This is a genomic window from Providencia sp. PROV130 (genome assembly GCF_028482225.1).
GTDB classification, from domain to species: Bacteria; Pseudomonadota; Gammaproteobacteria; order Enterobacterales; family Enterobacteriaceae; genus Providencia; species Providencia rettgeri.
Genome location: NZ_JAMPQC010000013.1, coordinates 115,344 through 173,014 on the forward strand (window position 1 = coordinate 115,344; position 57,671 = coordinate 173,014).

The following is a 57,671-nucleotide window of genomic DNA, read 5'->3' on the forward strand; positions in this document are numbered from 1 at the left end:
AATAGATGCTGCAAGTACGCCGATTACGGTGTCCCCGGCTCCTGTTACGTCAAACACTTCTTGCGCCTGAGTCGGTAAATGCAATGGCGCTTCATCACGACGAATTAAGCTCATACCTTGTTCTGAGCGCGTAATTAACAGTGCCTTAAGCTCCAATGACTGAAGCAGCTTCATGCCTTTTTCTTCAACGTCTTGATTGTCTTTACATGCCCCAACAATCGCTTCAAACTCAGACATGTTTGGCGTTAGTAATGTCGCCCCGCGGTAACGTTCGAAATTGTTGCCTTTCGGGTCAATCAAGACTGGAACATTGGCCTTGTTGGCAAGCGCTATCATCTTCTCGACGTGAGTTAATGCCCCTTTTGCGTAATCAGATAACACCAGAGCACCAATATGAGGTAACGCCTGTTCAATGCGTTCTAACACAGGTGCGACATCAACATTGTCAAAACCTTCTTCAAAATCAAGACGGATAAGTTGCTGATTACGTGAAAGTACACGTAATTTAGTAATCGTTGGATGGGTTGGAATAGCGACAAAATCACAACGCACCTGCACCGCATTTAAATTTTCAGTCAGCGCTTTTGCTGCGTCATCAATCCCAGTTAACCCGACAAGGCGTGAATTTGCCCCTAACGAGGCAATGTTCATCGCGACGTTAGCCGCACCTCCGGGACGCTCTTCTACCATCGTGACTTTAACGACCGGAACAGGGGCCTCTGGCGAAATACGGTTTGCAGGACCATGCCAATAACGGTCTAACATAACATCACCAACCACCAGCACACCGGCTTGTTTATAATCCGGAAGAGTTACTTTCATCCTGCACTCCAGTTTTAAAAAGGAAATCTGATAATAATTAGCAACAATACTAGCATATTGCGCTATTTAGCTAAATAAAATGCGTTTATTCCTTATTCCTCAAGCCATTTTTGCCAACTCGCTAAAACTTGTTCACGTTGTTGAGTAAATTGGGTCATTTCAACACGGCTTGGCAATGATTGTAATGCTAAGTGATGAAGTTCATTACGCATCGTAACATACGCTTGAGTTAAGGCATTCGCTTCATCTTCTGGCATAAAGCCATATTGCGCCATCAACTCGAAAATACGCACATTATCGGACCAACGCGTTAACACATTATTTACTGTGGCAAAACGCAAAACTAAGTATTGTGCGATAAATTCAATATCAGTGATCCCACCGGGATCGGCTTTTAAATCGAACTCATTGGCTTGATGGCTTCCTAAGTGCTGATGCATTTTCAACCGCATATCACGCACTTGCTGCTGCAAAGTGTGAGGGTCTCTTGGCATACACAGAGTTTCGTGGCGAGTCTGTATAAATTGCCGTTGTAAATCCTCATCACCAAATACCATTCGGGCTCGTATGAGCGCTTGATGCTCCCATGTCCAAGCCTCATTTTTTTGGTAATCATCAAATGATTGTATCGTACTGACTAACATCCCTGACTCACCGGAAGGCCTGAGCCGCGCATCAACTTCATACAACACGCCTGAAGGTGTTCGAGTGCTAAACAAGTGGATAATGCGCTGAGCAACACGTAAGTAAAATTGGCGTGCATCAATGGAGCGTTCACCATTGGTAACCACATCTAAGGGGCAATCAAAAAGAAAAACGAGATCTAAGTCAGAGCCATAGCCCAATTCCCAGCCGCCTAGCTTTCCATAACCTAATACCGCAAACCCATATTGTTTTTTGTCACTTTGCGCTAGATGTGCTGGCTCACCATAACGTTTTACCATTTTTTGCCATGCTTGGTGTACTACCGCATCAATAATCGCCTCGGCGAGGTAAGTCAGATGATCACTGACTTTCATTACGGGTAAAACACCTGAAATATCTTCAGCAGCGATACGCAATAACTGGGCTTGTTTGAATTGACGTAATGCTTCCAATTGTTGTTCTTCGTCATCTTCAGGAACGCGCATTAAATATTGGCGCAACTCGTCACGGTAAGCGGTTAATGGTAGAGGTTGGTATAACGATTGAGGATCGAGCAATTCATCAAGTAACAATGGGTGACGGGCTAACTGCTCTGCTATCATTGGTGAAGCCGCACATAGGCGAATAACGTGCGTCAAAACTTCATCAAATTCAAGCATTAGCTCTAGGTAAGTTGTGCGGCTAACAATGCTCAATAACAGTGGTGTGATACGCTCAATAACTTGTCCTGCATCATCACGCTCACCGACTTTAGCCAATAATTTAGGCATCAGCTCATCAAGAACATCCCGTCCACGAGGGCCAATTGTGCGTTTATTGAGGTCATGACGGAACATCACTATGCCATGAATAATGCGTTGTGCAATCTCTTCATTTTTAGACGGTAAATAGGTGGCTAATTCTTCTTTTGATAATTCACTTTGCCATAATGTGATGTAGATTTCATCAAATACATCATTGTTCTCAGTGTCATCTTCCTGGCCTATTTGCTCAGTAAATATTTGATGCACTGCCGCCATTTTCTGACTCAAAACCTGATAAAATGCAGGCCAATCAGCAAACCCCATTCCCCACGCTAAACGCGCTTGGTTTAAAGCATCTTCAGGGAGAGTTTGTGTCTGTTGGTCATCGATACTTTGCAGTAAATTTTCGGCTCTACGCAAGAAAAGGTAGCTATCTTGCAGAATATTAACTTGATCTTCGGTTAATAATGCGAGTTCTCGGATACCTTGTAGCGTTGAAAATAAGGATTGTGACTGTAAAACAGGTTCCCGTCCCCCTCTAATTAACTGGAAAACCTGTGAAACAAATTCAACTTCACGAATGCCTCCAGCCCCTAATTTGATGTTATTGACCAAACCACGGCGCCGAACCTCCCGCTCAATCATATTTTTCATATTGCGTAAGGATTGGATCACGCTAAAGTCAATATAGCGACGATAGACGAAAGGACGCAAAAGTTTTCGTAAACACTCCTCATAATGGAGGCTATCAGCGCCCATAATACGAGCTTTAACCATCGCATAGCGTTCCCAATCACGCCCTTGTTCTTGGTAATAGTCCTCAAGCGCGGAAAAGCTAAAAACCAGCGGCCCGCTATCACCAAATGGCCGCAAACGCATATCGACCCGATAGACAAAACCATACTCAGTCACTTGGTCAAGTACGCGAATTAGTTTTTGCCCTAAACGAGTAAAAAATTGCGCGTTATCTAACTCTTTTCTGCCACCTTGGGTAACCCCATTTTCTGGGTATGCAAAAATCAGATCAATATCTGAAGAAAAATTGAGCTCTCTGCCCCCTAATTTTCCCATTCCTAAAATCAATAGCGGCTGAGGCTTTCCTTCTACATTACAAGGCGTTCCCCATGACTGACGATATTCTTGATACAACCAGTCGCGCGCCGCAACAACCAAGGTTTCCGCCAATACACTGAGCTGATAAATCGTTTCTTTTTGCGAGCTTATTTCCAGTACTTGCATCCATGCGCAGCGCACTAACATATGATGACGAAATGAGCGCAGCACTTGCATCAAGTGCTCTTCGTTGTTAACAGATGACAAGTCTTGAGCTAACCATGACGCATAACTTTTCCATTCATCGGCTTTGGGTGGTTGAGAGCGAATTTCAAGTAAAAACCGTGAATGTGCCAATACCTGCTTTAACACAAAATCACTAAAACTAAGCACTTGAATTTCTTGTTCATTTAACGGTAATAATTCATTCGCTTGTTCTGCTAATTGTCTTAAAACGCGTTCACCTTGGCTTTGTAATAATTTAGGAAAAGCATGCATATTATCAATACCTTAATGAGCTTCTTGATAGGTTAAAGCACTTAACCATTGGATAAAGGCTAATTTACATTTTAACCACTGGCTGCTATAGCAAAAATCCTCGGCACTAACCGCTTCATTGGCAATATCCGAACGTAATTGTTCTAGCGGAGTGTCATGAATAAAGTGAGGCGCAGAATTTTGGTAATGGACTAAAAATGCCTGAACAAAGCGTAAAAACTCACTAAAGCCTTGGCGCGCATTGCTGCCATTGGCTAGCCAATAGGCTTCATGCTGCTGACAAAGTAATTGCATATGAGTTAATGACTTTTCGAGAGGTTGCTCTTCATAGTCAAACAACGAGTCTGGGCGAGTTAATGGTTCTTTTGGCGGCGATAACAATGAATATCCGCGCGCAGCTTTGCTAAGTGATGACAAATGCAGACCATCGATATCTGCAAATTTCTTTGCTAAATTAAGTACATCAGCAATAAAGCCTTTTTTGAGCTCTAATTCAAACTCTTGAATAGGCAAATCCTTTGCGCCTGAGGAAATTTCGCCTTGATCAAAAACCACTTCTATTTCGCTATCTTCAAAAGTCACTAACCATTTTTCACGGGTAAAATTAGTGCTAAAGAGGATATTTAATTCAGGCTGAAGCTGAGAAATATCAGTTCCTTCGGGCCAAATTTCAGCAGGTAATGCAGCTAAATCAAGCTCTGGCGAATCAATGTCAACATTATATTCAGGCCGTTGGTGTAAACCGCCAATCGCCTGCCCTGCTGTTTTCATAGTCATTTCATAACGACCATCACAACCTCGGATGCGTAAGCCCATATCCCACTGACGTAGCTGCTTATTTGCCGTATCAAAGTAGATATTAGTTAACTTCATCGGCTCACTGTATTGGTGAGACAATGTCGATAGACACTGCCGTACAGCCTCTATTGCGGAACTCTTAGCGGCAAGTTTGAGTTCAACCTCTACGTGGCTCATACATATCCTTATTTAATTATTTTATTTCACTTCTCTCATATTACCCCAATCGAGCTAAGCTGAGAAAAGAATCTGTATGGTAATCAAAAATTCTACCTGTCATATTTCTTTCAGTGAGTTATATTGAAAATAGAGTAAAAATAAGGGTAATTTAGACAGTTAGGATAGTTCTCATTCTCCTTTAGAGTGTAGAGACATCTGCGTTTAGGGTTTGCACCCTTACACTTTACTCATTAATATTCAAATAATATAAAACTCACTCACCATCAAAAGACTGTAAATACCATGCGAAAAATTCCATTATTATTAATTTCAATCATGGGGCTAGGCCTTTCCTTAAATTCACACGCAGCAGAAAAACGTTATGTGTCAGATGATTTATCCACATACGTTCATAGTGGACCTGGCACAAAATATCGTATTGTAGGTACGCTCAATGCCGGGGAAGCGGTTGAATTGCTCTCCACAGATAACAAGTTCGCACAAGTCCGTGATGAAAAAGGCAGAACGGTCTGGTTACCCGTTGACCAACTCAGCAATACGCCAAGTATGAAAACCCGAATTCCAGAACTTGAAGCTGAGAACCAAAAATTACGCCAACAGCTCGACAATATTGACAGCACGTGGAATACACGAACGGCTGATATGCAGCAAAAAGTCGCTGATAATGACAATATCGTCAGCCAACTGAAAGCTGAAAATGAAAAATTAAAAAACGAGTTGATCAAGTCAGGTAAAAAACTCGAAATTGCAGAAGTTAACTTAGACGATCGCCGTCGTGAATTGATCTTACAATGGTTTATGTATGGTGGTGGTGTTGCTGGCGTTGGCTTAATTTTAGGCCTAATTTTACCGCATATTATTCCACGTCGTAAAAAACGTAATGACGGCTGGATGTAATTGAGGCCATTCGAATGAAAGTATATCTCGTGGGTGGAGCAGTACGTGACCAACTGCTTGGGCTGCCTATTTCAGACAGAGACTACGTGGTGGTTGGCGCAACCCCCGAGGCAATGCTATCGCAAGGTTTTCAACAAGTCGGAAAAGATTTTCCTGTTTTTTTGCATCCAAAAACCCATGAAGAATACGCTTTAGCCCGAACAGAACGTAAAATTGGCGCAGGCTATACCGGTTTTAGCTGCTATAGCGCACCGGATGTCACTATCGAAGATGATTTACTGCGTCGTGATTTAACGATTAATGCGATAGCACAAAGTGAGTCAGGTGAAATTATTGACCCATACCACGGTGTCATTGATCTCGATAAGCGCATTTTACGCCATGTTTCCGATGCGTTTTCTGAAGACCCTCTACGGGTCTTACGGGTTGCACGTTTTGCCGCTCGCTACTTTGAGCATGGTTTTACTATCGCACCAGAAACACTCGCCTTAATGCAAACGATGGCCGCTACAGGGGAATTATCTCATCTCACCGCCGAGCGAGTTTGGACCGAAACAGAAAAAGCGCTGAAATCAAATTCTCCCCAGGTGTATTTTGACGTCTTACGCCAATGCGGTGCTTTAACTGTACTTTTTCCTGAAATTGATGCGCTATTTGGCATTCCGGCCCCTGAAAAATGGCACCCTGAAATTGATACAGGTATCCACACTCTAATGGTACTGAAAGTGATTTCCCGCTTATCTAAGGATGTGGATATTCGCTTTGCCGCATTGTGCCATGATTTAGGCAAGGCTCTGACACCACCCGATATTTGGCCAAGCCATCCAAACCACGGTGAAGCAGGTATTCCATTAATAGAAACACTCTGTGTAAGATTAAAAGTACCAACCACGGCTCGTGACTTAGCTCGTCTAGCGGCACGATATCATGATAAAATCCATGTTATCAATAAATTACATGCTAATGATCTAATTGCGATTTTTGATGGACTTGATAGTTGGCGTAAACCAGAACGTGTTGAACAACTAAGTTTAATCAGTGAAGCGGATGCCAGAGGTCGGTTAGGTCTTGAACAACAGCCGTACCCACAAGGGGTATATTTCAGGCAAGCTTTTGCTATTGCGCAAGCTGTTGAAGTCAAACCTATTGTTGAGCAAGGGTTTAAAGGCCCTGAAATTCGTCAAGAACTCACTCGACAACGTATAGAAGCGGTCGGCAATTGGCAACAGCGACAAAAAATCATAGTTGTCGTTGCCTAATAGATACAAAACTGGCGGTTAAACACCGCCAGACAACATTTAAGCGGTTTTCGTGCCTCTTTCGATAACAACCCCAACTTGTTTAGCGCGTGCTACTGCCCCCGGTTTAGCCACTTTAATGCGAACCCATGGACTATCAAACTGTGTTAGCAATAATTGTGCAACTTCTTCGGCAACACGTTCAACTAAACCAAATTTATTATTCCCAACATGAGCAAGGATAGCTTGGCTAACTTTGGCATAATCTAAGCAATGTTCAACATTATCGCTCATAGACGCGCGTTTGTTATCCCATCCCATTTCGATATCGAGCACCAATTTCTGTTCAATATCTTGTTCCCAGTCATATACACCAATCGTGGTGATGACTGATAATTGCTCAATAAATACGATATCCATCACGTCATTTTCTCATTTATGTACTGAATTGATACCACTTCAGCAAAAATATGCGTATTATCCAAGACTGAAGTGAATTTATGGCCTTAACCGTTTTTGGAGTTAGCTATGAGTGCAACCGCGCTTGGCATGATAATCTTCGCCTATCTTTGCGGCTCAGTTTCGAGTGCGATACTGATCTGCCGTTTGGCGAGACTACCCGACCCCCGTCAACACGGCTCTGGTAACCCTGGTGCAACTAACGTATTACGTGTAGGCGGTAAAGCAGCCGCTGCCGGAGTACTCATTTGTGACGTATTAAAAGGGATGATCCCAGTTTGGCTTGCTTATTATTTAAATGTGCAACCATTCTATCTTGGCTTTGTTGCAATTGCAGCTTGTCTTGGGCACATATATCCCATTTTCTTTCGCTTCAAAGGCGGAAAAGGGGTAGCAACCGCATTTGGTTCAATTGCTGCTATTGGTTGGGATCTTTCTGGTTTAGTCGCAGGAACATGGTTACTGACGGTGTTGCTTAGTGGTTATTCGTCACTAGGAGCGATTGTCAGCGCCTTACTTGCCCCCTTTTATGTTTGGTGGTTTAAACCTGAATTCACCTTCCCGGTCGCTATGCTATCTTGTTTAGTGTTAGTTCGCCATCACGGTAATATACAGCGCCTTTGGCGTGGTCAAGAAAGTCGTATTTGGCAAAAACTGAAAAATAAAAAACGAAAAACCAATAAAGAAATAGCCCAAGAAGCTAAAGAACAAGAACTCGACGACTAATGGTGACATTTGATTTTCCCCAAGAAGAGCTGATTTCAGCTCTTTTTTTATGCTATTTACCTTGTTTAAAATTTCCTAAAAAACTCCATTGATAACAACAGCGTGATATCCCTCCTTAAAACTGTACTGGTAGCAATTTGTGCTACGTTACATTTTTGCCATAACTAGCGCACACTTTTAAAAAAAAGTTAAATTATTGCAAATTTATTACTAAGGAATATTTAAAAACTGTCGACTATATAAAAGGAAAATTAAACAATAATAATGGTATTTATAATGAGCAGAACTCCTTATATCACTCAAAATGAATATGTGTTAGATGAAAATATCACATTAATGACAACCAGCGATTTGCAAGGAAACATTGTTCACGCTAATGATTTCTTTGTGCAGGTTAGTGGCTATGAATTAGATGAATTATTAACACGTCCACACAATATTATCCGCCATCCGGATATGCCCAAAGAAGCTTTTGCCGACATGTGGGCAACACTTAAAAAAGGAGAACCCTGGACTGGCATTGTGAAAAATCGGCGGAAAAATGGTGACCACTACTGGGTTCGAGCCAATATTGTCCCAGTGGAGCGCAAAGGTGTTATTACAGGCTATATGTCCATTCGAACTCGAGCAACACGCCAAGAAATTGCAACGGTAGAACCGCTCTATGCAGCAATGAATGAAAATAAAAGCCAAAAAAAAATTTTTAAGGGGATTGTGCTTTCTAAAAAATTACCATTTCACTTTTCAACATATTCAACACGTTCACGTATCCGACTCATCATGAGTCTTTTATTTATTCTTTGGCTCATTACGGCTAGCTTTATTTTGCAGCCAAACGCACCTCTACTGCTGATGAGTGCCTGTACATTTATCATACTATTGGCAGGTAATGTGATACTTGAAAAAATGCTAGCAACTCCACTGGAAAACATGACCAAACAGGCACTTGGTATTGCACGAGGAAATCGACATAGCGTTAACCATATGCAGCGCACAGACGAAATTGGCTTAATATTACGTTCTATCGGGCAACTTGGGCTAATTTGCCGTTGGTTAATCAAAGATGTCTCCGAACAAGTTGATAACGTTCGCAAAGGCAGTGAATCTTTAGTCTCCGATTGTCGCGAATTAGAAACTCACACTCAGCAAACCGTCGGCTATATGCAACAAACCGTTGCAACAATGAACCAAATGGCCGTTTCCGTAAAAATGAATGCTGATAACACGATTCAAGTTGACCAACTTTCGAATACAACGAGCAAAACAGCAGTGAATGGGGGCGCCATGATGGAAGCCGTTGTGGATACCATGGATGAAATTGTCAGCAGCACCAGCAAAATTAACTCCATCACTGACGTGATTAAAGACATCGCATTTCAAACCAATATACTTGCGTTAAATGCCGCGGTAGAAGCCGCACGTGCAGGTGAACAAGGCAAAGGCTTTGCCGTTGTCGCAAATGAAGTTCGTAGCCTAGCAAGCCGCAGTGCAAGCGCGGTGAATGATATTCGCGAATTAATTAATGATTGTGAAAAGAAAGTCAATTCAGGGAAAAATCAAGTCCATACGGCAGGGGATACCATGAAGGAGATTGTTGACCAAATACAAAACGTCACGCAATTGATCACCCATATTAGCCAAGCGACCTCTGAACAAGCGGCAGGGATAGCCGATATTACCCAAGCAGTCAGTGAGCTCGAAACCATCACACAACAAAGCACATTACTGGTAGAACAAAGCACAGAGACATCGAAGATGGTAAAAGAACGGTCAAGCCGGCTGGAAGATGCGGTCGTTATTTTACATTAGTACTTAACTGAATAACAAAGGGCTGTTATCCCAGCCCTTTTACAAAAATAGGAGTACACCAACAACACTATTTTTCTAACGGTGGCAATTCTGCCAAAGGCCAACGTGGGCGAACCGTCACCCCAAGCCCTGTCGAGGTTCCACCTTTAAGGCGAATAAGCCCCGCCAACGCGATCATTGCGCCGTTATCCGTACAAAATTCAGGGCGTGCATAAAAAACCTCACCGCCACGCTGTTTGAGAACGTCTTCCATTTTAGCTCTAAGTGCGCGATTAGCACTAACGCCCCCCGCCATCACCAAACGTTTAAAACCAGTTTGTTCTAAAGCACGTTTGCATTTAATTGCCAAGGTATCTACCACAGCATCTTCAAAGGCTCTCGCAATATCCGCACGGGTTTGGTCGTCATCCGCATTTTCACGGATGGTATTGGCTGCAAAGGTTTTTAGTCCTGAGAAGCTGAAATCCAGCCCTGGTCTGTCGGTCATTGGGCGAGGAAACACAAAACGACCCGCTGTACCCTGCTCCGCCATGCGAGATAACACTGGGCCACCAGGGTAGTCTAAACCTAATAGTTTTGCTGTTTTATCAAACGCTTCGCCTGCTGCGTCATCGATGGATTCGCCTAGCAGCTCATACTCACCAATTCCCGTCACACTGATAAGCTGAGTATGCCCACCAGAAACCAGTAACGCGACAAAAGGAAATTCAGGGCTTTTCTCTTCTAACATCGGTGCCAATAAATGGCCTTCCATATGGTGAACGGCCACGGCGGGAACATTCCATGCAAAAGCTAATGAACGCCCTACTGTTGCGCCAACCATTAAAGCCCCAACCAAACCTGGACCCGCAGTATAGGCCACTGCGTCGATGTCTTGGCTTGTTAAATTGGCTTCTTTCAATGCTGCTTGAATTAACGGCACTGTTTTACGAATATGATCGCGTGAAGCCAATTCAGGCACGACACCACCGTAGTCTGCATGAACTTTAATTTGGCTGTATAATTGATTGGCTAATAAGCCATGCTCATCATCATAGATTGCGATACCAGTTTCATCGCAAGAGGTTTCGATACCTAAAACACGCATTGCACTACCCTTGTTTATTGCATAACCGCAAGTCTATCACTATTTTCGTTCAATCGCGTAATTAATGTTGTCAAAAGGCTGACTTTCCTGACTGTATAGTCTATAATCAGTCCCCTGTAATAAAAAATTTCGTGTGGCTAATTATCATTATTATCTGGTTTTGTTTGCTTTTTCATCAAATGAACTGCAAATCAGGTAATCTTGTGTGATTCAATTTTATACGGCACTTTACAAACCCGTACTCATTGAAGTAAAATTCCGCACCATTTTAAATGAAGGCTGGTGAATCAGTACCAGCAACAAACCGATTTCTATTGAGGTGAGAGGCACATGCCGGTAATTAAAGTACGTGAAAACGAGCCATTCGACGTTGCACTGCGTCGTTTCAAACGTTCCTGTGAAAAAGCAGGTGTTTTAGCTGAAGTTCGTCGTCGTGAATTCTATGAAAAACCAACGACTGAACGTAAACGCGCTAAAGCATCAGCTGTAAAGCGTCACGCTAAGAAACTGGCTCGCGAAAACGCACGCCGTACTCGTCTGTACTAATTGTTTGCGGTGAAAGCCGCATTCATTGTAGACGATAGCTAATACAAAACTTTAGTTTCTCTTGTAGTCACTCCAGTTTTTGTAGTAGTAAATAGCTAAGCAGTTAAAGGCCGTGCTTTCCTAAAGGAAGCGCGGCTTATTATCGTTCATCAACAGGCGAAAAAGAGGCTTATGGCTGGACGAATTCCGCGTTCATTTATCAATGACTTGTTAGCAAGAACCGACATCATTGATTTAGTCGATGCAAAAGTCCCGTTAAAAAAACAGGGTAAAAATCATCACGCTTGTTGCCCGTTCCATAATGAAAAAACACCTTCTTTTACCGTAAATGGTGAAAGACAATTTTATTACTGTTTTGGTTGTGGTGCTCATGGCAACGCTATCGATTTTTTGATGAACTATGACAAACTCGATTTTGTTGAAGCCATTGAAGAATTATCTGCACTACATGGCCTTGATGTCCCTTACGAAAAAGGAACAGGTTCAAGCCAAATAGAACTTCATCAACGGCAAAATTTATATCAGTTGATGGAAAGAATTAATCAATTTTACTGTGCTGCCTTAAGTCATTCTTCGGCTAATAAAGCGAAAGAGTATTTAAGCCAACGTGGTTTAAGTGCCGAAATTATTGAGCATTTTTCGATTGGTTTTGCCCCTGCGGGCTGGGACAATTTGCTCAAAAAATTCGCTGTAAACCCAGAAAGTCGCAAACAGCTTGATGATGCAGGCATGTTAGTGACAAATGATAATGGCCGAGTCTATGACCGCTTTAGAGAGCGTGTCATGTTCCCAATTCGGGATAGACGCGGTCGTGTGATTGCCTTCGGTGGGCGCGTATTAGGAGATGCTCTCCCTAAATACTTAAACTCCCCCGAAACAGATATTTTCCATAAAGGCCGTCAGTTATTTGGCCTCTATGAAGCAACACAAAACAGTAATGAATTATCAAAATTACTGGTAGTTGAAGGTTATATGGACGTTGTTGCACTTGCTCAATACGATATCCGCTATGCGGTTGCTTCACTTGGCACATCAACAACCTCAGAACATATTCAGTTACTTTATCGTTCAACAGATACGGTTATTTGCTGTTATGATGGCGACCGCGCTGGCCGAGAAGCGGCATGGCGAGCACTTGAAACAGCACTGCCTTATCTGACTGACGGTCGTCAATTGCGCTTTATGTTTTTACCAGACGGTGAAGACCCTGATTCATTAGTTCGAAAAGAAGGCAAAGACGCTTTTGAGCAACGCATGAAAGATGCTCAAACCCTTTCTGCTTTTTTATTTGATTCACTTGTGCCGCAGGTAGATTTAAAAACGCAAGAAGGGAAAGCAAAATTTAGTAAACTGGCTATCCCTTTGATTAAACAAATACCTGGTGAAACACTGCGCCTTTATATGGCACAAGAGCTAGGAAATTTTATTGGTATACCGGATATTTCTCAAGTTCTTGCTATGATTGATAGAGAGAGTACAGAACAAGTTAACTATCAGGTACCCAAATTAAAACCAACCACAATGCGAATACTTATCGCGCTGTTGGTACAGAATCCGAACTTTTCGGAACTTGTTCCCTCATTAGAGGGAATTGCCCATATTCAAATGCCGGGGCTTTCTCTATTTCAGGAATTGGTCGATATCTGCCGTTCCACCCCCGGAATGTCAACTGGGCAGTTGCTAGAGCGTTATCGTGATAATAAATTTGCGAAACAGCTTGAAAAACTAGCAACGTGGAACGATATAGAAATAGAGGAGATAGCGGAAAATACTTTTATAGATGCCTTAAACCATCTATTTAACAGCGCACTCGACGAACGTTTTGACTACTTGATAGCAAAAGAACGAACTGAAGGGCTGACCCCAGAAGAGCGCGAAGAAGTCCGCTTAATCACTCTCTCTAGAGTGAAAACATAGTATCAACCCAAAACAGAATTAGTATTTTAAACGGCTTAAGTGCCGATAAACACAAGGCAGATGCCTGTAAAATGCTACGAAAAATAAAGGGCGTAGCAAATAATAAATGTTCCCTTTGTATGTTCTTGTTGGCCGAATGTTTCGCCGACCGACACCAATCTAAATACTCAGAAGTGTGGATACCGTCTTATGGAGCAAAACCCGCAGTCGCAGCTTAAGCTACTCGTAACCAAGGGTAAAGAGCAAGGTTACTTAACCTATGCTGAGGTCAACGACCATCTGCCGGAAGATATCGTCGATTCAGATCAAATCGAAGATATCATTCAGATGATTAATGACATGGGCATCCAGGTCATGGAAGAAGCACCTGATGCCGATGATTTAATTTTGGCTGAAAATACTTCCGATACTGATGAAGATGCAGCAGAAGCCGCTGCACAAGTGCTGTCCAGTGTTGAAAGTGAAATCGGCCGTACAACCGACCCTGTCCGCATGTATATGCGTGAAATGGGAACCGTCGAACTTCTCACCCGTGAAGGTGAAATCGACATAGCTAAACGTATCGAAGATGGTATCAATCAGGTTCAGTGTTCTGTCGCTGAATACCCTGAAGCGATTACCTATCTTCTGGAACAATATGACCGTGTTGAAGCAGGTGAAAGCCGTTTATCTGATTTAATCACTGGTTTCGTTGATCCCAACGCAGAAGAAGATCTCGCACCAACTGCAACTCACGTCGGCTCTGAATTACCACAAGAAGAGCTTGATAAAGATGATGACGAAGAAGATGAGGAAGAGGAAGAAGAAGAGGACGATAACAGCATCGATCCTGAATTAGCGCGCCAGAAATTCTCTGATCTTCGTGAGCAGTACGAGAAAACACGTCAACATATTAAACAATATGGTCGCAGTGATGCAAAAACAGCTGCGGCAATTGAACAACTTTCAGAAGTGTTCAAAGAGTTCCGTTTAGTCCCTAAACAGTTTGACTATCTGGTCAACAACATGCGTGAAATGATGGATAGAGTTCGCTTGCAAGAGCGTACCATCATGAAATTGTGTGTTGAGCAGTGCAAAATGCCGAAGAAAAACTTCATCACGTTATTCAGCGGTAATGAAACCAGCGAGACTTGGTTAACTGCTGCAAAAGCAATGAACAAGCCTTGGTCAGAAAAATTACTTGAAGTTGAAGAAGAAATTCTGCGTTGCCTACAAAGACTGCGTCAAATTGAAGAAGAAACTGGCCTGACAATTGAGCAGGTTAAAGATATCAACCGTCGTATGTCTATTGGTGAAGCGAAAGCTCGTCGTGCGAAAAAAGAGATGGTTGAAGCAAACTTACGTCTGGTAATTTCTATCGCTAAGAAATATACCAACCGTGGCTTGCAGTTCCTTGACCTGATTCAAGAAGGTAACATCGGTCTGATGAAAGCCGTTGATAAGTTTGAATATCGCCGTGGCTATAAGTTCTCAACTTATGCAACTTGGTGGATCCGTCAGGCTATCACTCGCTCAATCGCCGACCAAGCACGTACTATTCGTATTCCGGTTCACATGATTGAAACTATCAACAAGCTGAACCGTATCTCTCGCCAAATGCTGCAAGAAATGGGCCGTGAGCCATCGCCAGAAGAACTAGCTGAACGCATGCTGATGCCGGAAGATAAAATCCGTAAAGTACTGAAAATTGCTAAAGAACCGATTTCAATGGAAACCCCTATTGGTGATGATGAAGATTCACATTTAGGCGATTTCATTGAAGATACGACTTTAGAGTTGCCTTTAGATTCTGCAACTTCAGAAAGCTTACGCTCTGCAACTCACGAAGTATTAGCGGGTTTAACCGCTCGTGAAGCGAAAGTGCTACGTATGCGTTTTGGTATCGACATGAATACTGACCACACCCTTGAGGAAGTTGGTAAACAGTTTGATGTTACCCGTGAACGTATCCGTCAGATTGAAGCGAAAGCACTGCGTAAATTACGTCACCCAAGCCGCTCAGAAGTGCTACGCAGCTTCCTTGACGAATAATTGATTCATTTATATCTAAAAACACCTGCTTTGGCAGGTGTTTTTTTATGCCCGCTAATTTAATATTCACTAATTTTCTGATTTATGCCTTGCCATTAGGCATAACGTCATCATTATTGCTATCGCACCACCTAACATCGCCAGATTAAAACCAGAAACAAAAGCGGACCGTGTGACTTGCTCAATAAAGTTAGATGGCATCACCGAGGAAGTTTGAATCAAACGTTCGATTTCCTGTGCCGACAACATCGTGGCCAGCTTGTCGTCCTGTAATAGCCGCTCTACAGCGCGATGTGTCATCAATGTCCCTAAAAGAGCAATGCCAAGAGTCATACCTGTTTGCCTCAATGCATTCATGACCGCAGAAGCAATGCCAGAGTAAGCCTTATCAACACTCGCCATAACGAGTGCCCCAATTGCTGGAGTAGACATCCCCATTCCGGCTCCCAAAATAAATAAGGTTATCGCAATAGGAATATAAGGTGTTTCAGCATTCACACGGGTTAATAATAATGAAGCCAGTGCAATTAAAATAAAGCCCAAAATCATGAGGTTTCGCACGCTTAAACGGCGAGACAGTTTACCAAAAGAAAATGAAAAAATAGCCATGGCAATAAACTCAGGAGCCATGCGGATCCCTGCTTCAAATGCCCCCCACCCTTGGCCTTTTTGCAAAAATAGTGCAATGAAGAATACATTACTGTAAGTTGCAAAACCTAAAGCAAAAGACGCCATATTATATTGAAAGAAAAAAGGATTTTTTCTGAATAAAAAAAGCGGTAATAGTGGTCGAGTTACGTGAAGTTCAACCCAAATAAACCCTATGCATGCAATAATCGCAATGACTAACCCACTCAATGTTAGGTAACTACCCCAGCCGTGTTCTCCAGCTTCGATTAAAGCAAAGGTTAACCCACCTAACGCAATGATACTTAAAACTTGTCCCATTGGATCTAATGCGGCTTTATCTGGATCCGCACTTTCTTGTATACCTAACCAGCCTAGCAGCAATGTTAGTAATCCAATCGGGATATTAATTAAGAATATCGTTGTCCAATTGAAGCTATCGACTAAAACCCCCCCTAAAATAGGGCCAATAATTAAGGAAAGTGCGCTCACCGCTGACCAAATACCAATAATTCTGATGCGCTCGATATCATTAGAGAAAGCTTGCGTAATAATAGAAAGAGCCCCAGGTATTAAGGCAGCAGCAGCGATCCCTTGGATAACCCGCCCCGCTATCAACATATGTGGCGAAGTAGAAAATGCACAAATTGCAGATCCTAGAGTAAAAATAACAATTCCTGTTAACCAAATTTTTTTACGCCCATAACGGTCGCTTATCGGACCAACAGATAGGATCAACGCTGACAGACATAACGCATAGGCGTCAATAATCCATTGTAGCATTGACATATTCGCCTTGAGGTCACGCCCAATAGCAGGTAGTGCAACATTTACAATACTGATATCTAACGTTGCCATAAAGGTACCCAAGCAAACCGCTAGAATCAAAAAAAGCCGTCTCATTTTTTATGCCTCATCATCGATCATAGCAATATGATAATACTCGACCGACCGACGGTCAATGAAAATGAGGATAAATATCATCTATTAAATTATGTATTTTTGTCGGTGATAAAACAGTCATCACGCTGTTTTATCACCACTACAATATCTAGTTTTGCATTACTGGAGTTTCATGTAAGTAAACCCACTCGCATTTTTCCGCTTCTACTCTAATACAGGCAACTGACGTTCTTAGCGTTTCCCCCCCTACAACCAACTGTTTTTCTTGGTATTGAACCCAGCAATAACCATTGTCTTCGCGTAATGGCATCAGATTAACACACTCTATTGTAAGGGCTTTTCGAGCTCCTACATTCTGGCTAAATAACTTGATGACGTCATTTAAACCAATGCAATGACCTTGTATTGTGACCATTTTGAAGTTGTCATCAAAACTGCTTAATAAAAGAGATAGGCTTTTATCGTCATTTCGTCCCGTAAAAACATCTTCAATTAAAACATGTAAATCCACTACGCTTTGCAGCGCTTTTTTCATTGTTTCACTCATTTATTTTTCCTTGATCACTGAAATTAATGCAAGCAACCCGAGTATTGATGCAATAAGGAAGGTGTATTGATAGCGTAATAAATCACTAGAGAAAGTCGTTAAGCTAAATATAGAAATAAATACGACTGCGCCAACACTAAATGCCACTTGTCGATTAATATTCCACAATACGCTACCTTGAAGTAAATCTTTGTCTTTGAAATCCATTAACGAGCTAATTTGTGCGGTATTGGCGCTCAATCCTCCCCCCATTCCCATCAATAAATAAGCGATTATCAATAAACTGAGCTGGTTTGAAGATGAAACCCAATAAAGCAGAAAAATACCAAAACTATGCAGTGTAATACCAATAATAAATAATCGTTTTTTTCCTATCTGCAAATAAAGGCGCCCACCGGTTAGCATTGATATTACTGCCCCCAATGCATATAGCACCATAAATAGCCCGGTTTGTGCCGCACTGAACCCCATATTTTCTTGTAGATTAAAAATATTGAGTAAATTAACCCCCGTAAAAATACCGGGAACAGCATAGTAAACAATAAAAGCGTTGCGTAGATTGGCGTTCTTTAATAACTGAAAATTTAAAATAGGTTCTCGACATTTTTTAGCGTATTTAAGATAAACAATAAATACGAGGGCTGAAGTAAAAAAGCTCACCAAAGCCAATAATAAATTGTGATAATCATTATAAAAAGAGAATGATAATAATAGGCTTAACAAACTTAAACTCACCATTATTAACCCCAAAATATCTGGTTTTTCTCTTATTTTTTTCTCATCATTTTTTATCCATAATAAGGCTAGTGCGGCCGTTAGTAATGAGAAAGGCAAATTAGAATAAAAAACCCAATGCCAAGATAAAGAATCAATAATTAGACCGCCAATTGCAGGCGAAAATGCGGGAGCAATTAATGCTACAGTCATAATTAATGTTGATATACGTTGGCGATCATTATTGGGAAATAATGCGAAAACTAATGCCTGACCTACCGGAATTAATAACCCTCCTGCAGCCCCTTGGATAAAGCGCCAAAAAATTAAGCTATAAATTGAATCACTACTCCCACTGAACCAAGCAGCAACAGAAAAAAGTAGCATGGAATAACACAGTAATTTTTGGTTACCTAACCTACCTGCTAGCCATAAGCTGATTGGCATCACCAAAACTAAACCTAAAATATAGGCATTGGCAACCCATGCAACTTGAGATTGACTTGCTGAGAATGACGATGCAATGTCAGGTAACGCTATCGCTGACATAAAAATGTTAATACAATCAATAAAGAAACCAAGTAAAAATACTGTGGCAATTTTGTATCGATAAGTCATGGACTTCCTCCGGTGGCAAAGAATAAGTTTTAGTCCTTTCTTTGTCGATACAAGGGAGGTAACATGATTGTTTAATAAAAAAGAACAATCATTGTTATTATGCAAAAAAATCTCAAAAAGATTATCAGTTTTCTACAAGTTGTTGATTCGGGCTCATTCACTAAAGCCGCAGATATTTTAGGGCTAAGCCGTTCTATGGTGAGTGTCGATATCAAACAATTAGAAGCTCAGCTTAATGTAAGCTTGCTAACACGAAATACGCGAAATATTGCATTAACAGAGGTGGGAAAACATTTTTATGACGACTTTAAACGTATTCAAAGTCAAATAGATGAAGCCTTCGAAAAAAGCCAAAATTTAGGAACTAATATTGTAGGTTTGCTGCGTTTTTCATCAACAAGTGAATTTGGCCAACGTTTTATTTTGCCACTACTTCCTGAATTTTGCCGCCTTTATCCTAAGCTAAGGTTACAGTACTCATTTAACTCATCCTTAGATGATCTCATCACAGAGAAACTCGATTTATCCGTTCGGTTAGGTAATTTAAAAAATTCATCCCATAAAATGAAAAAACTGGGTGAATATGAGATTTACTTAGTCGCTACCTCTGAATTTCTAAAAAAACACCCAATCAAACAACTCACTGATTTAGCAAATGTTCCATGGATTAACCATGCGCTATTAAACTGGCAAGATCCTCAATATTTTTTACAGAATTCAAAAAATGAAAAATATTACTTACCTTTAATTAAAAACCAATATGAGTCTAATTCTGCCGCCGTTATTCACCATATGGTGTTAGCCTCATTAGGTATTGCAATATGCCCAGCTTGGATGGTTGATGATGACTTGCGGTATGAACGCTTAGTTCATGTATTACCTGAATACCGTTTGCCGAAACAAAATATTCAATTACTTTACCCAAATACTTTTGTTTTACCGGCTAAGACACGTGCATTTATCGATTTCTTAACCGATAAATTAGCGGTAAAAAAATAAAGATAGGTCGGTTCAATGTTTCTAAAATAGAGTTTCTAACCTACCACAGTATAATAGCCATTTTCCTAGTCGGAAATGGCTATTATGCCCTCCATGGCATAATAGTTTGCTTTATTTCTTAGATGCTAAATAATCTTGTAGAGTGCCTTCCGGCTTTTTCTTACAAAACTCAACAATCTGAGGGGCTTCGGCAATACTTTGCTCTGTCAGCGCAACATAATCTCCACCTTTAAATTGTGTTTCTTGATTTGTTACCCATAACGCAATAGGTGCCCAGCTCTGAGGGTCTAAATTAATAAATTGCTGGCAAGTCATATTTTCAGGTGTAACCGTATTTTTGTCTGCTGCCATTGAGTTAAATGAAATTGTAGATACAGCAAGTAATACGCTAGATATAATAACCTTTCTCATTTTGAACTCCTTTGAAAAATTAAAAATACAGAATCATGTACCGGAATATTATTAGCATATTATTTATGGAACTTACATATTCTAATTTTGATGATTAAATTTATACTGAGACAAAAATTCGAATAATAAATAATAAAAACAACTAACTATGAATAATTACTTAATTAGACTATCAATATACGATTTGTTTTTTTATAAAAAAGCCACTGATACAAAGTGGCCATGAATATTTAATTTAGACTGTTTTTGCCTCCATCTCTGCAGGGTCTCTAATTGGTTCATTAACAAAGAAGAAATAAACCAATGATGCTAGGAATGCGACAGTTGCACAAACCACAAGCGCTAAGGTAAATGAATGTGTTTGGTCAATAATAATACCGGTAATAATCGGAGCAAACGACCCTCCAATAAAACCACCGAAATTTTGAATACCACTTACAGAAGTGATTAAGCGAGAAGGCACTGAAACTAAAATCAATCCCCAAGCAGAAGTCCCCGCAAAGTGAATAGAAAATAGTGCCATACTAATACACGCAACGGCTGAAAAGGTACTGTCAGTATAAGCGGCAGGCAATGTAAACATCGCAGCAAACAACAAGCCTAAGCAGATCATCCACTTACGGCTTTTCATTTTGTCTGCACCACGTTTCACCACATAGTCTGCAACAACACCATTTACCAGCATTCCCAGCGCACCAAATAAAAAGGGTATTGCTGCAACCCAGCCGGTTTTTTCTAGACTTAAGCCTCGGGAGTTTTCAAGATAAGCAGGCAACCATGTTAGGTATAGCCAAACCATATAACCCACACCATTAAACCCAATGATCATTCCCCACAAAGAACGTTGTTTAAATAATGATGCCCATTCTTTGAAAGAAACTTTATTCGTTGAAGATGGTGGAGCACCGTCATTTAAATAGTTTAATTCATCATCTGTTAATTCTAATTGTTCACGATTACGATAGAAAATAAACCAAAGTATAGACAGAATAATCCCACTAATACCGATAATAATAAACATTGTACGCCAGCCAAAAGCTAACATTAATGCAATGAGCAAAGGTGGAGCTAATGCTTGAGCTAGCGTAGAGGACATATTTACAATCCCCATTGGCAGACCACGCTCACGGATATTATACCAATCATTAACGACTTTAACGCCTGTCGGTAAATGCGGTGCTTCACCAATACCTAAAATAACCCGTGCAATAATTAAATGGGTAAATGAAGATAATAGCCCTGTCACGGTTTGAGCTAACGACCATAAGAACAAACCGAAGCCATAGATCTTTTTAACCCCAAAGCGTTCCATTACCATACCTATAGGTAGTTGGCATAACGCATAGCCAAATGAAAATACCGATAACAGTAATCCCATTTGAGTTGCACTAAATCCTAATTCTTTACTTATTGTAGAGTTAGCAATAGAGAGTGATGCTCTATCTAAAAAATTAATGATACCTGCTATCAACAAAAATGTAAGCGCAATAAGCTGCCAGCGCTTTAGCCTTTTACTCGCATGTAGTGACATAATTAAGTACCTTTAAGACGTAACAGGATCCCGCGGAATAAAATTACTCCGCAGATTTATTTTATTAATAATCTTTATTTTTTATCTATTATTTACGACTTTAGCTTTAATATTAATTCTATTTCCACTGGCGTATCAAAAGGTAATGTATTCGTACCTATTGCTGAACGTGCATGCTTACCTTTATCACCGAGTATTTCAATTAAAAAATCTGAAGCTCCATTCATGACTTGTGGCTGGTTTTTAAAATCATCAGTACTTTGCACAAAACCTAATAATTTTATACATTCATCAATTCTATCTAAATCTCCTAAATACGCTTTCAATGAAGAAAATATATTAACAATACATTGCTTTGCTGCTTCTTGACCTTGCTCGACTGTTAATTCTTTACCTAATGTACCACTATAAATTAAGATGCCATCTTTTTGGCAATCATGGCCTGATGTATATAATAAATCCCCATACTGCTTAATGGATACATATGAAAATTTTGGTGCCCCTGGTGTGGCAAGTTTAATCCCTTTATCTTCTAATTTTTTTTCAATATTCATTCAATTTTCCTATTTATTGAGCAAGATATTAGCCATGTCATAATAAATTTCCGCAGCAAGGTATAATTCTTTTATTTCAACAAACTCATCTTTAACATGAGCTTGAGCTAATCCCCCTGGCCCCATAATAAGTGTAGGAATCTCACTAGTAACCGAGAAAAAAGGCGCCTCACATGTCGCTTCAAATATTTCTGGTAGCGCTGGTTTTTCTGTAAAACGGCTCACTGTATCTAATGCAACTTTAGTTAGCTCATGATCCGCAGGGATATCTGAAGCAGGAATAAATAAGTAATTATCTAAGTGATAATCTATCTCTTCACCTTTATTATATTGCGCAATAGCTTGATGCAATCTCGCCTCTATTTCTTGCCTTTCTTCCCCTGGAACGAGTCTTCTATCTATTTCAATATCACAATGCTGTGGAACGATATTCGGAGCTGTACCACCATTTATGGTGGTAATAATCATTGAAGCATTTCCTAATAGTGGGTGACTAATTTCCTCAACAGAAGTGCGGTGTTGCTCTATCGCTGGTAGTATTTTGGCCATCTTAGAAATGGCACTATCAGGATAACGAGTTTTTGCTGCATGACCCGCGGTGCCTTTAGTACTTAAGTTATAACGGCTAACGCCTTTATGTGCGATGCAAACACCAAGAGACGTTGGCTCACCAATAATGGCATAATCTGCAGAAATTCCATCTTTAATGTAATGCAGCATGCCAAGATTAATTCTCTCTTCATCCACATTAAATACTAATGTTAAATTACCTGAAAATGCATCTTTATTACGCTTTAATAATGTTGCCGCATACATCATTGCAGCAACACCAGACTTCATATCTGCGGCTCCTCGCCCAAAAACTTTGCCATCTTTAATCACTGGGTCGAATGGCTCGGTACTCCAACCACAACCACAAGGCACAACATCTATATGACCGTTAAATAATAAATGTTTACCTTTTCCTGAACCTTTTAAATAGGCAATAATATTTGGGCGTCCAGGAGCAACCTCTTGCATTTCAACATCAATATTTTCTTGTTTAAAGTAGTGATATATAAATTCAGCAACTTGTTGTTCTTCCCCTGGTGGGTTTTCAGATTTATGCCAAATTAAGGCACAAAGAAGCTCTAGCAACTCATATTGTTGCTGTTCATTTAATTTATACATTTTATTCTCCGATATTTAATATCGTGCGTCTGGTATAATAATATGGTCTATTTCATTATTATTTAATGCATATATCTTGTTTGTTAAATTAGGAATAACACAACTGTGATTCGGTATAATATTTAATACATCACCAATATTTAATTTAATTTTTTTTGGGTCATAGCGAAGATAGCCATGCTCTTCATTTAATTTAACTAGTTTTATATTTGGGTCTTCCACTATATAACCAAACCCTGGTTCTGCGGATTGATCAGAAGTTAATGTTTTGGTCCCTGCATCTACTGTTGCATACCCCTCAATAGGAATACTTACAACAGTTGTTCTTATTGTTAAAGCGCAATCTTCAGGAGTATAAATACCACCATAGATAGCATTCATATCGCCAAAAATAAAGTTCCCAGCCCGTGACTCTGTAATCCCTTTTAATTCATCAGCATAGAATGAAGATAATGTTGAGCCGCCAGATGTCCGAGGCGCTTCGATACCCAATTTTTCTAACCGTTTTTGGCAAGATAATAAAAGCTCTGCTTCTGCTTTTGCCGCTTTACGTATTTCAGGCTCTGTACGGTATTGGTATATTGTTCCAGCATAAGTAAACACACCAATAATTTTCAGATTAGGTAATTTTTGTATTGCCAGTGCAAATGGCTCTAAATCATCTAATTGAATTCCTTCCCGGTGAGCACCATAATCAACAGCAATATAGACCTCAATAATTTGGCTCTCTTGCTTTGCCGCTGCTGATAATTGTTCAGCTCCTTGTAGGCTATCAATAATCGTTCTTAATTTAATTTTTTTAGCTAATTCAATAAATTGCTGACACTTTTGTTCACCAATCATTGGGTAAGCAAGCAGAATATGACCAATTCCGCCTTTTGCCATAACTGCCGCTTCTTGCAATGTGGCACACGTAATTCCTTTTGCGCCACAGGCAATCTCAAATTTTGCTAATTCTACTGATTTATGTGTTTTTATATGTGGCCAGTGTTCAATACCTTGCTGTGTTAGCTTGCCTGTCATGCCTCTGACATTTTTTTCAAGTTGCTGTAAATCTAAAGCAACGTAAGGCGTTATTGGCATAAAAACCTCTCTTATTCTTCATTATTTTCTTCCCCTTTTAATTCCGCTAAATAGGTATAAAGGGTATATTTGGAAATATTTAAAAATTCACAGATTTTCTCACCTGCTTTTTTGATTAAGAAAGCACCTCTATCATCAAAGAATTTAATTGCATCCATTTTATCTTTTTTGCCCATATTGATGACGGGGACTTTAATAACCTGCATACATTCTTGAATAAGGTGATCTAAAATTTCATTAACGTCCGTAACAAAAACTTCCTTAACCGTATCTTGCTCAATGCTATTGCGCTGTGTAATGCCTTGAATAGCTTTTTCTGCAGCAATAAATTCTGAAATATCTTGATTAATACAAAGTGCCCCAGAAACTTTGCCAGTTTCATCACGTAAATAAATTGAAGTTGAACGCAACATTTTCCCATCTTTGGTTTGGGTAAAATAATTGTATTTGTCGCCATCAACATCAGTGCCGCGCAATACCTCAAGCCCTAAATTACTACTTGGGTCTCCCACCTTTCGTTTCGTTACATGACCATTAATAATTGCAACAATACTGCTTTCTAGCCCTTTACTATGGTCATGTAATACCACTTCACAAGTGTCGCCAAATTGGCCCGCAATCCCTTTCATAACTGCCAATAACATTTCAAAGTTGTCTTGGATAATTTTCATTTTCTACCAAACTTATTTTAAGCCTAACTAAATATTAGTTAGATCATAATGGAGACTCAATCAAGATTTGAGCAATTTGTGATCTATATCTTGATTCTAGCTAACAATTTTTTAGCTGCTATAACTAACATAGCAATAATCCCAGTTTATAAAAAAACTGGGAGATAAGATAGAACAAGGGATTTCAGAGAGTTTATTAATGAATGGAAAGCTATATGGAGATAAACTGACAGCCTAACTTTTTGTTAGTTTCTATTACCAACAAAAAGTTAGCGACCCTATTTTTATAAATTCACCCAGAACACCCCTGTTTCTCGGATTTCTGTAAACTGCTTTTGAAAGTCAATTAAGTTTTGTTCTGGATTTAATGTACTAAATCGCTCTGGATGCATAAATTTAGCCATCGCTTCAATGGCAAATATGTTCATCGGATTGTTGTAGAAATTATGGTAAATCGCCATAACCCGTTTTTCTTTAACTGCCGTTAATGATGAAATCCCTTGCCTATCCATTAATACTGATAACTGCTTCTGAACATTAGCTTTATTTGCATTATATCCTAAGCTTACTGCAAGCGAGCGCCGATTAAAATTGTGCCAATCGGCGCCAGTCAGTAAATAAAATTCTGGGTTTAATGTAATAATATTCTCAATGGAGCTTTCAGCCCCTTTTGCAGGAAAGCTATCTGCAACAAGGTTATTTCCACCTGCCAAGGATGCTAAAACACCATAACCTGAACGCCCATAAAGCTGACAGCAATTATCCGCAAATAACCCTGCATTCGCTTCAATCAGAACAGTTGGAAATGGCTGAGCTAATTGGCTTTCAATGGTATCTAATTTCTCTTGGTACAGCGTTGCAAACTGTCCCGCTCTTTCTTGTGTTCCGAATAATTCACCTAATAATAAAATGCTTTTCGGCGTGTTTTTCGCAATATCCATTCGAAAATCAATAAAAATGACTTGGATACCTGCGGCTTCGAGTTGCGGTAAAATTTGGCTATCACGCATCGCACCATAATTAGCCTTATGCATAACTACCACATCAGGCATTAACTCGATCAACTTTTCAACTTGGAGACCGGCTTCGCGTGTTTTCTTTAACGTTGGAATTTTGCCTAATTCAGGCAATACACTGAAATAAGCTTGTTTTAAATCTGGTGCGTATTGCGTAAGCGAATCACTCCAACCCACAATGCGTGATATCCCCGCTTTACCAGCAGCAATATCCACTGGCAAAATATCACGACTATCTACCAAAAATAATTTTTCGACAGGAAGATTAACGGTAACTTCACGACCTTGTAAGTCAGTGATCACCGTTGATGTTTTTGCCTGTGCCCAAAAACTAAGCAAGCACAATAACCCTATAAGAAATGATTTCATGGAATATCTCATTACTTTTTATTGCTAATAATCTGCTAGAAATAAGTCACTAATACATAGTGACTTATTTTCAATTAATTAAAATGTCACACTATAATTAAGAGCAAAAGTTCGGCCTCGACCTTTATAATCGTACAGGTTGGCAGCTCCGTATTTCGGACTATATAAACTTTGTGCCCGCTGTCCCCAAATTGTGGAGTAATCTTTATCTAGTAGGTTTTCAACTGCAAAGCTGACTTTACCCACTGGCAGCATATAACTTCCTAATAAATCAACAGTATTATAGCCATCAAGTTTCTTACTCGCCGCATCCGTTAAATTGAATGTTTGTTGGCTTTGTAAGCGTAGTGCCCAATCATTCGGTTCCCAACCAATATAAGCATTCACTTTTGACGGGCTCGCGAAGTCAACGCTCCATTTTTCCCAGCTACCATCAACTTTAGTTTCTGATTTTTGCAGATTGAAATTACTTCCTACACTCCAATCTGAGTCAGCAAAGAAGTAATCCACCGCGCCTTCAACCCCATAGATACGGCGTTTATCGGTTTTCATATAGATGGTCATATCATCTTTATTAATGCCATAACTTCTATCAGACAACGAATAATAGGTGGCAACTTGTGTGCGCAGGTTTTCCCCTGTGTAACGCCATCCTAACTCAAACGAGTTAACCTTAATTCCTTTTACTTTGGTATCATTAATGTTAACACTTTTATTGAGATGGTAGTGGCCGTTGGCATCTGGGGTCTTCGCATAGTCACCCGTTCCGTAATACTTAGCAATATCAGGGATTTCAAAGCCTTGAGAGAAATTAAACCATGTTTGTTGCTCTTCGGTTAGGTTAACCAGCAACCCTGCATTAAACAGTAAGTTGTTGTAATCCGTTTTCCCACCCGGTACTGCATCCGCTGATTTACCTTTACCATTAGCAATCGCTTCTTGCTGCGCATAACCAATAAAATCATCCACTTTATTTTCAGTATATTGGTAACGCACACCACCGCTTAACGTGAACATCGGCGTAATGTCATAACTACTTTGTAAAAATGTCGCCATATTGGTGGTGGTATAACTTGGATAGCGGCCGATTTGGAAAGCTTTAGTTAAATCCATTCCCCCTGATTCTTTCGCTTTATCTAAATCAAAAAACATTTGGTTAGCACGAAATTGCTCATGCTCTGCATCCACACCATAAGTTAACGTTAATTCATCAATGGGTTGGCTATTGAATGTCAGCTTGGTTCCATAAAAATTGGTTTTTTGATCCGATGAGCTGATACTTGTAACATCCTTGCCAGTCAGGGTTGGAAAGGGATAAAACTTTTGTGATTCATCACGATAATAAACTTGTGCAACAAAATCTTGCCCGAATACATCTGCATTTGAGTATTGTAAATTGAGCAAATTGCGCTCAGTTCCAGGTAAACGGTCAGAGCTTAATTTACTGCTGTTATAAGCTTCACCTAGCCCTTTAACCGCGGAGAAATCTTTTCCTAAATAGAGCCCGTGTTTGCCATCCGACTCACTTTTATAATGCTGATATACTGCTTGAACCTGTTGTTTTTCATCGATTTTGATAGTACCTGATGCCATCACATCTAGGCGATCAGAAAATTGCAGCCCTGTTTGGGTATTATCAATATTAATCGCATTACCTTTGCCATCATACCAACCGCCATAGCGTTGATAAGCAACAGACACTCGTCCGTGAGCGTTCTCATTACCACCACTTACTGCTGCGGCAACATTTTCATCGTGATCTTTACCATTGTTAAAGCCTGTTTTTCCACCTAATTGCAGAGAAACCTGTTTTTCTTCTTGGCCTTTTTTCGTCACGATATTAATCAAACCACCACTACTACCACCGCCGTACATCGCCGTTGCACCTGAAATAACTTCGATATGATTGATATTAAAAGGATCGATGGAATCTAATTGGCGACTATCACTACGAGAAGAGTTAAGGCGTACCCCGTCCACCATCACAATCATTGAACGGCCACGCATATTCATGCCATAGTTTGTCCGCCCTTGACCACTGACACTCATTCCTGGAATAAGCTGCGCTAAAATATCTTTTAACTCTTTTCCACCTTCAGCTTGCTGTTCAATTTCAGCATTATCAATCACCCATGTGGTTTGCGCCATTTCTGAAACGGTTTTATAACCACGTGTAGCGGATACGGTTATGGATTCTTCTTTTTTATCCACAGCAAATACAGAGGGAGAAACTAAAGGGAGAAAGCAAGGAGAGATAATAAAAAAATACTTTATTTTCATTAAATTAAACCTTTTTTTTATTAAAATTGCTGTTATTGAATCTAAAAAATAAATCACAATTCTTGATTAAATTACTGTTTATTATTTTATCAAATAATTATTATTAACAGTAACTAAGAATCAAGATAAATATAAGAATTATTATTATTAGCAATATAAAATATAAGGTTATTCAACATAAAAATACATAATCACGCATCCTTGCGTAAGATCTTCCTATAGATTACTTCACGCTAACGACTGCAATATAATTCAATTTCCCACGATTTTGCCGAAAATGGTGGAACATACGCAAAAATTGAGGCCGGTTTTCTTTCTTCAATGCATTACGGATAATCTTTAGCGTACCGAATACACCCTCATCGTAAATTAACCCTTTTGGCGATAACAGTGTCATTGGGCCAGTATGGGATACCACTTGCTGGAAACCCGCTTGTTGAAATAATTCCACCCACTGTGTTTCCGGTAATGGTTGCGCTTTGACATTAATCGCTTGTTGCATTTGAGAAACCACATTTTGCACAGCTTGGGCATCCTTAAATGCAATATCATGAGTTAATAAACAGCCACCTGGCTTTAGTACTCGATAATACTCCTGCAATAGCTTTGCTTTCGCTTTATCGCCGTACATGGTTAGCATGGCTTCATTAATGACCACATCAAAACTGTTGTCCTCAAACGGTAATTTTGATGCATCTGCCATTTGAATAGTCACTAAATCTGTTAACCCTTTATTCGCAACGTTTTTTTGTGCTTGGGCGAGCGCCTGCTTGTCCATATCAATACCCGTAATATGGCAATGAAATTGAGAGGCGATTTCAATGGCGGTGGTTCCCATATTACACGCCACTTCAAGAACTTGGCTGTTCTTATGTAACCCTGATTGGCTAAGTAACCACTCGGTTGCTTCTTTCCCCCCTGGGCGTAAGCGTTTTTTCCCTAAACGTGCTAGAAATTTGTGCCCTGCTTCATGGGCAGTAAATGATTGGTCCATTTACACCTCCAAGTTAGTGTGTACAAGCCATTTCTGGCTCACGTAACATAACTAACAGCATTTTTGCGGGTTCAAGTGCATCTACCGCATGAGGGATATTAGCCGGCATTCTGACAATTTCCCCAGGTTTAGCCGTCACTGGCTTACCTTCGATGGTGAGTTGTAAACTCCCTTCAACAACCATCACAATGGCGTCAAAAGGGGCGCTGTGTTCAGAGAGCGCTTGGCCTTTATCAAAAGCAAATAAGGTGATATTCCCCCCACCATTTTTCGCTAATACACGGCTTGCAATACCTTGTTCGGTATAATTAATTAACTGGTTGATAATCAGCGCTTCTGCGGGTGTTATTGTGTTATTGCTCATCGTTTATATTCCTTAATTCAATCATTTTCATTCAGTTATCTAAATAGCGGAATGACCCCTTGGGTCTGCCGGCCTTGATAGTCCATTGGCGTAATTGCAACAGGTAATTGGTACAGTTGTGTCAGGTTTTCTTCCGTTAAAATTTGTTCAGTTTCACCAAATAAACAGCAGCTACTGTTAAACAGCAATAATGAATAGTCAGCGATATGCAGCGCATGCTGTGGATAATGACTCGTAAATAAGATAGTCATTCCGCGATGTATGGCTAAATCACGTAAAACGCTGAGCACACTGTCTTGGTTGGCAAGGTCCAACGCGGATGTCGGTTCGTCCAGAATCAAAATTTCTGGTTCACTGGCTAATGCTCTCGCAATCATGACCATTTGTTTTTCCCCGCCACTGAGACAGTTAAAGGGTTGGTTCGCAAAATTACTTATGCCTAAGTACGCTAAACACTGCTCTACAATTTGGTTATCTTTTTCATTGGGTGAGGCATACCACGGCAAGTGACGAATACGCCCGAGACTCACCATGGTGCGAACAGAATAATGAAATAATGAACCGCTAAGCTGTGGAACATAAGCGATGGGGGCATTTAGTGAAATATTGCCAGTGGCTCCTTTTTGTAAACCGAGCAAGAGTTTTAATAAGGTGGTTTTTCCACGGCCATTCGGCCCTAAAATTGCGCCAATACTGCCTTTTGGCTGCCGAAAAGTTAAATTCGTAAATAACTGGCGCTGTGCAATTTTGAAATTAAGGTGCTCAACTTGGATCATAAATCGGCCACCTTTTTATTTAATGTATGGATCAGTAGAGCAAAAATGGGGGCACCGATGAGTGCGGTGATCACACTTAATGGAATTTCTGCATTCGTCATACTGCGGGCAAAAGTGTCGACAGCCACCATATAAATCCCACCAATAACTGCACTAGCAGGCAGTAATATCCGGTGATCATGTCCTACCACTAGCCGTGCAATATGCGGAACAATCAGCCCTACCCAGCCGATGGTGCCGGATACCGCCACTGTCGCACTAGTGATCAAGGTCACGCTGAGTAACACGGCCCAACGGGTTCTATTAATTTTCATCCCTAAGGCTTGTGCATTTTCTTCCCCTAAGGAGAGCACATTGATACGAAAACGCAGTGCAAAAATGACTAAAACACAGACCATAACAACAGGAAAAACAATATTAAGTTTAAGATAAGACGCACTGGCAAAGCTGCCCATAAGCCAAAAAACAATGGTTTGCAAAGTATTATTAGGGTCTGCAAAATAGGTAATTAACGAAATTAATGCAGCAAAAAAAGCATTAATAATCACCCCCGCAAGAATTAACATTAATAGCTGGCTACCTTGGCGATTCAAGCCGAGCAAAAAAACCAGCACGATAGCTAACAACCCACCGACAAAAGCCAATGAAATGGTGATCAACAAAGAAGAAAATAACAAAATAGCTAGTGCGCCCCCCAATGCGGCTCCTGATGAGACGCCAATAATTTGCGGCCCAACTAATGGGTTACGGAAAATGCCTTGCAAAGCCGCCCCAGCCACCGCTAACCCTGCCCCTGCTGTACCTGCTATCAGAACGCGTGGTAAACGCACATTTAACACGACATTTTGTTCCGTACGACTATAGTTCCCCATCATTTCGTTGCCCAAAATGGTGTCATAGAGAATATGCCAAACCGCAGAAAACGAAACCGGGTAGCGGCCACAACTTAGTGCCAAAACAAAGGTCAACACTAGGCAAATGGCGAAAACGAGCCAAAGATATTGGGGCTTACGCATGCGGTTTCCCCATTAAAGAGATGTAGTGCTGGCTATTTTTGTTCATCTCCATTTGCAAAATACCGTCAATTTGCTCATCTGACACGTCATAACCATAAAGTTGCTGATATCTCAGGCGAATTTCTTCACGCAATGGCATTTTCATCGTTTCTGGATGAAAAATCATTGATAACCATTGCCAGTACAGCGGTGTTTCTTGGTTTGGCGCATCCCAGATAAAACCACCAATAGGAAGCTTATATACGCGCTGGTTTTTCACTGCAGTGACTTCGCTTAACATGAGATTGCGATAAACGTCAGCTGGCGATAACCCCTCTTCGAAATTACCCAATAGAATAATGTCAGGGTCCCAAACAAGGATCTGCTCAATATTGAGCGTTCTTGGCCCAGTGAGGTCGCGGTTTAAACTCACCCCACCTGCCAGTGCAAAATCGGCATTGTTGTGTGATGTTGAGCCAAATGTTTGAATACTCTGGTTAAAATGAGAGAGATACAGAACACGAGGCTGCTGCGCTTCTGGTATTTCAGCGGTGGTGGCTGAGAGTATATCGACAACTTGTTGGCGCCACTGGATCATCTTCTGTGCTTTATCATTGTGGCCAAGTGTTTGCCCCATTAGGTGAACCCACTCTTGCGTATAGCGCTCTTGCCCATAATCTAACGTAGCAACAGTCAGCCCTGCATCACGCATAGGGGAAATAATATCATCCCCTCGATGACCCCATTGCCATACCAGATCGGGCTCCACATTAAGCAATGCTTCAATATTTGGTGTAAAGTTGTTACCTACGACATTTGAATTCACCTGTAAAACAGGAGAAAACATTTGGCTTAGCATGCCATCTCGCGCAGCAACCTTTGCAAAAGGATGCATTCCAACTAATTTTTCACTGCTTTCATCCATACCAACTAACATCGAAGCGGCAGGAATTGGGATCACGACAATACGTTTTGCAGGGGCTGACAAATGAATTTTATCCCCTGACATATCTGTGAAATCAACGGCTTGTGATGCATATACGTTGCCCATCCCCCCCAAGGTCAGAAAAACGGTGATGAGTCTAAAAGCATTATTTATCATAGGGTTATTCAGCTCTCTGCTAAGATCTCAATTGATAATGTGTATGATTATCATTTATACTTATGCCATTCTAAGACGGCGTAAGAGGATGACCTATGACATTTGTCAAAAACGTTTTCCCCCATACACAATCACTCAATGCCATAAAATCGTGCTTACTGTTTAATGGGATAGAAGATGAAAAACTGGCATTACTGCTGGAAAATTGTAGCCATATTCGCTTTAAAAGTGGTGAAATTCTGAACCATGAAGGAGAACCATTTAAGCATTGCCCTTTGATGATAAGCGGGCAAATCGAGGTGTATCGCCACACTTATTTGGGCGAGGAAAAAATTTTTGGTTTATTTTGTACAGGGGAAATTGTTGCCATCGCAGCCGTTTTTATGCCACATAACCGCTATCCGATGAGTTTACGGGCAAAAACCGACGGTGAAGCCTTGCTACTAGATAAACGGGATATTTTACGACTTTGCCATGCCTGCCCACAAATTATGGAAAAGCTACTCATGCGTTTTAGTAGCAAACTGTATGAAAACATTAACCATATTGATTGGCTAACTTCAAGTTCTGCTGAACAACGCTTGGCTGCTTATATTCTTGATTTAAAACATAAACAACTCACTTCAGATATTGTTTTACCTTTATCACGGGGCCAGCTCGCGGCTAAATTAGGCATACGCTACGAAACACTCAGTCGGTTGGTTTCTGGGTGGCGGCAAAAAGGGTTTATTGATATCGAGAAAGACACTGTGCATATCCATAATGAAAACTACTTAACGCAATTATCTATTTCTGCACAGCGCCCATTTTAACAACCACGCATTAACCAATATTAATGCGTTTATTCATTATTAGAAATTATAGGTTACACCGCCATTCACATTAAACCCCATGCCGGGGAATAAGGTGCTGTCTTTTGCTGTGACAGTTTGGTTGGCAACCGATGTTGTTGCATAACGCTCATCAGTTAAATTATCCATCGATAAATACACAGACCACTGCTCTGTAGGCTTATAACTGCCTTTCAGCCCCAGTACGGCATAATGTTTACGTTTTTGAATATCAAGGTTGTTTTGGTGGTCAACTGCCATATCCGTAGGTGCCCAATGAATATTAGGCCCAACACTCCAATCCCCAATTTCATATAACACCTCGGCAGTAACAATATTACGCGGAATACCCGCGATATAGTTGCCATTATATTCACCGCCCATGAAACGGAAATCGTTATAAGTCCAAGAAACTCGGTAATTGATATCCCCCGGACCTGCGCCAACACGTCCTGTAAGCCCAGCTTCTAAGCCTTGATGGCGAGTTTTCGTGGCATAATTAAATACGCCAACCACCGTCCCTGCACTGTCATAAGTGGTAATATACTCATCTTTAATTTGGCTACGGTACAGCGCAAGGCTCCATTTCAACCCATCGGTGACATCGCCTTCTCCCCCAATTTCATAAGTAATGGCTTTTTGTGGTGAGAGTTTCGTTAATTTTCCATTGCTGGAGTTAATAATTTCCCAAAATGTTGCAGGTTCTTCACTCGCACTGATATTGGCAAAGTAACGCTGGCTTTCCGTTGGGCGCCAAATCACTCCCGCTTTTGGTGTCCAAAATGTCCAACTTTGGTCTAACGACAAATGACTCTGTCGCTTTTCTACATCGCGGCGCGCATGCGTACCTTTGACATCTAAATTAACAGCCACTGTTGGCGTAATATGTAAGTCTACCCCAACACTGCCATAGAGGTTTTCCGCTCGGCCATCATATTTACCTATTTTAGTTTTGTCTGCGGGTGTCCCTTTACGATTTTGCATTAATTCAGTCTGCAAGGTCATTTGGTCCCATGCCAGTGCCGTACGATATGTCACGGGCTCAGTTTCAATATTATAGGTAAATTGCAGCCCTTCACTGTGGCTGCGGCTAAAGCGGTAGTAAGCGGGAGTGGTAAAATTATCATGGGTACGAATATGCCAAACTCCTGCACCAATTGCTTGGTTATCCACTTGCCAGTCAGAGCGGTTAGCCACTCGGAATTGTTCAACATTACGGTGAGGATCACGCAACCAAACCATTGGGTACACCTCTGTTGGGTTATTATTTAATACCTCTTCAGAAACTGGCCCCGCAACGTCAAAGCGCAAATCTGTCCAACTCAACCATGTTCGGTTTTCAAAGTTATCAGTCACATAACCAAAGTTGCTGCGTAACGTTTTACGTTGGGAAGCAGAGTGTTTGCGATAACCATCAAAATGGTCATAAGTGAAATTCACACGCCCATCAAATAACCCATCATCAGAAACACCACCGAAGGCGGTTTGTAACCCTTCGCGCCCATGGGAGCCGTACTCATAACGTAGGCGCCCTTGCTCAGTTCCTCCAGTGTAAGAGAGCACATCCAATTCACCGCCCAAGCTATTACTTTGTGGGTTAAGGCTATTTGCACCACGGCGTACGCTCACCATCCGCGCATCACGCATTTCTAAGGTACTGATGTGAAAACTGCCGTCTGCATCCGTTGCGGGTAAGCCATCTTGCAGCAGCAATACACCACGAGCAAGCGGTGCGCTTTGCACGCCAGAGCCGCGAATATTTAAACGTGGCTGGTCAATCCCCCCAAAGAAATTTTGGATAACCAACCCAGGCTGGTAATCCAGGGCGTCTTGTAAGGTAGCAAGGCGAGTATCTTTTTCGATAACAACTAAATTTGTTCCACCAGCCACTTTTTCAAGTTTATCTTTTTCTTGCTGCTCACTCGGTGACAAACGGCTTTGGCCTGTTGAATACGTAACGATCAGTTTGTCTGGTGTGCCTACTGGTGCAGCGAACCCAATTGGTATCGCCAAAGTTCCTATGCCTAAAGTTAGAGCAATACAATGGGCCAATTGGTGCCGCTTTAAACGATAAGACATATATTCACCCCAATAATAGTAATGGTTATCATTTTCATTTAAGGAGTTTAAAATAGAGGATGGGTATAGATATCCCTATGACATTTGTCAAAACCAAAATAAATTAATTTATTATTTATATTAAAATTATAGTTTCCATTAAATTCTATTAAATTATCAATCTTGTCGTAAATTCATTTTCAATTTTAAATAACGTACCCAACCTAATACTTAAATAACTAAAAGCATATCAACATATGCTATATAAAAAGAGAATATATGAATATAAAAACCTTTAAATTTATCGATAAGGATTCAAATGGCATTGTCGTTAATTTTGATAATAGAAACAAAAAAACAGTCACCATTAGCTTATTTTTAGATAATGAAAATATAGAAACCATATCAACTAATAATGATCATTATCTTTTCAAGGTAGGTAAATCGGGGAACTACCATGTAACCATCTCATTTGTTGATAGTAATAAAAATATTTTACACTTAATTGATAGCCCTGTTAGCTATCGTCTTCCCCATCAGGAAATCAATAAAAAAATTAAAGCAGAAATAAAATCGAAAACCATCAACCATAAAATTGATGGGATTAATAAATATTTTTTAGAAATTAAATCTAAAATAAAAAGTTCGCATTTTATTATGGATGCTTTATCAAATGAATTAGTTAATTCAAAATTAATTTTGATTAAATTAAATATTCGCTCTTCCGTTACGCAATGTGAATATTTTAACCTTTATGGAGAAAATAATTATGACGATTTGCTTGAAATATCGCAACGGCTTGAAAAATTAGATTGTGTCAGCTACTGCTGCATCTGCCCCAACACAACAGGCTACCAGCCTCCCAAACTCCCTATCAATAGCCAAACTATTGAAGAAGAGATCAGTAGTGATGAGATAACCCCCGATTTCACCGAGTTACAAAAATATTTAGATGCCCCAATGGGTATGAATGTGAGAGAGGCATGGGCAAAAAATATTGATGGCTCACTAGCGGTTGTTCGCCATATGGATTTTGGTGTATACCAAAACCATGAAGATTTTAAAGATGCAAACCTTGCTGTGGTAAGTAGCCGACCTGAAACGCAAGATTGTAACCATGGTACCGCTTCAACAGGTTGCATAATTGCGACTAAAAATGAATTTGGTGTCACTGGCATTGCACATGGTTGCCAATTTTATTTCTATGATACTGACGACTTAGATCAACTTACGGATGATACTCAGCCGGGTGACATTGTTAGTTTCGACCTCCAATTTCGCATTGAGAATAAATTGCTTCCTATCACATCCATCCGTAATTGGTGGGAAAGAATTAAAATTATGGTCGATAAAGGTGCAACCGTTCTTCTAGCAGCAGGGAATGGTGGCTTGGATTTAAGCAAACCCGAGGTTATGGATGATTTCGGTGACAATGGCAGCATGTTAGTAGGCGCTTGTTACCACTACACTGGGAAACGTGCGCTTTTTTCAAATTATAATCAAACAAGCTCACTGATTAATTCATGGGGAGATTGGAGTGTGACCACCACAGGCTATGGAAAACTACAAAAACACCCCGGCAATGAACGCAATTATACCGACCGTTATTCAGGAACATCGAGTGCAACACCACTATGTTCAGGTGCACTCGCATTAATTCAAGGCTATGCTAAACAGCATCAAATTATTCTGTCAGCGTGGGGAATGCGCGAATTGATAAGTAAATCGACCTATACGGAAGGTGTTAACGATGGGATAGGCTATCGGCCCAATGTAAATCAGTTATTAAAAGAAATTGATAAGCTCGCCCAAATTACTGAATAATTCAGCTATCGTTAAGCCATAATATCGGCCTATTATTTGACTAGTGAGATAACCCGGCTACACACTTTCTCTAATAACGCTTTGTTATGGCTAAAAATAATCATCGCCAGGGGTCGCTCTTCCGATAATCTCACTAACAACTGCCAAATCTCTTTTTGCAAATTAGCGTCTAACTGTGCGGTGATTTCATCAGCAATCAAAATTTTCGTTCGCGGGTCAAGGGCCCGCAATAAGGCGATACGAGCAAGCTCACCACCGGATAACTCACTGGGAAGCCTTTCTAGCCATGCAGGTTTAATCGAAAAACGCGCTAACCAGTGAGAATCTGGCTGCCAAGCATCAAATACACTCGCACCGACCTTACGGTATGGGTTAAAACTTTTTTCTGGATGCTGAGGGACTAATTGAATCGGGCAATAACCATGTTGAGCCAATGGTTGGCCTTCAAATAAAATGGTTCCTTTGAATGCCGTTTGCCACTGAGCTAATACTCGGCCTAACGTAGTTTTACCAAAGCCACTAGGCGCAGATATTCCAAGGCGTTCACCGCTAGCCAGTGACAAATTAAAGTCATCCCACAGCCGTTGCTCACCTTGATCAATACATAAATTATTTACTTGTAAAATAGGTTCAGTGATACTCATTTACTTGCCATAAATTGATGTTCAGGTAACGCATTCCATAATGATTGCAGCCACGGCCCACCTCCGCCTTGTTGCAGTTGTTGGCTGCTTAGCACGTCTTCCAACTCTCCATTACGCAATAAGGCGATACGGTCGGCAAAACGCACAGCCATGGATAAATCATGGGTGACCCATAAAACACCTCGGCCATCGTGACACAGTGATTTAATATTTTCGAGCAGTTGCATCGCATGCTCGTCATCCAACCATGATGAAATTTCATCCGCTAAAATATATTGCGCGCAAGAAAGTGTCGCACTGCTGGCGAGTACCCGTTTTGCCATTCCACCGGATAACTGGTTTGGGTAGCTATCCACTAGTGAGCTTTGCAAATTATATTGCTGTAAGTGCCGCGCAACATCGTGCATTTTAATATGCTGCCCGCTTAACACTGCGGCACGTTCTAATTGTGGACCGATACGAATTAACGGATTAAGCGCACTAACCCCTTGAGGGATATAACATAATGCATTGCCGCGGTGCTGAGCTTTGTTTTGTTCAGTCAGCTTTTTACCATTAAGGTGAATACCGCCACGACAGCGCATATTATGGGGAAGTAACCCCAAAACACTTTGTAATAACAAGCTCTTACCTTCCCCGCTCCCACCCACCAATGCAACCATCTCACCGGGCTGAATATCCAAGGAAATTCCTTGGAGTAACGGAGCCCAACGTTTACGTCCTAACCAACGAAACTGCGCGACATCCACGGTGAGATTATCAAGACTCAACATACGGCCCCCTTCAACCATAGCTGCTGCAAGGCCTTAGCAAATTGGTCAAATAATAACACTAACCCGACTAATGCAACGCCTGGGAAAACCACCAGCCACCAAGCTCCTGTGCTGAGGTAGCGCAATGCATCAGACAATAAAATACCCAGTGAGGGTTCATGAGGCGATAAACCAAAACCTAAGAAACTTAATGCCGCACTGTGTAAAACCGCGTGGGGAAACATTAACAACGTTCCTACCATCCATTGCGGCAAAATCATGGGTAAATAGTGATAGCGCCAGCGGTAAAACGCACTGTTACCAATACGTTGAGATAACATAATGTAATCTGACTGGCTAACTCGTTGTAACTCCGAACGTAAAATTAAGGCTAATTTTGGCCAATGTGTCAGTGCAACGGCCCAAATCACCCCCATTTTTCCGCCACCCAGCGTAAAACAAATCAATACCAGTAATAAAAGATGTGGCAATGCCAACATAGCATCAATAATGCCGCGCACCACGTAGTCCATAACTTTGCTTATTGAAGATAACCCCGCCATGACAAGTGCAATGAAACCACTGGTAATGGCAGCCATAAGGCCGATTTGCAAACTTGTTGCCACACCTTGAAAGGTTCTAGCAAATAAATCACGTCCTAAATTATCTGTACCAAATAGGTGCGCCCACGAAGGTGGCAAACGCCTATCGAGTAAATTCATTTCAATATCATTGAAGGAGAGGCCAAACGCATAAATACTGACGATGACCAATAAAAGCAACGAAAGAGCTAACTTAAATAAAGCGCGATTAGGGTTATAGGTCATGATTCTCTCATCACTCCCTTATTCACTTTTTTTAGTAGGCTATCGGCTACCGTATTGCTTAAAAATATTAGCGCAGCACATAACATGACGATCCCCATCAACAAGGGAATATCTCCACGTAGCCCCGCATCAATCGTCGCCTGACCAAGGCCTGGATAGGCAAATACTTTTTCAGCTAGCAATGCTCCGCTCAATAATTCACCAACAGAAGCAAACTGCAAACAAATTGCAGGGGTAATAGCATGTTTTAGTACATGAAACCTCATCATCGGCCAGCCATTATCTCCTTGAGCCTGTGCGTAATGAATAAATTCACTGCTCATCACTTCTATAACTTTGGTACGTGTATGCAATGCGATATTGCCCACACCTAGCATACCCAACGCAATGACAGGCAAAATCAGGTGATGAAGTTTCTGTGAAAAAGTTGCCGTTTGCTCATCCAAGCCTATCGGCCAAGCACAGCATATTGGAGCCCACTGTAATGTCACCGCGAACAAAGACAACAACAGCAAACCGACCCAAAAAACAGGAATTGAAGCAAGTAAATAGCATAATGTGGAGATAAGCTTGTCTGGCCAGCGGTTTAAATAACGCCCAGAGACCAACCCCAGTGTAAAACCAACAACACCGGAGAACAGCCAAGCACAAATAAGCAGAGCTAAAGAAGGTACAAGGCGGTCTGCAATCACTTGAATTACTGGGGTGTTATAGAGCATGGAATAGCCCAAATCCCCCTGTAATACTTGTGAAAACCAACGCCAAAACTGTACCCATAATGGCTGATCAAGCCCCCATCGTGCAGCAATTAGCGCATATTGCTCAGGGGGCACGTGCAGTAAGTCATTGCCAATATAGGCTTTTATTGGGTCGATTGGCGAGTAACTCAGCAGGATAAAAATCCCCGCTGCCGTTACGGTTAATAAACAAATAAATCGCAATAAAAGCCCAAGTGCGGTTCGCATTACTGACAGGTCCACGCCCATTCATCGACATTATTTAACACCGACCAAGAGCCGTGAATTTCAGGAGCACTGGTACCTAAATCAACACAATTATTCAGTAAATAAATATGTTGTAGGTTCATCAACCAAGCCCACGGAGCATCACCTTTAATACCAACACCCGTGGTACCGTTCCAATCTACTTGCTGCCATAACGGAATCGCCGCGTCTTGGTCAGCTTGCGCTAACGCTTTTTCGATTAGCTCATCAACGGCTGCATTTTTATAATAACCGGGGTTATAAAAGCCAACACCTGCTGCTTTGCTGCTGTAATTATGGACAATTTCCATCGGGTCTAAGCTTCCCCAACCAAACAGTGTTGGGTTAGCATGCATGTGTAGCTCAACGGTTTCCCAGCTCCCCGATTTTAAATCCATCTCGATGCCAATCGGTTTTAAGCTAGAACGGATTGCCTGCGCAAGGTCACGACGTGTGGTATCACCACTGGCATACCATAATGTCAGTTTTGCCACTTTGCCATTTTTCTCACGTAAGCCCTCTTTATTCAGCTTCCATCCCGCCTCTTCTAAAATGGATTTCGCTTTTTCAAGATCACCATCTTTAAAAGCTGAATCTGGGCTATTCCATGGCAGCCCTGCAACACCAGTATAAGCCGGTACGGCAAAGCCTTCCAACACGGATTCCGCCAATAATTTACGGTCAAGTGCATAGTTAATGGCTTTACGGACAGCAACATCAGAAGTGATGTCGTTACCGATAGGGTTACCTTGAGCATCTTTCTCGCCGGCAGGTGGAATTGGGAAAGAAATGCCGCGGTTTTCCACGCTATAGCGCTCAACCAGTTTCATGTTTTTCACATCATTAGCATTCGCCGCTACCGCAGCTGGGATACGAACAATTTCCAGTTGATTGCTTTGTGCCGCAGCAAAGGCCGCATCTTCATCAAGGAAAACAAAGACCATTTTATCAAAGTCATTTTTTGGCCCTGCATAATACGGGTTTTGCTCGACAATCAGTTGCTGCCCCGGCTGGAATGCAACTAAACGATAAGGGCCTGCGCCAATTGGGTTATGTGCATAAGTTTTCGCATCATATTTATCGGCACAAACAATCCCTAACGAACCAAGTACATTAATAAAGGTACTTTGTGGGGAAGATAAGGTGATTTTTACGGTGAGAGGATCAATTTCCTCTGCTTTGGCAAAATTCCCCATATCCACCTTACCGCCACTTGCCGCAGCATTGTTATAGGTAAATACGACATCTTTCGCCGTCAACGGTGAGCCATCGGAAAATTTTAAGCCTTTTTTCAGCTTGAGTGTCCACTGTTTACCATCTGCATTGTGTTGATAACTTTCAAGCATATAGCTATGCCATGAAAGGTCAGCTTTTTGCTTCAGTAATGGGCTATGCAACAGTAGGTAGCTGCCGTGGCTCCACCCGAGCATGGGGTCAAAACCTTCAGTCGGCTCTGAGCCAATCGCTAAACGTAAAGTTTGTGATTGAGCGGGTTCAACTGCTTGTACTTGCAGTGTGAGCCCCATCAGGCACATTGCGGCAACGATATTTTTAATCATACATCCCTCTATAGACAGATTTTATTTTTTATTTCATATAATTAATGAAGCTATTTTCATTAATGTCGCTATTGGTGAGATATTCACTATGTGTAGAGTAACCAATATGAGTTATATTAAATTTAACGCCCTGATTGCTAGGCGCTACATCAATAGAACAGCGAATTTATTCGAGAAACCGTCAAAATTAAGTCGTTATTTGACCTATCTTAACAACTACTCATCAATTTCTTTGTCAAATTCAATTGGATTAGAGTGCAAGGACAAATTAGTAATAAAATTCGGGTCGTTCGACTGCCTTGATTGCAACCGAAATTGAGAAGGCGTCATATTATATTTTCGCTTAAAGACATCGCAAAAATATGCATTACTGCCAAAACCGCAACGATGACTAATTTGAAAAACAGAATAATTCGAAAATGTTAAATAATTCAACGCCATTCCCATTCGAACATCTAGCAATAATTGACGAAATGACACCCCTTCACGGTTCAAATGGCGACGCAAAGTTGAAGGTGTTGTAAATAACGCTTTCGCAACATCGTCTAAATGCCATTTTTTTTGCGGTTCTTGAGTTATCAAATGGGTAATTGCTTGGTTTTTCGGTTCATCATAATTAAAACGAAACAGGTTAAGAATATCGATACCTTCTTGATATACTGCCATTAAAATAAAATATAGGCTCTGTTTCATTAACAATGCTTCTTGGGATTCACTCTGTTTTTTTAATGGTAAACATTGTTTTAATAAACTAAAGTTATCTCTCACCGTTTCAGGGGGAGAAACATGGTAAATAGGTTGGTGGCTAGTCAGTGGCGCACCCGACTTCATCAATGTTTTCAGTAATAAAAATACCGATTGTAATTCTTCTTCTGACATCGATAAGGTGTGTAATTCAAGCGGCTGATTCACGGTGTTACACACAATATTGCAAGAAACTTGGCTGTATTTAGGAATAATTAAGGTGACATCGGTTTCAATTTCAATGGATTGACCGTTGATCACAACATTTCCTTTCGCGCCAGTTAACATGGCTATCATCGCGTTTTCAATATAAAACGCTTTTAGCACCATTTGGCTTTCCGAAAGAAAGAATTTATATTCCATAATCTCTATAAACTGCAGTTAATGTCAGAATGACTTCCCAAGAAAAGGGATTGTTGAATAGATATAAAGTCACGTAGCAAAACATATCAACCCCATACCTGTGCGGCTGAGAATATAGTCCTGTTACGCTGAAATCGCAATATAGATATACGCTCATTTTTTACTGTTATTTTGACGGTTGTTACATTTTCTAAATAAAATGCTATTTAATTGAAAGGCAATTTTCGATATAAGGTGTAGAATCGCGCGGCAGACACATGCAGCCGACAACACTGCATAATAATAATGATTTTGGTATTCACTCACACCCTACCCTACTTGCATTAGCTTTTACATCATAACTACCCAATTTTTGTTAGGCGTATAGCTAAACATGTTCGCGTATTTTTAGTTGACTGAGTTGCAGGAGAAAGTATGTCTGATTTTTCAGGATCAGGCTGGTTAGCTGAAATCTTTTTACGATATGAACTAAAACGTGGCGTCACCCGCTTAACGGACAAACAACATATCGGCCCTTTAATGGTTCAGCGGCCATTCTACCCCGAGCAAGGAATTGCACACACGTATTTACTTCATCCACCCGGTGGCGTTGTCGGGGGGGATAAACTCCTTATCAATATTGATGTTCAACCACATGCCCATGCGTTATTGACCACGCCTGGTGCAACAAAATTTTATCGTAGTGCGGGCGGCGTTGCACGACAAGTACAAAGCTTAACCGTCGCGCCCAATGGGTTCTTAGAATGGTTACCTCAAGAAAATATTTTTTTCCCTGAGGCTCAAGTTCGCTTAGAGACTCATATTCGAATCGCAAGTTCATCAAAATTTATCGGCTGGGAAATCCAATGTTTAGGCCGACCCGTATTAAACGAGCAATTCGACAACGGTGATATTCGGGGCCGCTTGCAGTTTTATATTGATGACAAACTCACCTTGGCAGAATCCATATTTATCGAGGGTTCGCAAAAACAATCTGCCGTCATGCGTGAATTTCCTATGGTGGGTTCCTTGTATATCTACCCCGCCAGCGATGAATTAAAAGCTGAACTTCACGAGAGTTTGGCGGTGTTTTTCTCTACGGAAGTGAGGCCGCTTGAGTATGGACTGACTGATGTAGACGGTATTTTAGTATTGCGGTTATTAGGTTCTCAAACCGAGCCCATGATGGCTTGCTTCGCCCATATTTGGCAGGCAACAAGACAATACTGGTTAGGTTATTGCCCAGAACCGCCGCGTATTTGGGCAACTTAAACGTTTTTTAGGAGCAAAAAATGGAATTAACCCCCAGAGAAAAAGATAAATTATTGCTTTTTACGGCAGGCCTCGTTGCTGAAAGGCGTTTAGCCCGTGGATTAAAGCTTAATTACCCTGAGGCGGTCGCATTGATCAGTTGTGCGATTATGGAAGGCGCCCGTGATGGCAAGACGGTTGCTCAATTAATGAGCGAAGGTCGAACCGTGTTAACCGCAGAGCAGGTAATGGAAGGCGTGCCGGAAATGATCAAAGACATTCAGGTGGAATGTACATTTCCTGATGGCACAAAACTGGTTTCTATTCACGACCCGATTGTATAGGTAACAACATGATCCCCGGTGAAATTAAAGTCAACCACGCTTTAGGCGATATCGAACTCAATGCAGGTCGAGAAACCCAAACGATACAAGTTGCCAACCATGGTGACCGCCCGATTCAAATTGGCTCTCACTATCATTTTTATGAAGTCAATGAGGCCCTGAAATTTGAACGTGAAGGCACGCTGGGTTTTCGTTTGAATATCCCAGCAGGTATGGCCGTGCGTTTTGAACCTGGACAAAGTCGTACTGTTGAACTCGTCGCTTTTAGTGGCAAGCGAGAAATTTATGGTTTCCATGGCAAAGTCATGGGCAAGTTAGAGAGTGAGAATAAATAATGAAAACAATCTCTCGTCAAGCGTATGCGGATATGTTTGGCCCCACAACTGGTGACCGCTTACGCTTAGCTGATACAGCATTATTTTTAGAGATCGAAAAAGATTTCACCACCTATGGTGAAGAGGTCAAATTTGGTGGCGGTAAAGTTATTCGTGACGGCATGGGTCAAAGCCAAGTCACCAGTGACCAGTGTGTCGATGTGTTAATCACTAATGCCATTATTTTAGACCACTGGGGCATTGTTAAAGCGGATATCGGAATTAAAAACGGCCGTATTGCGGGGATTGGTAAAGCTGGTAACCCTGATGTTCAACCCAATGTTGATATCGTTATCGGCCCCGGCACAGAAGTGGTTGCTGGTGAAGGTAAAATTATCACCGCGGGTGGCGTTGATACTCACATTCATTTTATATGCCCACAACAGGCAGAAGAAGGTCTTGTTTCCGGTGTTACCACCTTTATAGGCGGTGGAACAGGCCCTGTTGCTGGTACTAATGCCACGACCGTCACCCCCGGTATTTGGAATATGTACCGCATGTTAGAAGCCGTTGATGAACTGCCGATCAACGTCGGGCTATTTGGTAAAGGCTGCGTCAGTCAACCCGAAGCGATTCGCGAACAAATCGAAGCGGGGGCAATAGGCTTAAAAATTCACGAAGATTGGGGCGCTACCCCAATGGCTATTCACAATTGCTTGAATGTGGCCGATGAAATGGATGTGCAAGTGGCTATCCATTCAGATACGCTAAATGAAGGTGGTTTTTATGAAGAAACCGTGAAAGCTATTGCAGGGCGAGTGATCCACGTATTCCATACTGAAGGTGCTGGCGGTGGCCATGCCCCTGACGTCATCAAATCTGTTGGAGAACCGAATATTCTGCCTGCATCGACCAACCCTACAATGCCATACACCATCAATACCGTTGATGAGCACTTGGATATGTTAATGGTTTGCCACCATTTAGACCCATCGATTCCAGAAGATGTGGCTTTTGCTGAGTCTCGAATTCGCCGTGAAACCATTGCTGCGGAGGATATTTTACACGATATGGGTGCAATTTCTGTGATGTCCTCAGACTCACAAGCCATGGGACGCGTTGGCGAAGTGATTACTCGTACTTGGCAATGTGCTCATAAAATGAAATTACAGCGTGGGACGTTAGAAGGCGACACTCTCGATAGCGATAATAACCGTATCAAACGCTATGTGGCGAAATACACCATTAACCCCGCTATCGCTCACGGTATCGCCCATGAAGTCGGTTCGGTAGAAATCGGTAAGTTAGCGGATATCGTATTATGGGATCCTGCATTTTTTGGTATCAAACCCGCCCTTATCATGAAAGGGGGAATGGTTGCGTATGCACCAATGGGCGATATTAACGCTGCTATTCCGACACCACAGCCAGTACATTACCGCCCGATGTTTGGGGCGTTAGGTAAAGCAAAATACCATACCTCGATGATTTTTATGTCAAAAGCCGGTATTGAAGCAGGTGTTCCTGAAAAATTAGGCCTACAGAGCCAAATAGGCCGAGTTGAAGGCTGCCGAAGCATTAGCAAAGCTTCAATGGTACACAACAGTTATGTGCCCCACATCGAACTTGATCCACAAACCTATATCGTCAAAGCCGATGGCATCCCACTGGTGTGTGAACCAGCGACTGAGTTACCGATGGCACAACGTTACTTTTTATTCTGACCCCTAATTAAAAGAGCCAGAGAATGAAAAAATTTATTAAAGTGGTTGCTCCACAACCTCATTCACCAACAGCGTTAACCTTATGCTTAACCATGGATGAGCGCACCAAAAGTCGTTTAAAAGTCACCTTAAGCGATGGGCAAGAAGCGGGGCTATTTTTGCCGCGCGGAACCATCCTGAAGGAAGGCGATGTTTTATCCACTGAAGACGGTGAGTTAGTCACCATCGAAGCCGCGAAAGAGCAAGTTTCTACGGTTTACAGTGATGACGCTCTGTTACTTGCTCGCGTTTGCTATCACTTAGGTAACCGCCATGTTCCATTGCAAATTGAAGCGGGCTGGTGCCGTTATTTTCATGACCATGTGCTAGATGATATGGCCCGTGGATTAGGCGCTACCGTCAGTGTCGGTTTAGAAAAGTACCAACCGGAACCAGGGGCCTATGGCGGCTCATCAGGTGGTCATCACCACCATCACGGCCACGATGATCACCACCACTAATCGGGGTCAGGGAGTTTGCCTATGTTAGCAGATCTGCGCTTATATCAGTTAGTTAGCCCTTCTTTACCTGTTGGGTCATTTACCTATTCACAAGGCCTAGAATGGGCGATTGAAAAAGGCTGGGTAACAACACCTGATACCCTTGCTGGCTGGCTAACCGCACAAATGACACATGCCATTGCAACATTAGAGCTTCCTGTTTTACGGCAAATTCATACTTCCCTTTCCCTTGGTGATATTGAAACGGTGAAATATTGGTGTGAATTTATGATTGCCAGCCGTGAAACCAAAGAATTGCGTCAAGAAGAACGGCAACGAGGAATTGCTTTTGCCCGACTACTTCCTCAGCTAGGTATTGAACTGGATGCTAACCTGCAAACCTGCGTGAAACAAACCCAGCTAATGGCTTTCGCTCTCGCCGCCGTAAATTGGCAGATTGACGTTGAAAAATTGTGCACCGCGTATGCATGGGGTTGGCTAGAAAACACTGTGATGTCCGGTGTTAAGCTTATCCCTTTAGGGCAAAGCGCAGGGCAAAATATTTTATTTACCCTTGCTGAGCGCATACCCGAAGTGGTTACGCAATCAGCGATCTGGCCAATAGACGATATTGGCAGTTTTACACCTGCACAAATTATTGCCAGTAGTCGGCATGAAACCCAATACACACGACTTTTTCGTTCATGAGAAAAATGCTATGCAAGAATATAATCAACCTTTAAGAATTGGTGTCGGTGGGCCGGTTGGCTCAGGAAAAACCGCATTATTAGAAGTGTTATGTAAAGCCATGCGCGACACTTACCAAATTGCCGTTGTCACCAATGATATTTACACCCAAGAAGATGCCAAAATTTTAACCCGAGCCGAAGCATTAGATGCAGACCGCATTATTGGCGTTGAAACTGGCGGCTGCCCTCACACGGCGATTCGTGAAGATGCATCAATGAATTTAGCGGCAGTTGAAGAGTTAGCCATGCGCCATAAAAACCTTGATATCGTGTTTGTGGAAAGCGGCGGTGATAACCTCAGCGCGACGTTTAGCCCAGAACTGGCAGACTTAACTATTTATGTTATCGATGTTGCAGAAGGCGAAAAAATCCCACGTAAAGGCGGCCCGGGGATCACCCATTCCGATTTATTGGTAATTAACAAAATTGACCTTGCACCCTATGTCGGCGCTTCATTAGAAGTGATGGAAGCCGATACCGCAAGAATGCGCCCAGTAAAGCCCTATGTGTTTACTAACTTAAAGAAAAAAGTCGGCTTAGAAACCATTATCGAGTTTATTATCGATAAAGGTATGTTAAGGCGTTAATAGATTTGAACGGCATATAGATTCTATCTATATGCCGTTTTCAATTAGCAAATACGGGGTAAAGGCTCACTGTAGGGTAAATCTAATAATCTTGATGTACCGAAGATCCCAACTAATTTGACTTGTTTTTGCTCAGTCACACAACCAATCGTGGCTGCATTTTTCCCTAATGGGTGCTGGTGTAGTGCAGCAAGCACCGCATTTTCCACTTCAGGTTTCACCACAATCACTAATTTGCCTTCATTCGCAAAGTTTAACGGCTCTAAGCCCAATAGCTCACACACGCCCCTAACCGCAGAAGAGATAGGTAAATCACCTTCATTAACCGCAATTCCACAGCCGCTGGCTTGGGCAAATTCATGTAGGATTGCCGTTACCCCACCACGAGTTGCGTCTCGTAATGCCCGAACGCCATCAATTTCACGTAGCGGTGCTATCAATGGCGTTAATACTGCACAATCACTGCAAAGCTCCGCTTCTAACCCAAGTTGTTCGCGTAGGTTTAAAATAGTGGCGCCGTGGTCACCCAGCGTACCGCTAACAATCACTTTATCCCCCGCTTGAATATGCTGCGCTCCCCACTGGATATTGCTCGGGATCACACCAATACCGGCCGTATTGACAAAAATTTTGTCTGCCGCCCCGCGCTGCACCACTTTGGTATCGCCTGTCACAATATCCACTCCCGCTGCTGCTGCCGTTGCCGCCATGGATTCCACAATTGAGGTAAGTTCAGAAAGCGGAAAGCCTTCTTCCAAAATAAAACCACAAGACAGGTATTTGGGGATAGCACCACTGACTGCGACGTCATTCACTGTGCCGCAAACAGCTAATTTACCAATATTGCCTCCGGGAAAGAAAATCGGGTCGATGACATAGCTATCGGTACTGAATGCCAACCGGTCGCCTAATGCGGTCATTTCTGCCAATGCTAGCCGAGCTTGGTCTTCCCGCTCATTCAGCGCTTGGTTAGCAAATGCCTGTAAGAACAGTTGTTCAATCAATTGCTGCATCGCCTGCCCACCACTACCGTGGGCCATCGTCACCACATTGTTAGCATCACGACTCATTTATGCCTCCCGACGATATTGGTAATAAGCTGCACAGGCACCTTCAGAAGAAACCATTAATGCACCAAAAGCAGTTTGTGGCGTACAACGACGCCCAAATAACGTACATTCGCTGGGTTTACAGCGCCCTGTCAACACCTCACCACAGCGTGCTTGCGGGTCATCAGCCACCTTATGAGGTTGTACCTGAAAGCGCCTCTCAGCATCAAAAAATTGGTAAGCTTGAGTTAATTGAACCCCAGAATCGGCAATTTCCCCCAATCCGCGCCATTCACTGGTTTGTTTGAGTTCAAAAACGTCCTCTAATGCTTTAAGTGCTAACAGGTTGCCTTCATCAGCCACAACGCGTTTATATTGGTTTTCTACTTCACAACGGCCATCGGCGATTTGGTCAACTAACATGGCTAATGACTGCAAAATATCTAAGGGTTCGAAGCCTGTAACCACTAAGGGTTTATGAAAGTCTTCAGTAATAAACTGGTAGGGATGCGCGCCAATCACCATGCTCACGTGCCCCGGCGCTAAAAAGCCATCAATACGCACATCCGGTTGTTCGAGTAAGCTACGCAAGGTGGGAATAATCGTAATATGCTGGCAGAACACACTAAAATTGGCTAGTTGGCGGCGTTTTGCTTGCTGCAAGGTGATTGCGGTGCTCGGCATGGTGGTTTCAAAGCCTAAGCCAAAGAAAACCACTTGGCGATGAGGATGTTGCTCTGCTAATGCCAAAGCATCTAGCGGCGAATAAACGATGCGGACATCCGCCCCATTACGCTTGGCGTCAAGTAAAGAGCCCTTTTCGCCCGGCACACGCATTGCATCACCATAAGTACAAAAGATAACCTCTGGGTGCTGTGCAATTTCAATACAGCCATCAATTCGTCCCATTGGTAAAACGCACACAGGGCAACCTGGCCCATGAACAAATTCAATTTCAGCGGGTAATAACTGGTCAATACCAAACTTAAAAATCGCGTGGGTATGGCCTCCACAGACTTCCATGAGTTGTAATGGACGTCGTTTCACTTGAGGTATTTCATTCACCCGTTGATGAATATGCGCCAATAGCGCTTTTGCAAGAACAGGGTCGCGAAATTCATCGACGTACTGCATCTGTTGCTCCTGCATTTAAACCGCTAAAATCACCAACTTCATGGTCTAATTGACTCATCGCGGTTAAGGCATCCAAGGTAGATTGCGCTTCTTCTTCATTGATGATACTCATGGCAAACCCGACGTGTACCAATACCCATTGGCCTAATAAATCAGTGGTTTCACCTTCACAAATTAGGCCAATATTAACATCGCGTTTTACACCACAAACATCCACTTGAGCGAGTTGGTGAATATCTTCACCAACTGCAACTATCTTGCCCGGAATACCTAAGCACATAGCTGTGTCTCCAACCATGCCAGCCATGCATCCATCCCTTCGCCGCGTATTGCAGACACTTGAATAACTTGGATATTGGGGTTCACCTGTTTGGCATTGGCAATACACGCATCGACATCAAAATTCAGGTATGGCAATAAGTCAATTTTATTCAATAACATAATATCTGCTGCCGCAAACATATGTGGATATTTGAGAGGTTTATCTTCCCCTTCCGTGACCGACAGCACCGCCACTTTATGGCGCTCCCCTAGGTCAAAACTGGCAGGGCACACGAGATTCCCAACATTTTCGATAAATAACAAGCTGTTATCTGCTAAATCTAAACGTGCCGTTGCATCGTGCACCATTTGTGCATCTAAGTGACAACCTTTTCCTGTATTCACTTGAATCGCAGATACACCCGTTTCGCGGATCCGTTGTGCATCATTAGTGGTTTGTTGGTCACCTTCAATCACTGCACAATTGATTTTGTCACGTAGCCTTAATAAGGTTTCTGTGAGTAAGGTCGTTTTTCCAGAACCTGGGCTAGAAACGAGGTTTAGCGCTAAAATATTCTTCTGGTTAAAATCCTCGCGGTTATGTTCTGCCAGATGGTTATTCTTATCTAACACATCCATTTCAATTTGTAGCATACGTTTTTGGCTAATTCCCGGTGCATGGGTACCTGCTTCACCGTGACCATAATCAAGGTCATGGTGTTCCCCTGCTGGTTTAAAACTTGCCTCAGCCGTTTGATAAATATGTTTATGCTTATGTTTGTGTTTATGCTTTTTAGATTTATTTTCAGCAGGTGCGGGCTCATATTGGTGATAATGGTTATGCACATCACCTTGATGATAGTAATGGTGATGAATGATCACTGTTTGCCCGTGAGATTCATGATCATGCTGGTGGTCATGATGGTCGTGATCGTGGTGGTGGTCGTGACCATGATGTTGGTCATGGTCGTGGTGATGATCGTGACCATGATGATGGTCATCCCCCTCAATTTTGCGCTCTCCCGATGCACATCCACAAGTACTACACATAAATTTCACTCCCAACCGCTAAATTGTTAAATTAGATTAATACATAATCTATTGAGTCTGGTTGATACACCTCAAAGTCAGTTCAAAAAGCTATTCCACTTCCAACTCTTTGATACGCAAACTCTCCCCACTCTCAACTTTCAGGTTCAGCCCCTGACAGCGTGGACAAACCGATTGGTGGCTGTCTACTTCCACCGTTTCACTGCAATCCCAACACCATGCTTGTGCGGGCGAGTAAATGATGTGGAGCTGGCAGCCTTCTGCAACCGTACCACGGCAAACGACATCAAAACTGAAGCGAAATGCACTCTCTTCAACACAAGAGAGCGCACCAATTTCAAGCCAAACACCAGTGACTCGGTTAACTGCATTTTTTTTCGCCTGCTGTTCAATAATTTCTATCGTACTTTGGCATAACGAAATCTCATGCATCCTGCCCCCTTAAGTGACGGGTAAACAATGCCCTGCGTTCAGGTGCTTGAGGAATATTTGGGTCACTCACTGGAAGCGATAACAAAATTCGCTGACAATCATCCACCAAGTGAATACCTTGCTCCGGTGTCATTTTCTTTTCTAATGGCGACATTAATGAGCAAGCAACATATTGAGTTAAACCGTCTAATTCACCCACGGTATACGTCATTTCACCATAAGGGAGGATTAACCCAACCTTGTCACCGACCACGCGGCGAGGCCAATATTGTTCAGGCCCCGGTAGAATAATCGCACTGAGCATCCATGGCGTGATCACCACGCCCACCCATTGCCCGTCAAACAGTGTAAATTCACTGGCATGCACTGGCATCGTCGGATGCAAAAATGACAAATCATGCATTGATTGTTCAGCAACCCGCGTAAATGCGGCCTCCACCAGAGGCCGAGGGTTAGTGTCATAACCTAAGATTTCATCCGGCATGCAAACTCTCTTCTTTTGCTATGATTTCCAAGCCTTCGCTTCGCAAAACCTCAATGACCTTTTGTAAGGCTGGCTCTAAAGCGGCCTGCCCAGTTGCTGTCAAACCAATATGCGGTTCGAGAGATTCAGGCACAACGCCAACTAATGTTAGCCTCTGTGGAAATTCATCGGTTAAATGCAAAGCTGATAGCACATCTGATAAACCGAGTTGATGCGGGGAAATTTTACGCGTAAATAGCGCAGGAACTTCGTCATCGCGCAAGACTAAAATCGAGCCAGCCTGCTGGCTCGATAACACGACGTCGGCAATAATTAAATGGTCTCTATCCGCCATTGGGCCAATCAATTCCATTCCTGCCGTTCCACCATCAAGTACTTCTACGCATTCAGGTAGATGATAGCGCTGTTCTAAAGCCTCAACGATGCGTACCCCAATTCCTTCATCACTGAGCAGTATATTGCCAACACCTAAGACTAAAATACGCATTACAGCACCTTAACCTTAGTGACTTCGCCACCTTCAGGGTCAACAATATGTACAGCACAAGACATACAAGGGTCAAATGAGTGGATGGTTCGCACCACCTCAAGGGGTTTAGATGGGTCAGCAACGGGAGTTCCTACCAATGCTTGCTCGTAAGGACCCGGCTCATCATTGAAATTACGTGGGCCGGAGTTCCAAGTAGAAGGTACTACCGCTTGGTAATTTTCAATTTTACCGTCTTTGATCACCACCCAATGGGATAACAAACCTCGAGGTACTTCACCAAAACCAACACCTTTAATGGTGGCATTTTCTGGGAAGATTGGTTTTACAAAGGTGGTGTGATCCCCTTTTGCGATGTTGTCCACCAGCGCTTGCCATTGAATTGACAAGGTTTCATTCAGTACACAACAACGAACACTACGTCCGATAATCCGCCCCAATGTTGAATGCAGTTGATCCACACTAATACTGTTACCTGTCAATGTTTGATACAGGTTTACCACATCATTAAAGTGTTTTTCCGTTGGCTCGTGTTTTGCCGCTAGTTTGCACAGTAAGTCTGCTAATGGCCCCACTTCGACGGTTTTATCATAGAAAGTCGGTGCTTTTACCCATGAATATTTACCGTCATCATCCCAGCCAGTGTAATCAGGGTTGGTGGTGCCTTCCCACGGTGCTTGAGGTTCATTTTCTTTGTACCATGCATGTTTGCTACTTTCTTTGATGCCGTTGATCAAATACTCATCTGTATGGCTAGTAATGGGGCGATAAGTACTAAAATCGCTGTTTTCCAGATAACCCCCCGGTAATAAGAAGCTCCCATTTTTACCATCCATTGGCATTTCAGGCATGCACATGTAATGTTTCGCACCTTGACCGACTTCGAGCCATTCAGGGTAGCCTGCTGCAATTACCGCTGCGTCAATTTTATACACTTGCTCAATGAAATCCCCTAAACGGTCAATAAAGGATTTCACATACATCAAACGTTCAAGGTTCAGAACCCCGACACCATCAAGATTGATAGGGTTTGCAACACCACCAACCGCAAGGTTTTGAATATGTGGTGTTTTCCCCCCTAATAACGCCACAATACGGTTAGCATCTCGCTGACATTCAAGGGCTTGTAAATAGTGGGCTACGGCAATTAAGTTCACCTCAGGCGACAGCTTCATCGCTGGGTGCCCCCAATACCCATTAGCAAAAATACCCAATTGCCCACTGGCAACCAGTTTTTTAATTTTATCTTGAACTCGTGTGAACTCTTCTGGGCTATTCAGTGGCCATGTCGAAACACCTTTCAAGATTTCGGCCGCTTTATTTGGGTCTGCGTTCAGCGCAGAGGTGATATCCACCCAGTCTAACGCAGATAATTGATAGAAATGAACAATATGGTCTTGAATGGTATGCGCGGCTAGAATCATATTACGGATATACTGCGCATTCACTGGGACATCAATATTTAAGGCACTTTCAATGGTACGCACCGACACAATACCGTGCACTGTGGTACAAACACCACAAATACGCTGCATAATCATCCAGGCATCACGGGGATCTTTCCCTTTGACTATCTCTTCCATACCACGCCACATCGTGCCTGAAGCCCAAGCCTTGGTGACTTTTCCATCTTCAATTTCACAATCAATGCGTAAATGACCTTCAATACGAGTGACTGGGTCTATTGTTATACGTTGGCTCATGCTTTACCTCGGGCCTCTGAATGGCTCATCGTTGTTTTTTTCAATGCTGGAATAACAGGTAATAAGCGGATCAATAAGATATAAGCGCATACCTCTATTGCCACGAAACCTATTGAAATTAAAAGTTCTTCTGTTGTTGGGAAGTAGTCGTATCCGCCTCCGGGGTTGAATGCAACGAGGGAATAGCTCATCCGCCACATAGCAGCGCCAATCAACATGCTTAAACCGCTTGCATATAACCACCGCGAATCATTTCTTAGTGATGACATGCGGAAAATAATCAATGGGAAAACCATTAATGCGGTTTCTATCCAGAACATCATGGCGTAGAAATCGGTATTGAAGATATGGTGCAATTTATCTCGATAAATCAGCTCACCAAAACGACAGACCAAAAACAGCACTAACAGTACCTGCAAGATACGAGTGATACGAACAAACAGTGGCCGTTCATCTGCGCCCTGCCCACGTAATGCGGCTTGGAGTAATGACCCTTCAAAAATGACAATCGAAAAGCCCATAATGAATGCGGTCAGTAATGAGAGTAATGGCAGCATTTCATAACTTTGCCAAATAGGATGAACTTTATACCCTGCCGAAATCATCAATGACCCCATTGATGATTGGTGCATCATCGGCAATAACGCTCCTAGTGCAATAATGAAAAACATCACTTTATTTAAGCGTTTTAACGAAACTTTCCAACCAAAACGTTCACACAGTGCAGGAGCAAATTCCAATGCCATCACACCAATATAAATCGTCATACAAACCGCAGTTTCAAATAGCACCGAATTGGTGTTAAAGAAACCAGGAATGTAAAAGTAAGGCAAGTTCCAGTAGCGACCTACGTCAATAGTGATGGACAAACCACCAAGAGAGTAACCGAATAAACTGGCTAATAGTGCGGGACGCACTAACGGATGATATTCCCCGCGGTTAAATACATATACCGCCCAAGCCAGCGCCCAACCGCCACAAGCAAAACCGGTTCCAATCAGTAAGTCAAAAGCAATCCAAATTCCCCAAGGATAGCCACCATTTAGGTCAGAAACTGAACCTAGGCCGAAGACTAAACGTTTAACTATCAAGATGACACAAATCAGCACTAAGGGCCCAAAGACCATGATTGGCCAACTGACTAAACGCCCGCCTAGCGGCTGTTCTTTATGATGCGTCGTCATTTGAGTCATCTCCTTCGTGTTTGTCATTCTTGGTATTGCGATACACCAAGAAGCTCAACCCAGCCAACGCAGCCAATGGCAGTACCATGCCTTTGTAAAGCGTGTGCTGTACATACTCAGAACGGGCTCCGGTGGACAACTGTTCTAACTCAGGTAGCCCAAGGTTTTGATAGGACACACCTGAAAGAACAATGACTTGTGTGCCACCGCCTTCGAGCTCGCCATAAACATGAGTCTCATATTTCGGCACTTTAATAACATTCGGGTCATTGCTGTGTAAGGTTTGTCGTGGGTAACCGTACTCATCACCCACTTTGAGTGTTAAGCGTTTTTTGGCTTCCGCGAGCAATTCTTCTCGTGTTCCGAAAATCACCGCACCCGTTGGGCAAACTTCAACACAACCGGGTAAGCCGCCTTTATCTAAACGTTCGACACCTTTTTGGTTACATAACTCGCATTTATGAATCGCACCGAATTTGTCATCGTAGGCATATTTCGGAATATTAAAAGGACACGCCACCATGCAATAACGGCAGCCGGTACATACGCTGGCATCGTAATGAACAATGCCCGTTTTTGGGTCTTTCTTCAGGGCTTGAACTGGGCAAACTGACACGCAGTTCGGGTCAACACAATGCATGCATTGCTTTTTAATGTAGGCGTAACCATCTTTTTCTTGGTCTTTATGAACGCCGGTTCCACT

General features: G+C 42.0%; 55 protein-coding genes (2 of these 55 cut by a window edge). 17 read left to right on the forward strand and 38 right to left on the reverse strand.

What is annotated here, in order from left to right:
- The 3 genes from hldE to PSF28_RS09330 form a co-directional block, all read right to left on the reverse strand.
- Window positions 1–822 carry the 5' portion of a bifunctional D-glycero-beta-D-manno-heptose-7-phosphate kinase/D-glycero-beta-D-manno-heptose 1-phosphate adenylyltransferase HldE gene (hldE, locus tag PSF28_RS09320; protein ID WP_210835425.1) on the reverse strand. Its footprint begins 606 nt before the window's first position, so only the first 822 of its 1,428 coding nucleotides appear in the window; the start codon lies at window positions 820–822; the stop codon falls past the left edge of the window.
- A 92-nt stretch (window positions 823–914) separates the two neighbouring features.
- Window positions 915–3,761, reverse strand: a complete 2,847-nt coding sequence (gene glnE / locus PSF28_RS09325; protein WP_210835427.1) for a bifunctional [glutamate--ammonia ligase]-adenylyl-L-tyrosine phosphorylase/[glutamate--ammonia-ligase] adenylyltransferase — start codon at window positions 3,759–3,761, stop codon at window positions 915–917.
- A gap of 12 nt (window positions 3,762–3,773) precedes the next feature.
- The gene (locus PSF28_RS09330) at window positions 3,774–4,736 is read right to left on the reverse strand and encodes a CYTH domain-containing protein (RefSeq protein WP_210835429.1); all 963 of its coding nucleotides are present in this window, start codon (window positions 4,734–4,736) and stop codon (window positions 3,774–3,776) included.
- 285 nt (window positions 4,737–5,021) lie between these two features.
- Here PSF28_RS09330 and PSF28_RS09335 point away from each other — a divergent pair, with 285 nt between their 5' ends.
- Window positions 5,022–5,636, forward strand: coding sequence for a TIGR04211 family SH3 domain-containing protein (locus PSF28_RS09335; protein ID WP_036958005.1), 615 nt, complete (start codon window positions 5,022–5,024; stop codon window positions 5,634–5,636).
- Between the two features lie 14 nt (window positions 5,637–5,650).
- Entirely contained in the window at window positions 5,651–6,895 is a 1,245-nt protein-coding gene (locus PSF28_RS09340; protein ID WP_272684968.1) for a multifunctional CCA addition/repair protein, read from the forward strand.
- Window positions 6,896–6,934: 39 nt separating this feature from the next.
- Here the strand turns inward: PSF28_RS09340 and folB are convergent, their stop codons facing one another.
- Entirely contained in the window at window positions 6,935–7,294 is a 360-nt protein-coding gene (folB, locus tag PSF28_RS09345) for a bifunctional dihydroneopterin aldolase/7,8-dihydroneopterin epimerase (RefSeq protein ID WP_004908569.1), read from the reverse strand.
- A gap of 108 nt (window positions 7,295–7,402) precedes the next feature.
- Between folB and plsY the strand changes: the two genes are divergently transcribed.
- Complete coding sequence (gene plsY / locus PSF28_RS09350; RefSeq protein WP_004908566.1) at window positions 7,403–8,059, forward strand: glycerol-3-phosphate 1-O-acyltransferase PlsY; 657 nt, start codon at window positions 7,403–7,405, stop codon at window positions 8,057–8,059.
- Window positions 8,060–8,335: 276 nt separating this feature from the next.
- Complete coding sequence (locus tag PSF28_RS09355) at window positions 8,336–9,868, forward strand: methyl-accepting chemotaxis protein (protein WP_272684969.1); 1,533 nt, start codon at window positions 8,336–8,338, stop codon at window positions 9,866–9,868.
- A gap of 67 nt (window positions 9,869–9,935) precedes the next feature.
- Here PSF28_RS09355 and tsaD read toward each other — a convergent pair whose 3' ends face one another.
- Window positions 9,936–10,955: a tRNA (adenosine(37)-N6)-threonylcarbamoyltransferase complex transferase subunit TsaD gene (gene tsaD / locus PSF28_RS09360; protein WP_210835442.1), complete on the reverse strand. Its 1,020-nt coding sequence runs from the start codon at window positions 10,953–10,955 to the stop codon at window positions 9,936–9,938.
- A 330-nt stretch (window positions 10,956–11,285) separates the two neighbouring features.
- Here tsaD and rpsU point away from each other — a divergent pair, with 330 nt between their 5' ends.
- The 3 genes from rpsU to rpoD all read left to right on the forward strand — a co-directional run bounded on the left by rpsU (window position 11,286) and on the right by rpoD (window position 15,449).
- On the forward strand, window positions 11,286–11,501 hold the full coding sequence (rpsU, locus tag PSF28_RS09365; protein ID WP_001144069.1) for a 30S ribosomal protein S21: 216 nt from the start codon (window positions 11,286–11,288) through the stop codon (window positions 11,499–11,501).
- 171 nt (window positions 11,502–11,672) lie between these two features.
- Complete coding sequence (gene dnaG, locus PSF28_RS09370; protein ID WP_272684970.1) at window positions 11,673–13,418, forward strand: DNA primase; 1,746 nt, start codon at window positions 11,673–11,675, stop codon at window positions 13,416–13,418.
- Window positions 13,419–13,520: 102 nt separating this feature from the next.
- Entirely contained in the window at window positions 13,521–15,449 is a 1,929-nt protein-coding gene (gene rpoD, locus PSF28_RS09375; protein WP_272664329.1) for an RNA polymerase sigma factor RpoD, read from the forward strand.
- 69 nt (window positions 15,450–15,518) lie between these two features.
- On the opposite strand, the gene PSF28_RS09380 is transcribed toward rpoD, so the two are convergent.
- The 3 genes from PSF28_RS09380 to PSF28_RS09390 form a co-directional block, all read right to left on the reverse strand.
- Window positions 15,519–16,979, reverse strand: a complete 1,461-nt coding sequence (locus PSF28_RS09380; RefSeq protein WP_272684971.1) for an MFS transporter — start codon at window positions 16,977–16,979, stop codon at window positions 15,519–15,521.
- A 148-nt stretch (window positions 16,980–17,127) separates the two neighbouring features.
- Complete coding sequence (locus PSF28_RS09385; RefSeq protein ID WP_272664288.1) at window positions 17,128–17,526, reverse strand: hypothetical protein; 399 nt, start codon at window positions 17,524–17,526, stop codon at window positions 17,128–17,130.
- A complete protein-coding gene (locus PSF28_RS09390) occupies window positions 17,527–18,858 on the reverse strand; it encodes an MFS transporter (protein WP_272684972.1) in 1,332 nt (443 codons plus the stop codon).
- Between the two features lie 99 nt (window positions 18,859–18,957).
- Here PSF28_RS09390 and PSF28_RS09395 point away from each other — a divergent pair, with 99 nt between their 5' ends.
- Window positions 18,958–19,857, forward strand: coding sequence for a LysR family transcriptional regulator (locus PSF28_RS09395; protein WP_210840067.1), 900 nt, complete (start codon window positions 18,958–18,960; stop codon window positions 19,855–19,857).
- Between the two features lie 111 nt (window positions 19,858–19,968).
- Here PSF28_RS09395 and PSF28_RS09400 read toward each other — a convergent pair whose 3' ends face one another.
- The 13 genes from PSF28_RS09400 to PSF28_RS09460 form a co-directional block, all read right to left on the reverse strand.
- Window positions 19,969–20,268 carry an HdeA/HdeB family chaperone gene (locus PSF28_RS09400; protein ID WP_210840066.1) on the reverse strand — a complete coding sequence of 100 codons (300 nt, stop codon included), beginning with the start codon at window positions 20,266–20,268 and terminating at the stop codon, window positions 19,969–19,971.
- A gap of 235 nt (window positions 20,269–20,503) precedes the next feature.
- Window positions 20,504–21,799 (reverse strand): MFS transporter, encoded by a 1,296-nt coding sequence (locus PSF28_RS09405; RefSeq protein WP_210840065.1) that lies wholly within the window; start codon window positions 21,797–21,799, stop codon window positions 20,504–20,506.
- Window positions 21,800–21,891: 92 nt separating this feature from the next.
- Window positions 21,892–22,353, reverse strand: a complete 462-nt coding sequence (locus PSF28_RS09410; RefSeq protein WP_210840064.1) for a RidA family protein — start codon at window positions 22,351–22,353, stop codon at window positions 21,892–21,894.
- Window positions 22,354–22,362: 9 nt separating this feature from the next.
- Entirely contained in the window at window positions 22,363–23,523 is a 1,161-nt protein-coding gene (locus PSF28_RS09415) for a M20 family metallopeptidase (protein ID WP_210840063.1), read from the reverse strand.
- A 15-nt stretch (window positions 23,524–23,538) separates the two neighbouring features.
- Window positions 23,539–24,606, reverse strand: coding sequence for an alanine racemase (locus PSF28_RS09420; RefSeq protein WP_210840062.1), 1,068 nt, complete (start codon window positions 24,604–24,606; stop codon window positions 23,539–23,541).
- Window positions 24,607–24,617: 11 nt separating this feature from the next.
- Window positions 24,618–25,277 carry a helix-turn-helix transcriptional regulator gene (locus PSF28_RS09425; protein ID WP_210840061.1) on the reverse strand — a complete coding sequence of 220 codons (660 nt, stop codon included), beginning with the start codon at window positions 25,275–25,277 and terminating at the stop codon, window positions 24,618–24,620.
- 284 nt (window positions 25,278–25,561) lie between these two features.
- Window positions 25,562–26,662, reverse strand: a complete 1,101-nt coding sequence (locus tag PSF28_RS09430) for an ABC transporter substrate-binding protein (protein ID WP_210840060.1) — start codon at window positions 26,660–26,662, stop codon at window positions 25,562–25,564.
- A gap of 78 nt (window positions 26,663–26,740) precedes the next feature.
- Window positions 26,741–28,942 (reverse strand): TonB-dependent siderophore receptor, encoded by a 2,202-nt coding sequence (locus tag PSF28_RS09435; RefSeq protein WP_272684973.1) that lies wholly within the window; start codon window positions 28,940–28,942, stop codon window positions 26,741–26,743.
- A 223-nt stretch (window positions 28,943–29,165) separates the two neighbouring features.
- Window positions 29,166–29,936, reverse strand: a complete 771-nt coding sequence (locus PSF28_RS09440; protein WP_210840231.1) for a class I SAM-dependent methyltransferase — start codon at window positions 29,934–29,936, stop codon at window positions 29,166–29,168.
- A 13-nt stretch (window positions 29,937–29,949) separates the two neighbouring features.
- Window positions 29,950–30,300 carry a cupin domain-containing protein gene (locus tag PSF28_RS09445; protein WP_004908515.1) on the reverse strand — a complete coding sequence of 117 codons (351 nt, stop codon included), beginning with the start codon at window positions 30,298–30,300 and terminating at the stop codon, window positions 29,950–29,952.
- Window positions 30,301–30,335: 35 nt separating this feature from the next.
- Window positions 30,336–31,076 carry an ABC transporter ATP-binding protein gene (locus PSF28_RS09450; RefSeq protein WP_272684974.1) on the reverse strand — a complete coding sequence of 247 codons (741 nt, stop codon included), beginning with the start codon at window positions 31,074–31,076 and terminating at the stop codon, window positions 30,336–30,338.
- Window positions 31,073–32,092, reverse strand: a complete 1,020-nt coding sequence (locus PSF28_RS09455) for a FecCD family ABC transporter permease (protein ID WP_272684975.1) — start codon at window positions 32,090–32,092, stop codon at window positions 31,073–31,075. The genes PSF28_RS09450 and PSF28_RS09455 overlap by 4 nt, the downstream gene beginning before the upstream one ends.
- Window positions 32,085–33,173 (reverse strand): ABC transporter substrate-binding protein, encoded by a 1,089-nt coding sequence (locus PSF28_RS09460; protein ID WP_210840228.1) that lies wholly within the window; start codon window positions 33,171–33,173, stop codon window positions 32,085–32,087. Before PSF28_RS09460 ends, PSF28_RS09455 begins: the two co-directional genes overlap by 8 nt.
- Window positions 33,174–33,268: 95 nt before the next feature.
- Between PSF28_RS09460 and PSF28_RS09465 the strand changes: the two genes are divergently transcribed.
- Window positions 33,269–33,985 carry a Crp/Fnr family transcriptional regulator gene (locus tag PSF28_RS09465; protein WP_272684976.1) on the forward strand — a complete coding sequence of 239 codons (717 nt, stop codon included), beginning with the start codon at window positions 33,269–33,271 and terminating at the stop codon, window positions 33,983–33,985.
- Window positions 33,986–34,024: 39 nt separating this feature from the next.
- Here the strand turns inward: PSF28_RS09465 and PSF28_RS09470 are convergent, their stop codons facing one another.
- Window positions 34,025–36,082: a TonB-dependent receptor family protein gene (locus PSF28_RS09470; RefSeq protein ID WP_272684977.1), complete on the reverse strand. Its 2,058-nt coding sequence runs from the start codon at window positions 36,080–36,082 to the stop codon at window positions 34,025–34,027.
- Between the two features lie 258 nt (window positions 36,083–36,340).
- Between PSF28_RS09470 and PSF28_RS09475 the strand changes: the two genes are divergently transcribed.
- A complete protein-coding gene (locus PSF28_RS09475) occupies window positions 36,341–37,885 on the forward strand; it encodes a S8 family serine peptidase (RefSeq protein WP_272684978.1) in 1,545 nt (514 codons plus the stop codon).
- Between the two features lie 32 nt (window positions 37,886–37,917).
- On the opposite strand, the gene PSF28_RS09480 is transcribed toward PSF28_RS09475, so the two are convergent.
- From PSF28_RS09480 to PSF28_RS09505, 6 genes are all read right to left on the reverse strand, one after another.
- Complete coding sequence (locus PSF28_RS09480; RefSeq protein ID WP_272685006.1) at window positions 37,918–38,511, reverse strand: ATP-binding cassette domain-containing protein; 594 nt, start codon at window positions 38,509–38,511, stop codon at window positions 37,918–37,920.
- 14 nt (window positions 38,512–38,525) lie between these two features.
- Window positions 38,526–39,302: an ATP-binding cassette domain-containing protein gene (locus PSF28_RS09485; protein ID WP_210837706.1), complete on the reverse strand. Its 777-nt coding sequence runs from the start codon at window positions 39,300–39,302 to the stop codon at window positions 38,526–38,528.
- A complete protein-coding gene (locus PSF28_RS09490) occupies window positions 39,296–40,108 on the reverse strand; it encodes an ABC transporter permease (RefSeq protein WP_210837704.1) in 813 nt (270 codons plus the stop codon). The genes PSF28_RS09485 and PSF28_RS09490 overlap by 7 nt, the downstream gene beginning before the upstream one ends.
- Window positions 40,105–41,073, reverse strand: a complete 969-nt coding sequence (locus PSF28_RS09495; RefSeq protein WP_272684979.1) for an ABC transporter permease — start codon at window positions 41,071–41,073, stop codon at window positions 40,105–40,107. Before PSF28_RS09495 ends, PSF28_RS09490 begins: the two co-directional genes overlap by 4 nt.
- Window positions 41,073–42,626, reverse strand: coding sequence for an ABC transporter substrate-binding protein (locus PSF28_RS09500; RefSeq protein WP_272684010.1), 1,554 nt, complete (start codon window positions 42,624–42,626; stop codon window positions 41,073–41,075). The genes PSF28_RS09495 and PSF28_RS09500 overlap by 1 nt, the downstream gene beginning before the upstream one ends.
- Window positions 42,627–42,866: 240 nt before the next feature.
- Window positions 42,867–43,724 (reverse strand): AraC family transcriptional regulator, encoded by an 858-nt coding sequence (locus tag PSF28_RS09505; RefSeq protein WP_004908486.1) that lies wholly within the window; start codon window positions 43,722–43,724, stop codon window positions 42,867–42,869.
- A gap of 447 nt (window positions 43,725–44,171) precedes the next feature.
- Here PSF28_RS09505 and PSF28_RS09510 point away from each other — a divergent pair, with 447 nt between their 5' ends.
- The 7 genes from PSF28_RS09510 to ureG are packed head-to-tail and all read left to right on the forward strand — an operon-like array spanning window position 44,172 to window position 49,184.
- On the forward strand, window positions 44,172–45,008 hold the full coding sequence (locus tag PSF28_RS09510) for an urease accessory protein UreD (RefSeq protein WP_210837698.1): 837 nt from the start codon (window positions 44,172–44,174) through the stop codon (window positions 45,006–45,008).
- A gap of 20 nt (window positions 45,009–45,028) precedes the next feature.
- Window positions 45,029–45,331 (forward strand): urease subunit gamma, encoded by a 303-nt coding sequence (locus PSF28_RS09515; RefSeq protein ID WP_004908484.1) that lies wholly within the window; start codon window positions 45,029–45,031, stop codon window positions 45,329–45,331.
- A gap of 8 nt (window positions 45,332–45,339) precedes the next feature.
- A complete protein-coding gene (locus PSF28_RS09520) occupies window positions 45,340–45,666 on the forward strand; it encodes an urease subunit beta (RefSeq protein ID WP_272664303.1) in 327 nt (108 codons plus the stop codon).
- Window positions 45,666–47,369, forward strand: coding sequence for an urease subunit alpha (gene ureC, locus PSF28_RS09525; protein WP_210837694.1), 1,704 nt, complete (start codon window positions 45,666–45,668; stop codon window positions 47,367–47,369). The genes PSF28_RS09520 and ureC overlap by 1 nt, the downstream gene beginning before the upstream one ends.
- Window positions 47,370–47,392: 23 nt before the next feature.
- Window positions 47,393–47,869, forward strand: coding sequence for an urease accessory protein UreE (gene ureE, locus PSF28_RS09530; protein ID WP_109911748.1), 477 nt, complete (start codon window positions 47,393–47,395; stop codon window positions 47,867–47,869).
- 21 nt (window positions 47,870–47,890) lie between these two features.
- Window positions 47,891–48,556: an urease accessory protein UreF gene (locus tag PSF28_RS09535; RefSeq protein WP_210837690.1), complete on the forward strand. Its 666-nt coding sequence runs from the start codon at window positions 47,891–47,893 to the stop codon at window positions 48,554–48,556.
- Between the two features lie 10 nt (window positions 48,557–48,566).
- A complete protein-coding gene (gene ureG, locus PSF28_RS09540; protein ID WP_004908472.1) occupies window positions 48,567–49,184 on the forward strand; it encodes an urease accessory protein UreG in 618 nt (205 codons plus the stop codon).
- A gap of 44 nt (window positions 49,185–49,228) precedes the next feature.
- Here the strand turns inward: ureG and hypE are convergent, their stop codons facing one another.
- The 10 genes from hypE to hybA all read right to left on the reverse strand — a co-directional run.
- Window positions 49,229–50,254: a hydrogenase expression/formation protein HypE gene (hypE, locus tag PSF28_RS09545; protein ID WP_272684980.1), complete on the reverse strand. Its 1,026-nt coding sequence runs from the start codon at window positions 50,252–50,254 to the stop codon at window positions 49,229–49,231.
- Window positions 50,255–51,367 (reverse strand): hydrogenase formation protein HypD, encoded by a 1,113-nt coding sequence (gene hypD / locus PSF28_RS09550; protein WP_210837686.1) that lies wholly within the window; start codon window positions 51,365–51,367, stop codon window positions 50,255–50,257.
- Window positions 51,351–51,647, reverse strand: a complete 297-nt coding sequence (hybG, locus tag PSF28_RS09555; RefSeq protein WP_004908461.1) for a hydrogenase maturation factor HybG — start codon at window positions 51,645–51,647, stop codon at window positions 51,351–51,353. Before hybG ends, hypD begins: the two co-directional genes overlap by 17 nt.
- Complete coding sequence (gene hypB, locus PSF28_RS09560) at window positions 51,638–52,678, reverse strand: hydrogenase nickel incorporation protein HypB (protein WP_210837684.1); 1,041 nt, start codon at window positions 52,676–52,678, stop codon at window positions 51,638–51,640. The genes hybG and hypB overlap by 10 nt, the downstream gene beginning before the upstream one ends.
- Before the next feature lie 90 nt (window positions 52,679–52,768).
- Complete coding sequence (hypA, locus tag PSF28_RS09565) at window positions 52,769–53,110, reverse strand: hydrogenase maturation nickel metallochaperone HypA (RefSeq protein WP_210837683.1); 342 nt, start codon at window positions 53,108–53,110, stop codon at window positions 52,769–52,771.
- Window positions 53,103–53,594, reverse strand: coding sequence for a hydrogenase-2 assembly chaperone (hybE, locus tag PSF28_RS09570; RefSeq protein WP_210837681.1), 492 nt, complete (start codon window positions 53,592–53,594; stop codon window positions 53,103–53,105). The genes hypA and hybE overlap by 8 nt, the downstream gene beginning before the upstream one ends.
- Window positions 53,584–54,081, reverse strand: a complete 498-nt coding sequence (locus PSF28_RS09575; protein ID WP_210837679.1) for a HyaD/HybD family hydrogenase maturation endopeptidase — start codon at window positions 54,079–54,081, stop codon at window positions 53,584–53,586. Before PSF28_RS09575 ends, hybE begins: the two co-directional genes overlap by 11 nt.
- The gene (hybC, locus tag PSF28_RS09580) at window positions 54,081–55,784 is read right to left on the reverse strand and encodes a hydrogenase 2 large subunit (RefSeq protein ID WP_272664308.1); all 1,704 of its coding nucleotides are present in this window, start codon (window positions 55,782–55,784) and stop codon (window positions 54,081–54,083) included. Before hybC ends, PSF28_RS09575 begins: the two co-directional genes overlap by 1 nt.
- Window positions 55,781–56,968, reverse strand: a complete 1,188-nt coding sequence (gene hybB / locus PSF28_RS09585) for a Ni/Fe-hydrogenase cytochrome b subunit (protein ID WP_210837675.1) — start codon at window positions 56,966–56,968, stop codon at window positions 55,781–55,783. The genes hybC and hybB overlap by 4 nt, the downstream gene beginning before the upstream one ends.
- Window positions 56,952–57,671: the 3' portion of a hydrogenase 2 operon protein HybA gene (gene hybA / locus PSF28_RS09590; protein WP_272684981.1), read on the reverse strand. The gene runs 267 nt beyond the window's last position; 720 of the gene's 987 nt are visible here — the last part of the coding sequence; its start codon lies beyond the right edge, outside the window; it ends in the stop codon at window positions 56,952–56,954. Before hybA ends, hybB begins: the two co-directional genes overlap by 17 nt.

What these genes read in the sequence shown, in the direction of transcription:
- tsaD (WP_210835442.1), bottom strand. Translation starts at nt 10,955, where the DNA reads ATGCGTGTTTTAGGTATCGAAACCTCTTGCGATGAAACTGGTATCGCA.
- PSF28_RS09485 (WP_210837706.1), bottom strand. Translation starts at nt 39,302, where the DNA reads ATGTTGAGTCTTGATAATCTCACCGTGGATGTCGCGCAGTTTCGTTGG.
- hypA (WP_210837683.1), bottom strand. Translation starts at nt 53,110, where the DNA reads ATGCATGAGATTTCGTTATGCCAAAGTACGATAGAAATTATTGAACAG.
- PSF28_RS09435 (WP_272684973.1), bottom strand. Translation starts at nt 28,942, where the DNA reads ATGAAAATAAAGTATTTTTTTATTATCTCTCCTTGCTTTCTCCCTTTA.
- PSF28_RS09445 (WP_004908515.1), bottom strand. Translation starts at nt 30,300, where the DNA reads ATGAGCAATAACACAATAACACCCGCAGAAGCGCTGATTATCAACCAG.
- PSF28_RS09475 (WP_272684978.1), top strand. Translation starts at nt 36,341, where the DNA reads ATGAATATAAAAACCTTTAAATTTATCGATAAGGATTCAAATGGCATT.
- folB (WP_004908569.1), bottom strand. Translation starts at nt 7,294, where the DNA reads ATGGATATCGTATTTATTGAGCAATTATCAGTCATCACCACGATTGGT.
- PSF28_RS09380 (WP_272684971.1), bottom strand. Translation starts at nt 16,979, where the DNA reads ATGAGACGGCTTTTTTTGATTCTAGCGGTTTGCTTGGGTACCTTTATG.
- PSF28_RS09355 (WP_272684969.1), top strand. Translation starts at nt 8,336, where the DNA reads ATGAGCAGAACTCCTTATATCACTCAAAATGAATATGTGTTAGATGAA.
- PSF28_RS09460 (WP_210840228.1), bottom strand. Translation starts at nt 33,173, where the DNA reads ATGATAAATAATGCTTTTAGACTCATCACCGTTTTTCTGACCTTGGGG.
- PSF28_RS09420 (WP_210840062.1), bottom strand. Translation starts at nt 24,606, where the DNA reads ATGCCAATAACGCCTTACGTTGCTTTAGATTTACAGCAACTTGAAAAA.
- hypD (WP_210837686.1), bottom strand. Translation starts at nt 51,367, where the DNA reads ATGCAGTACGTCGATGAATTTCGCGACCCTGTTCTTGCAAAAGCGCTA.
- PSF28_RS09515 (WP_004908484.1), top strand. Translation starts at nt 45,029, where the DNA reads ATGGAATTAACCCCCAGAGAAAAAGATAAATTATTGCTTTTTACGGCA.
- PSF28_RS09510 (WP_210837698.1), top strand. Translation starts at nt 44,172, where the DNA reads ATGTCTGATTTTTCAGGATCAGGCTGGTTAGCTGAAATCTTTTTACGA.
- glnE (WP_210835427.1), bottom strand. Translation starts at nt 3,761, where the DNA reads ATGCATGCTTTTCCTAAATTATTACAAAGCCAAGGTGAACGCGTTTTA.
- hybC (WP_272664308.1), bottom strand. Translation starts at nt 55,784, where the DNA reads ATGAGCCAACGTATAACAATAGACCCAGTCACTCGTATTGAAGGTCAT.
- PSF28_RS09470 (WP_272684977.1), bottom strand. Translation starts at nt 36,082, where the DNA reads ATGTCTTATCGTTTAAAGCGGCACCAATTGGCCCATTGTATTGCTCTA.
- hypE (WP_272684980.1), bottom strand. Translation starts at nt 50,254, where the DNA reads ATGAGTCGTGATGCTAACAATGTGGTGACGATGGCCCACGGTAGTGGT.
- PSF28_RS09455 (WP_272684975.1), bottom strand. Translation starts at nt 32,092, where the DNA reads ATGCGTAAGCCCCAATATCTTTGGCTCGTTTTCGCCATTTGCCTAGTG.
- hybB (WP_210837675.1), bottom strand. Translation starts at nt 56,968, where the DNA reads ATGACGACGCATCATAAAGAACAGCCGCTAGGCGGGCGTTTAGTCAGT.
- PSF28_RS09330 (WP_210835429.1), bottom strand. Translation starts at nt 4,736, where the DNA reads ATGAGCCACGTAGAGGTTGAACTCAAACTTGCCGCTAAGAGTTCCGCA.
- ureG (WP_004908472.1), top strand. Translation starts at nt 48,567, where the DNA reads ATGCAAGAATATAATCAACCTTTAAGAATTGGTGTCGGTGGGCCGGTT.
- PSF28_RS09490 (WP_210837704.1), bottom strand. Translation starts at nt 40,108, where the DNA reads ATGACCTATAACCCTAATCGCGCTTTATTTAAGTTAGCTCTTTCGTTG.
- hypB (WP_210837684.1), bottom strand. Translation starts at nt 52,678, where the DNA reads ATGTGTAGTACTTGTGGATGTGCATCGGGAGAGCGCAAAATTGAGGGG.
- hybG (WP_004908461.1), bottom strand. Translation starts at nt 51,647, where the DNA reads ATGTGCTTAGGTATTCCGGGCAAGATAGTTGCAGTTGGTGAAGATATT.
- hybE (WP_210837681.1), bottom strand. Translation starts at nt 53,594, where the DNA reads ATGCCGGATGAAATCTTAGGTTATGACACTAACCCTCGGCCTCTGGTG.
- PSF28_RS09340 (WP_272684968.1), top strand. Translation starts at nt 5,651, where the DNA reads ATGAAAGTATATCTCGTGGGTGGAGCAGTACGTGACCAACTGCTTGGG.
- PSF28_RS09335 (WP_036958005.1), top strand. Translation starts at nt 5,022, where the DNA reads ATGCGAAAAATTCCATTATTATTAATTTCAATCATGGGGCTAGGCCTT.
- plsY (WP_004908566.1), top strand. Translation starts at nt 7,403, where the DNA reads ATGAGTGCAACCGCGCTTGGCATGATAATCTTCGCCTATCTTTGCGGC.
- PSF28_RS09410 (WP_210840064.1), bottom strand. Translation starts at nt 22,353, where the DNA reads ATGAATATTGAAAAAAAATTAGAAGATAAAGGGATTAAACTTGCCACA.
- PSF28_RS09385 (WP_272664288.1), bottom strand. Translation starts at nt 17,526, where the DNA reads ATGAGTGAAACAATGAAAAAAGCGCTGCAAAGCGTAGTGGATTTACAT.
- PSF28_RS09390 (WP_272684972.1), bottom strand. Translation starts at nt 18,858, where the DNA reads ATGACTTATCGATACAAAATTGCCACAGTATTTTTACTTGGTTTCTTT.
- PSF28_RS09395 (WP_210840067.1), top strand. Translation starts at nt 18,958, where the DNA reads ATGCAAAAAAATCTCAAAAAGATTATCAGTTTTCTACAAGTTGTTGAT.
- PSF28_RS09575 (WP_210837679.1), bottom strand. Translation starts at nt 54,081, where the DNA reads ATGCGTATTTTAGTCTTAGGTGTTGGCAATATACTGCTCAGTGATGAA.
- PSF28_RS09535 (WP_210837690.1), top strand. Translation starts at nt 47,891, where the DNA reads ATGTTAGCAGATCTGCGCTTATATCAGTTAGTTAGCCCTTCTTTACCT.
- PSF28_RS09405 (WP_210840065.1), bottom strand. Translation starts at nt 21,799, where the DNA reads ATGTCACTACATGCGAGTAAAAGGCTAAAGCGCTGGCAGCTTATTGCG.
- PSF28_RS09505 (WP_004908486.1), bottom strand. Translation starts at nt 43,724, where the DNA reads ATGGTGCTAAAAGCGTTTTATATTGAAAACGCGATGATAGCCATGTTA.
- PSF28_RS09520 (WP_272664303.1), top strand. Translation starts at nt 45,340, where the DNA reads ATGATCCCCGGTGAAATTAAAGTCAACCACGCTTTAGGCGATATCGAA.
- PSF28_RS09440 (WP_210840231.1), bottom strand. Translation starts at nt 29,936, where the DNA reads ATGGACCAATCATTTACTGCCCATGAAGCAGGGCACAAATTTCTAGCA.
- ureE (WP_109911748.1), top strand. Translation starts at nt 47,393, where the DNA reads ATGAAAAAATTTATTAAAGTGGTTGCTCCACAACCTCATTCACCAACA.
- PSF28_RS09430 (WP_210840060.1), bottom strand. Translation starts at nt 26,662, where the DNA reads ATGAAATCATTTCTTATAGGGTTATTGTGCTTGCTTAGTTTTTGGGCA.
- PSF28_RS09415 (WP_210840063.1), bottom strand. Translation starts at nt 23,523, where the DNA reads ATGTATAAATTAAATGAACAGCAACAATATGAGTTGCTAGAGCTTCTT.
- PSF28_RS09450 (WP_272684974.1), bottom strand. Translation starts at nt 31,076, where the DNA reads ATGATCCAAGTTGAGCACCTTAATTTCAAAATTGCACAGCGCCAGTTA.
- rpsU (WP_001144069.1), top strand. Translation starts at nt 11,286, where the DNA reads ATGCCGGTAATTAAAGTACGTGAAAACGAGCCATTCGACGTTGCACTG.
- PSF28_RS09465 (WP_272684976.1), top strand. Translation starts at nt 33,269, where the DNA reads ATGACATTTGTCAAAAACGTTTTCCCCCATACACAATCACTCAATGCC.
- ureC (WP_210837694.1), top strand. Translation starts at nt 45,666, where the DNA reads ATGAAAACAATCTCTCGTCAAGCGTATGCGGATATGTTTGGCCCCACA.
- PSF28_RS09400 (WP_210840066.1), bottom strand. Translation starts at nt 20,268, where the DNA reads ATGAGAAAGGTTATTATATCTAGCGTATTACTTGCTGTATCTACAATT.
- PSF28_RS09495 (WP_272684979.1), bottom strand. Translation starts at nt 41,073, where the DNA reads ATGCGAACCGCACTTGGGCTTTTATTGCGATTTATTTGTTTATTAACC.
- PSF28_RS09500 (WP_272684010.1), bottom strand. Translation starts at nt 42,626, where the DNA reads ATGTGCCTGATGGGGCTCACACTGCAAGTACAAGCAGTTGAACCCGCT.
- PSF28_RS09425 (WP_210840061.1), bottom strand. Translation starts at nt 25,277, where the DNA reads ATGAAAATTATCCAAGACAACTTTGAAATGTTATTGGCAGTTATGAAA.
- dnaG (WP_272684970.1), top strand. Translation starts at nt 11,673, where the DNA reads ATGGCTGGACGAATTCCGCGTTCATTTATCAATGACTTGTTAGCAAGA.